Raw genomic sequence first — 57671 nt, forward strand, 5'->3', positions numbered from 1 at the left:
AGAAAAAAGGCAGGTGATTCTCATCAGAAGCCCGAATCAAAAAAGGCCGCCCTCCCAAAAAGGAGAACGGCCTTTTTCAAAAACCACCGAAAAGAGCTCTCAGAGTGCCTTCAGATCGTTCTGCTGAACCTTCTGAGCCACCTCAATCTCCGCACGAGCGGCCTGAATCTGACGACTCAGACTTGCACGGAGCTCAACTTCATCAGGGCCAACCTTTGTCCACTGATCCTTCAGCTGATCAAGCGTCTGACGCGCATCATCAATGGAGAGATCTTCAAGCGCCCGCACCGAATCTGCAAGAATCGTGCAGTGATCTGCTGTCATATCGACAAAACCACCCGTGACGAAGCAACGTTCCAGAACCTGATCGTCCTTGTACAGGGTCACGACCCCACCACGAAGCTGTAGCATCAGCGGGGAGCGGCCTGGCATGGCCGCAATGTCCCCTTCTCCGCCCGGAACAACCACCATATCGACCTCACGGTCTGTATAGCGCTTCTCTGGACTGACGATCTCGGTGCGAAGCGGCATGGATCAGCCCTCCTGCTTCATCTTCTCGGCCTTCGCCCGTGCTTCTTCGATGGAACCAACCATGTAGAAAGCACCTTCCGGCAGGTCGTCACACTCACCGTTCACAACAGCCTTGAAGGAACGCACGGTATCTTCCAGAGCCACCAGCTTACCCGGGGACCCCGTGAAGACCTCAGCCACATGGAACGGCTGAGACAGGAAGCGCTGAATGCGGCGGGCACGCCCAACCACAAGCTTATCTTCCTCAGACAGCTCATCCATACCGAGAATGGCGATGATGTCCTGAAGCTCCTTATAGTTCTGGAGCGTACTCTGAACAGCACGAGCCACCTCATAATGTTCCTGACCCACAATCTTCGGGTCGAGAGAACGAGAGGTAGAATCGAGCGGATCCACAGCCGGATAAATACCCATTTCAGCAATGGAACGGTTCAGCACCGTTGTGGCATCCAGATGGGCAAAGGTTGCAGCCGGAGCCGGGTCGGTAAGGTCGTCAGCAGGCACATACACAGCCTGAACGGACGTAATAGACCCTTTCTTTGTGGAGGTAATACGCTCCTGCAGGGCACCCATTTCCGTTGCCAGTGTCGGCTGATAACCCACAGCGGAAGGAATACGGCCCAGCAGAGCGGACACCTCAGAACCGGCCTGCGTGAAGCGGAAGATATTATCCACGAAGAAAAGAACGTCCTGACCTTCCACATCACGGAAATATTCCGCAACGGAAAGACCTGTCAGAGCCACACGAGCACGAGCACCCGGCGGTTCGTTCATCTGGCCATAGACCAGCGCCACCTTGGAGCCTTCCGTGTGGCCGTTCTCATCAATCTTGATAACGCCAGCGCCCTGCATTTCGTAGTACAGGTCGTTACCCTCACGGGTACGCTCACCCACACCAGCAAATACAGACACACCACCATGTGCCTTGGCGATGTTATTGATCAGCTCCTGAATGATGACGGTCTTACCCACACCGGCACCACCAAAGAGACCAATCTTACCACCCTTCAGGTAGGGGCAGAGCAGGTCAATCACCTTAATCCCGGTCACCAGAATCTCGGTGTTAGCAGCCTGTTCCTCGAAAGAAGGAGCAGGACGGTGAATCGGGAAGCGGGTATCCGTCTTGACCGGCCCCTTCTCATCAACCGGCTCACCAATCACGTTGATGATACGACCCAGAGTAGCCGGACCGACCGGAACGGTGATCTGGCTACCTGTATCTGTCACCTCTGCACCACGAACGAGACCATCAGTCCCTTCCATGGCAATGCAGCGGACCTGACGCTCACCAATTTCCTGCGCAACTTCCAGCACGACCTTCTGATCGCCATTCATGACGTGGAGGGCGTTCAGGATATGCGGCAGCTTATCCGTAAACTGGACATCCACCACCGGACCACGAATCTGGGTGATCCGTCCAACGCCAACACCGGCATTCTCAGCAGAGCGGTTGAGTTCCTCAGACATCAGATTTCTCTCCTGCATGATCTCAGACGGCTTCTGCGCCGGAAATGATTTCGATCAGCTCGTTAGTAATATTGGCCTGTCGTGTACGGTTATACGTCAGCGACAGACGATCAATGGCCTTGCTCGCATTGCGGCTGGCATTATCCATGGCCGTCATACGGGCACCCTGCTCACCGGCAGCACTCTCCAGAATGGCGGCATAAAACTGCACCAGCAGATTACGCGGCAGAAGCTGTGCCAGAAGCTGACCCTCATCAGGCTCAAACTCATAAACAGCGCCATCGCTCCGAGGCTGCGCCGTATTGTCATTTTCAGCCACGGGCAGCGGAACCAGAGCCAGAGACTCAGGCTGCTGGGTCATGGCGTTGACAAAGCGGTTACGCAGCAGGGAGCAGGCATCAATCTCGCCACCCTCAACCAGATCGCCAATCCGCTTGGCCAGATCCTGAGCAAGAGCATAAGCGGCCTGCTGGGTGCCAGAATCGTTATGGAGTGAATCCACAACCATTTCCGGATAATAGCGCTTGAAGATCTCAGCACCCTTGCGTCCGACAGGCAGAAGGCGAACAGTACGACCCTTTGCTTTCAGCTCATCAATCTGCTGACGGGCCGTACGAATGATGTTGGCATTGAAGCCACCAGCCAGACCACGATCAGATGTCAGGATGACAAGAAGATGCACATCATCCTTACCCGTGCCTGCCAGCAGCGGCGGCAGAGTGGATGGGTCCATCCCCTTCGAAGCCGTAGCCAGCTCGCTCATCATACGCTGCATAGTCTCAGCATATGGGCGAGCTGCCTCTGCCTGATTCTGGGCGCGCCTCAATTTTGAGGCGGCGACCATTTTCATTGCGCTTGTGATCTTACGGGTCGATTTGACCCCCGCGATCCTGCCACGCAGTTCTTTCAATGAAGCCATGAGCTAAACCCTCAGGCTGAGAAACGTTTGCCGAAGGCCTCAAGCAGAGTCTTGAGCTCACCCTCGATCTCTGGCGTCAGCTTCTGCTCGGTGCGGATCTTCTCCAGCACGGCCTTACCACTCTGGCGGATCTCATCCAGCAGGGCGGCCTCATAAGCTGTCACCTTGTTCACGGCGATCGGGTCCAGATAGCCACGTGTACCAGCGTACAGAACGACCACCTGCTCCTCAACGGCCAGCGGAGAGGTCTCAGGCTGCTTCAGCAGCTCAACCAGACGGGCACCGCGGTCCAGCTGACGGCGTGTAGCCGGGTCAAGGTCAGAAGCAAACTGAGCGAAGGACGCCATTTCACGATACTGAGCCAGCTCCAGCTTAATGGTACCAGCAACCTGCTTCATGGCCTTAATCTGCGCCGCAGACCCCACACGGGACACGGAACCACCAACGTTCACAGCCGGACGGATACCCTTATAGAACAGATCTGTCTCAAGGAAGATCTGACCGTCTGTAATGGAAATGACGTTGGTTGGAATATAGGCAGATGTATCACCAGCCTGCGTTTCGATCACCGGCAGGGACGTCATGGAGCCAGCACCGAACTCCTCAGACATCTTAGCGGAACGTTCCAGCAGACGGGAATGCAGGTAAAACACGTCGCCCGGGAAAGCTTCACGCCCCGGCGGACGGCGCAGCAGCAGGGACATCTGACGGTAAGCCACAGCCTGCTTGGACAGGTCATCATAGCACAGCAGAGAGTGCATACCGTTGTCACGGAAATACTCACCCATGGCAGAAGCTGCATAAGGGGCCAGATACTGAAGCGGTGCAGAATCAGAAGCCGTAGCAGCCACGACGATGGAATATTCCATCGCACCAGCCTCTGTCAGCTTACGGACGAGGTTAGCCACTGTGGAACGCTTCTGCCCGACCGCAACATAGATGCAGTACAGGGACTTCTTGGGATCACCAGCAGCGTTGACACTTTTCTGAGCCACGATCGTATCGATCAGAATAGCCGTCTTACCAGTCTGACGGTCACCAATCACCAACTCACGCTGGCCACGCCCGATCGGCACGAGGGCATCGATGGCCTTAATGCCGGTCTGCATCGGCTCACTGACGGACTGGCGGGGCATGATGCCAGGAGCACGAACGTCAGCACGGCGATATTCGATGTTCTCCAGAGGGCCACGACCATCAATCGGGTCACCCAGAGCATTAACCACACGTCCCAGAAGCCCCTTACCAACGGGGACTTCCACGACCTTGCCGGTACGCAGAACTGTGTCACCTTCGCCGATCAGGTCACCTTCACCGAAAATGACGACACCAACGCTATCGCTCTCAAGGTTGAGAGCCATGCCACGCACGCCACTCCCCTCGAACTCCACCATCTCACCGGCCTGAACATTCGTCAGACCATAGACGCGGGCAATCCCGTCCCCAACAGACAGAACTGTGCCTGTCTCTGAAACAGCGGCAGGCTGATCGAAAGACGCGATCTGCTGCTTGAGAATTTCTGAAATCTCGGCGGGACGGATCTCCATCACGCGGCTCCCTTCATGGCGTTCTGCAGGCGGGCCAGACGCCCTGCGATCGATGTATCAAAAAGAACAGAACCGACACGCACAACCATACCCCCAATAAGGGCCTGATCGACATGTTCGGTCATAGCAATATTAGCATATCCGGCCTGCTGAAGGCTGGCACGGAGGCTTTCACGCTGCCCATCTTCCATAGGGCGGGCAGTCGTCACCTCCACACGAACCTCACCGCGCTGGCGGGAGTCCAGAAGAAGGACGGCAGACAGGATTTCATCCAGACCAACCAGACGGCGCTGCCGGGCGATAAAACCGACAAAGCGGCGCATGGCATCGTTGAAACTGAGCGCAGACCCAAGAGCCTTCACCAGCCCCTCTGCCTGGCTGACATCCAGCCGAGGGTCTGCCAAAGCGGCGCTCAACTCCGGAATCTGGGCAATTGCCTCGCGCAGTGCACGCACCTGCTCCAGAGTGGCGGCCTTATCCTCTTTGCTTTCTGAGAGATATTCCTCAAAGGCCCGGGCGTAACGCTGCGCTACTTCACCTGGCGCTCTGATCTGCTTTTCCTGTGCAACCGTCACGGGTTCATTCCGTCTTCATGAGGTTCTGCTTTCAAACCGGTTTCCCGGTCTTAACCTAACCGGCATGCCCCAGATTACCGCACGATGCGCAGATCACCAGGGCCGGAACCCGGCCAGTGTTTCGTTAAAGTCCACTAACACGGGCAGCCCCTTCAACGCAACCTGAAGGCCGCTCAACAGCGTTCCATCACAGCATGTCTGCAGACACGTCCAAACGGTATGATGCAGGACGAGGAAAACGGCGGATAACCCCGCCAGATAGACCTTCTACAACGGATCAGTTTTTTCAGGAGACTCTGGAGCGGGCGAAGGGAATCGAACCCTCATCAGAAGCTTGGAAGGCTACTGCATTAGCCATTATGCTACGCCCGCTCTATGAGTGAGGCGACTCTATACCCATTCCCTACCAGCAAGACAAGGGGGGATTCAGCCACGCCCCAGAATATGAAAGGTTTTTTCATTTTCCTCGAGATAGTGCTTGACTTTATGGCGGTCTCGTTATCTTTTCCTGCCCATCGTCACGCCGCACAAGGCAGGACGGTCAGGTCGATTCGACCCAGAAAGGGGTGTAGCTCAATTGGCTAGAGCGCCGGTCTCCAAAACCGGAGGTTGGGGGTTCGAGACCCTCCACCCCTGCCACGTCATACCCTACCCACCTGACTGCCTTACCCGGGTAACAGGACCAGGGTTGAGATAGATTTGAGGATAATGGTGTCGGTCACAAAGCCGAAAGGCAATTCACCGAAGATGCCTCCGGCCCAGAAAGGCCCAGGATTCAGCCTTCGCAGATATTTTGCAGATGTTCGCGCCGAGGCCAAACGTGTCACGTGGCCCACGCGCCGCAACACCATCATTACAACAGGTGCCGTGATGGCCATGGTGGTCGCCACCTGTATTTTCTTTTTTATCGTTGACCAGGTTATCGGCCTGGGAGTCAGCAAAATTTTGGGTATCGGAGGCTAAAGCAGCATCATGGCAAAACGTTGGTACGTTGTGCATGTCTATTCAGGCTTCGAGAAAAAGATTGCCGATCATATCCGTGAACAGGCCGACAAAAAGGGACTGAGCGATCAGTTCGAGGAAGTTCTGGTTCCTTCCGAGGAAGTCACGGAAGTACGCCGTGGCCGCAAGGTGAATGCCGAGCGTAAATTCTTCCCCGGCTATGTACTGGTGAAGATGGAGCTGACAGACCGTGCCTGGCATCTTGTTAAAGATACCCCCAAGGTGACGGGTTTCCTCGGGACACGGAATAACCAGCCAACCCCCATCAGCAATGCGGAAGCCAAGCGCATTCTCCAGCAGGCTCAGGAAGGTGTTGAACGCCCCCGCTCCAGCCTGTCGTTCGAGATTGGCGAACAGGTTCGTGTATCCGATGGTCCTTTCACATCCTTCAATGGCAGTGTTGAGGACATCGACACCGAGAATCAGCGCCTGAAGGTCAGCGTCTCCATCTTCGGACGCTCCACGCCAGTTGATCTGGACTATAATCAAGTCGAGAAGCTCTAAGCCTTGTCTTAAAGCGGGTTATATCCCCGCTTTGTAGAAAACCACCCGCTACCGCTTTCTGGTTTCGGGTGGTTTTTTTATGCCTAGCTTTTCCAATGAAACACTAAAGACATTAAAAAAACCCGCACTCCATCAGGAGCACGGGCTTTTTCTCACCACCTCAAACGAGCAGTTGCTCTTATCGGTGTGAACCTTTCGGCAAAGGCAGAGTGGCCAAAAGCTGAATCGCCTGATCGGACAAAGCACCAACACCTTCAGCCAAAGCTGCCACAAGGTCAGCCTGCTTCCCAGAAACAGGCTGTGGGGATGTCCAACTGACTGTCACGGCACGAGCCTGTGAGGCTGGCGCATCAACACGATGCGCCGACATGACCCCCACAATGACAGCATGGCCAGATGCGTCTTCTTCAAATCGGGACAGACTTAGCTCCAGATAAGCCCCAGCCGTAACCGCCACAGAATCATTCTGGGAGAAAAGCACATGGCCCGGCAGGCGCTGCGCCAAATTAGCCGTCAGAGCATGGCCGATCATTTCGTTCAGCGACTCACTCCATGCGGCAGCAGGCACCATATGGTCCTGTGCATCCCGCATCACCCGCAAAATACCATCTCGGTCCAAACGAGACGTCACTGACGGCGTAAGGACCTCGATAGCCTGCGGCAAAGCCATTCCCATAGCTGGGGATGCTACCTGACCAGGCTGCGGAGCCAGAACATAGTACGTTGTCGGCGTACTACTGCATCCACTCAGCATCCCTCCACCAAGGCAGGCCGTCCCCAGCAGGGCCCACTGCCTCAGACGCTTCAGGGACAGTTTCTTCTGAAACACGGAGGAAGAACGAAGAAAATTCATCATGAATCAGGGCCTCCGGCCAGTAATGAAGGATGAGGGATGACGATCCAGATAATCGGCCAGCATATGGAAGGAACGGGACATCCGTGTCAGCTGAACAATCAGCTCCTCAAGATTTCTGCGGAAATCCGGATTACCGCCGTAAGAGGCCAACAGAGTATTAGCCTGCGCCAATGTGCCATTCAGATTCTTCATCAGCTCGGGAAGATGCTCATCCGCATGGTCCAGAAGATGATTCAGAGACACCAGAGACCCGCGCAGAGCGACCAGAGAGCGGGTCACTTCCGGGCTTCTCAGACGTTCGTCACTATGTTCCAGAATATTATTCAGATGATCGCCAATCTGCGTCAGCGGCATCTCAGAAATCTTGTCAGCAATCGTAGAAACCGACTGAAGGATACTATCCATCCCACCCGGCTGGCTTGGGATCACAGCAATGCCGTTCTCAAACGTCATCGGTGCCGGTGCACGACCCTTTTCATGCACGAAAGAGAGCGCAATCATGGCTTCACCTGTCAGGAAGCTGACATTCTGCACTGAGGCACGCATACCCTCAGCTACGAAATCCCCCAGCAGGCCCGTGCTGCGCCCTGAAGCTGCAGTGCCGTCTGCTATAACACGCTCAGGCTCAAGCTGCATTTCCACACGAACACGAGGGTTATGCGTCTTGTCACCCAGCTCCAGATGAACACCTGTGACCTGACCAACCTGAAGGCCGAACATGGTCACCTTGCTACCCTCTGTCAGGCCACCAACAGCTGTATCAACATAGGTCAGGACAGGCACCTTATGCCGATAGCGGGCATTATCAGCATCTTCCTGTGTCTCATAAAGATGGAAGACGGAATCAGGTGTCGCAGATGGAGTATCCTCACCCTGAACCTTATCAGGCCGCCCGAAAGCAACACCGCCGGACAACAACGCCTGGAAAGATTGCAGGCGAATCTTCATTCCACCAGCACCAAAACCGATCTGCATGCCAGACACATTCCAGAAGCGGCTGTCTGTCCTCAGATAATGATCATACGGTGCCTTAATGAACACCTTGAGCAGAATGGGGCCTTCCCCACCCGGTGGCATGGTGTAACCCAAAATCTCGCCCACCTGCACGTCACGATAGAAAATCGGCGCTCCCGGACCGAGGGATTCCAATTTCGGCGAGACAAGCCAGTATGTGCTCCCCGGTTTGTCAGAGCGGACACCGGGCGGATTCTCCAGCCCCTTGAAATGATCCTGGAAACGGCCCGTCCCCGGTTTGCCGGGGTCCATGGCAATGTAGGAACCAGAAAACAGCGTATCGAGCCCGGTAATGCTGGCGCCATTGATCCGCGGGCTGACGACCCAGAAACGGGTATGCTCATTCAGCATATGAGCATCAATGCCATTCATCTGAATCGTGACATCAGCATGACTCATATCCGGACTCAGGGACACGGACTGGACCACACCAAGGGTCACGGCCTTATTCTTCACCTGCGTCTGGCCCGGAACGATACCATCTGCCGCATCGAAAGAAATGACGATGCGTGGCCCCATAGAAGCAAAATGCCGCCATGCCAGCCAGCCAGCTATCAACAATGCCAGAACAGGGATGATCCAGAGCACGGAGAAACGGGGCAGCCGGGTATTGGCCTCTACACCACGCCTTGGGTCTGGATGTAGCTTATGCTGATCATCACTCACGCTTTTTCAGGCTCCATATCCTGTAATTCCGATGTACCAGCCTCACCACCTTTACGGGAGAAATCCAGTACTTCCTGATTATAGCCCGCAGCATCCCACATACGCCGGGGATCATACAGGTCTGCTGCAAAAATAGTTAACACCACCACCATGGCAAAAAAGACCACGCCCAGCTCTGCCATCACGCTGGCCATAAAGCCAAACCGCACCACAGCCGCCAGGATGGAGATCATGAACACGTCAATCATCGACCACCGACCAATGAACACCACCACCTTATAAAGGCGTGTCAGGCGCCTAAGAGATGCAAGTGTCGCCTTGCCACGGCACTCACAGGCCATCATCAGGGCCAGCAAGATCACCTTCAGGACCGGCACGGTGATACTGGCAAACAGCACCAGCAAGGCGAGGAAATAAAGATTCGCCTCCCAGAGCTGGATAACACCGGAAATGATGGTACTGGGCTGACCATGCCCCATCTTCACAAAAGCCATGACGGGCAGAAGATTAGCCGGAATATAAAAGATAAAAGCGGCTATCAGAAAACACATTGCCGCCTGCAGGCTGTTCCGTTTCCGCCGCCGCAATATCTGCCCGCAACGGGGGCAATCCCCCATGTCACTCTCGTCATTCACAGAGCTACGTGCAACAAAAGTCAGACCACAGGCATGACAGGAGAGCATATGTTTTTCGGGCGGCATAGGCCGTCCTGCTGCTGCCCTGTAAACCCCCAGCCCATGCCGTGGGGCAACGGAACGGTGCCGCCAGATCATTTCAGCATCGAAGGTGGAATCCATCGCTGCCATCAGCACCATGAGCGCCCCAAGAAGGAACACACCGGGCTGCAATGTCACCAGTGCCAGGTCAACCAGCTTGGTGTAAGCCACCAGCACGCCGATAACGTACACCTCAATCATGGACCATGGGCGCAGGCGCTCGTACCACGCCATTAAGGGCCTCACCCAAAGAGGCATCTCTACTCGGGATGCGCCATATAAGATCAGCGCCATGCAGACCAGCACGATACCGGGCATGAGCACACTGGCCAGAGCCACCAGAATAGCAATAGCCCCAAAGCCCTGCCGTGCCATTTCCACGGGGCCACTCATGAGGGACACCATGTTCTCCCGGCCATAGACATTCAATGTCATGAGCGGGCTGACCAGAAGCACAATATACAAAGCGAGAGACGATAGACAGAAGGCCAGCGGACCACCAATCTCCGATGTCTTACGCTGGCGCCCCATGGTTTCTCCACAGCGGGCGCAGGTCAGCACATGGCCAGGCTTCAGCGCAGGCACATGCTGGAACAGACCGCAGGCGGCGCACTCATGCACACCTTCCACTATCTTGAGGGAGGGTTGATCAACATCATGTCGGAGGAGGGAACATGCCCCGCCCTGGGTCCACAACCCCTTATGAAAACGGTCTTTCCTGAGCATCTATTCCTCTTGCGCTGCCGGAGGCCCATCTGCAACCCCTCCAGGCTTTATTGAGAAATATTTTATACCGCCCATTGCCCCACCGTCCAATTTTCTGTATAGGCTCAACCGGACGCCGACATAGCTCAGGGGTAGAGCAACTGATTCGTAATCAGTAGGCCCTCGGTTCAATTCCGAGTGTCGGCACCATTTTCCCCACAGGATAAGGCAGGCATGGCGGAAAGACCGAGCGGTGATTTCATGTCCCCTTCGGGTCCTTTTTTCTCCACTGCCCACCATGACGTAACAAAACCATCCCTGCTACCAGGCCATGGTATTGCTGTTCTGCCAGCAGATACGCTTTTGCTTGTCTTCTTCCTGATCGTTTTTCTTGAATATCGCCATCGTGCAAGGCAAAAGCGCAAAGCTTGGCAGATAGTGTGCCAGTTGATTGCCCAACATCAAAATACCCTTGCCCAACGCCAACAGCGTTGCCTGACTGGCGATCATTATGGTGTTGTCCATGCAGAGCGTTGGGAGAAAGAGCTCGACTATTTCTGCCGCAGCATCCTGCTAACGACCCTAAGCCAGGAAAATCTGGCTCTTTTCTGGCCTCCTTTGCGGAAGCGTGCCCTACGGCGCATTCAGCGTGTCACGCGGACTATCCTCAGGCAAAACAGAACACCCTCACCCCGCATTCCCACAGCAATGGGCAATACGGTGCCAGAGCGTTTCCATGCCAACATGGACCCGCTGGATTATGAGCGTTTTTGCGCTCATCAGCTCTATCAGGCTGGATGGCAGGCCCGAACGACACCTCCCGGTGCCGATCAAGGGCTCGACATCATGGCCGAACAAGATGGGGTGCGGCTTGTTGTTCAATGCAAGCTCTATAGCCGCCCTGTAGGCAACAAAGCTGTGCAGGAAATCTTCACAGCACGGGAACACAGACGGGCCCATCATGCCGCTGTCGTCTCCAATGCAGGCTATACACGCTCAGCCCGGCAACTTGCCCATGCAACGGGCGTGCATCTGCTCCATCACAGTGAACTTGCCACGCTAAACCTGCTCGACCTCCAACCAGCCCCCGACCTGTTCACGCAATAAAAAAAGACCGGCTTTTGAGCCGGTCTTTTTTCCCATCATGACAGGGTGACCACCCAAAGGGCAAGGTCACCCTGTCATCACACCTGATATCAGGATGCAGCAGGCACGCGGATGATGTAATCGAAGGCAGAAAGAGCTGCCTTAGCACCTTCACCCATAGCAACGATAATCTGCTTGTACGGCACGGTCGTAGCATCACCAGCAGCAAACACGCCGGGGATGGATGTACGGCAACGCTCGTCAATGCCGATCTCACCGATGCGGGACATCTCGATACTGCCACCCTTCAGCCAGTCTGTGTTAGGCAGCAGACCGATCTGAACGAAGATACCATCCACATCAATGCTGTGGTCGCTGCCATCCTTGACATCCTGCCAGCTCAGGCCAGTCATCTTACGGCCATCACCACGGATTTCTGTCGTACGGGCATTCACCACGATATCGACATTCGGCAAGCTGCGGACCTTGTTCTGGAGGACTTCATCAGCCGTCAGCACAGGGTCATACTGAAGCAGCGTCACATGAGAGACGATACCGGCGAGGTCAATGGCGGCTTCCACGCCGCTGTTGCCACCACCGGCCACAGCAACCGGACGACCCTTGAAGAACGGACCATCGCAGTGCGGGCAGTAGGCAACGCCCCGTGTGCGGTATTCTTCCTCACCCGGCACGTTCAGCTGACGCCAGCGGGCACCAGTTGCCACGATGATGGTACGAGCCTTCAGGTGAGCACCGCTTTCCAGAATGATCTCGTGAAGACCACCTTCCTTCTCGGCCGGGATCAGCTTGGCAGCGCGCTGTGCTGTGATGACACGGACATCATAGCTACGAACATGCTGTTCCAGATTCTTGGCCAGAGCCGGACCTTCTGTCTCCGGTACGGAGATGAAGTTTTCAATGCCAGCCGTATCCATGACCTGACCACCGAAGCGCTCAGCCAGCAGACCCGTACGCACACCCTTACGAGCTGTATAGATGGCAGCCGCACAGCCAGCCGGGCCAGAACCGATCACCAGCGTGTCGAACGGTGCTTCATCATTCAGCTTCTCGGAAGCCTTGGCAGCACCTTCTGTATCGATCTTAGCCAGAATCTCGGGCAGCTCCATGCGGCCTGTGGAGAAACGCTCACCATTCAGGAAGACCTGCGGAACGGAACGCACGTCACGCTCGTTCACTTCGTCCTGGAACAGGGCGCCGTCAATAGCCGTGTGACGGATGTTCGGGTTCAGAACGCTCAGCGTGTTCAGAGCCTGCACGACATCCGGGCAGTTATGGCAGGACAGGGAGAAATAGGTCTCGAAGTGGAAATCACCCTTCAGAGCCTTGATCTGCGCAACCTGTTCAGCCTCAACCTTCGGCGGGTGGCCACCGACCTGGAGCAGAGCCAGCACCAGAGACGTGAACTCATGGCCCATCGGAATCCCGGCGAAGCAGACCTGCACGTCGGAATTTGCGGCACGGATCAGGAAGGACGGGCGGCGGGAATCCGTGCCACCTTCCTGATAGGAAACCTTGTCAGAGAGTTCGGAAATTTCATTCAGAAATTCCTTCATCTCACGGGACTTGTCGCCATCATCAAGGCTAGCAACAAGAATGATGTCGTGGCGCAGATGCTGGAGGTACCCTCTCAGCTGGCCTTTGAGTTCGTCGTTCAGCATGAATTCTCTCTCCAGAATCTCTGGTGCTCAAGGCAGGACAGACCGGGGACTGACCCTATGAAAAAGGAGGCGCACCGCAAGTCACAGCACGCCTCCCCTCAGCGGTGGGGAGAGGCCCCCACCAGACTTCCCGTTTTCAGGGCGTGATCAGATCTTGCCGACCAGGTCCAGGGACGGGTTCAGGGTTGCTGTATCGCCACCTTCTTTCCACTTAGCCGGGCAGACTTCACCCGGATGAGCGGCGATGTACTGAGCAGCGCGGATCTTGTCGAGCAGCTCGGCAGCGCTACGGCCCACACCCTCAGAGGTGATTTCGATGTACTGGATCTTGCCTTCCGGGTCGATCAGGAACGTAGCGCGGTCAGCTGTGTGGCTGCCATCAGCACGCAGAGCATCGAAGTTACGAGCGATGTCACCGGACGGGTCACCGATCATGGTGTACTGCACCTTGCCGATGGCCGGGGATGTGTCGTGCCATGCCTTATGGGTGAAGTGCTTGTCTGTGGACACACCAAAGACTTCAACACCCATCTTCTGGAAAGTTTCATAGTTCTCGGCGAGGTCTTCCAGCTCCGTCGGGCAGACGAAAGTGAAGTCAGCCGGGTAGAAGAACACGACGGACCACTTGCCGCGCAGGTCTGCATCAGAGACCTGAAGGAACTTGCCATCACGGAAAGCCTGTGCGGTAAAAGGCTTAATTTCGGAACCAATAGCAGGCATGAAAACCTCCTCATTCACTATCAGAGTTCTAGACTTCCGCAGGACTTGCGAATGCCCCTTTTAGGGAGCAACCTGACCTTTGGAATGTCAAGCATGTTTACCTTCTAGCCTCCGCTGACAAAAGCGTCTAATTGAGGGTTGTTATCAGTATAATTAAGAATCATTATCAGCATCTATACGATTTCAGTCTTTTTCCCTTGGCCCTTTCTCCAACTCAGCTTATTGGTACTATCATGTCCTATGTTCCTCTCTCCGGTCTGTCCCTCCGGGACATCGAGTACGTCGTTGCAGTTGATGATCTGCGCAATTTTTCCCGTGCTGCTGAGCGTTGCGGAGTCAGCCAGGCAGGACTTTCTGAACAGGTAAGAAAGCTGGAACAGCTTCTTAACGTCACCCTGTTCGAACGCTCCCGCCGCCATGTGGCTCCCACACCGGAAGGTGAGCGCCTCATCGCACTGGGACGGGATGTGCTGGCCTCAGCCCGCAACCTGCTGGAAGTCGCCCGTGCCCATACGGGCCCGCTGGATGGCCTGCTGCATATTGGTGTGATTCCCACGCTTGGGCCCTATTACATTCCCGGCCTGTTGCCACGCCTGCGGCAGAAATACCCTCAGCTTGGCCTGCGGCTGAATGAGAACACGACTCCCAACCTTGTCCAGCTTCTCCGACAGGGCGATCTGGATGTTGCCTTCATGGCCCCTACAGCCGCCACCGAATCGCTGGAACATGCACCGCTCTTTCTAGAGCCTTTCCTCGCTGTCTTCCCCAAAGATCACGAGCTGGCAAACAAGAAGCACCTTTCCATTTCCGATCTGGCCCGGCCGGACCTTCTGCTGCTGGAAGATGGACACTGCCTGCGGGATCAGGCCCTCTCCCTCTGCCCCAGCAATTTCCGGTCTCAGGATCAGCGACTGGCTACCAGCCTGGAAATGCTCTGGCACATGATCGGGGCTGGTGAAGGCTTCTCTCTCATCCCCCGTCTGGCGCTCAATAACCGTCAGGAGTTCGACAGCCTCGTAACCATCCGGGAGCTAAGCGAAACAGAAGCACGCAGGACCATCAGCCTCGTCTGGCGCCCTTCCGATCCGCGAGCAACGTCTTTCCGGGAACTGGCCAACTTCCTCCGGGTTGCGACACCTGACGGATGCCTCCCACTGCCCAAAACAAAAATCCCAGCCTAACGCCTCTCTCGGGGTAGACTGGCAACAGGATCAAAAAAACGGGTGGAGAGCTCCTGCTCTCTCACCCGTTTTTTATGACCTCATATCACGCCCGGATCAGGGCGGGCTGATCAACAGCCCACCCTTCTCCTAGAGCAGATATCTCAGCTCAGCGTCATCAGCTCGGCGTTACCACCAGCAGCAGCCGTGTTGATACTGACCAGCTTCTCCTGAAGCAGAGCTTCCGGATGCAGCGTAGCGCTATCAGCCCAATAGACCAGCGGCACAGGCGCATCTGGGTTCTTCAGATGATCTGCAACAATCTGCCACAGCCCTTCATTAACGGTCTCTGTCAGGATGACGGTGCAACCGCCAACATCTTCCAGAGAATCCGCTGGATGAATGACATTCCGCAGCACGTCAGGCAGCGTATCCAGAGAGCTGATAACAGCCGGAGCGGCCAGAGCCACGACTTCGTTCCCACAGCTCACGGCATAGCTGATCATGCGCTTCAGGCCACGGGCTGTCTCAGCCACAACCAGAACACGTCCACGAGGCTCCAGCGTATAGGTGTTGCTCTCACCCACCGGAGACGGCAGGGACAGGCTGCATTCCAGCAGACCATGATCCATCCATGGCGTCACTTCACGGGCCAGTTCACGGTCATCCGTGCCCAGCCACAGCAGCCATGAGCGTGCCATAGCCGGCATGGCGCCTGTCTTAGCCAGCGGCGTGCGGGGAGACTCTGCCAGCTGACGGCGCAGTGCCAGCGGGCCACCAGCCTTTGGCCCCGTACCGGAAAGCCCATGCCCACCGAACGGCTGAACACCAACGATAGCCCCAACGATATTGCGGTTGACGTAGATGTTCCCCGCCTCGACACGATTCACCAGATAGTCAATCCGGGAGGAGACACGGCTATGAACACCAAAGGTCAGACCATAACCACCGGCATTACTGCGGGTAATCAGGGCTTCCAGCTCCTCACGCTTGTAGCGCAACACATGGAGCACCGGACCGAAGATTTCACCACCCACATCAGCAATTGAATTGACTTCAATCAGGGTCGGCGGAACGAAAGTGCCACCATTGGTTTCTTCCACCACAGTCGGCGCCTGGAAGACCGGATGATTCCGGGAACGCAGTGCCTCAATGTGATCTTCAATCCCCTTGCGAGCCACTTCACTGATGACCGGCCCAACATCCGTAGCCAGCTTGGCCGGGATACCAATCCGCAGTTCTTCCATGGCTCCCTTCAAGAGGGAAATGATGCGATCGGCGGCATCTTCCTGCACGCAGAGAACACGCAGTGCGGAACAACGCTGACCAGCACTATCAAAAGCGGAAGATACAATGTCCTTCACGACCTGTTCCGGCAGGGCGGAGGAATCAACCACCATGGCATTCAGCCCACCTGTTTCCGCCACGAGCGGCACAGGCTGACCATTACGACCCAGACGGCCATTCAGCTGACGGGCAATGATCTGTGCCACAACCGTGGAGCCGGTGAACATCACACCTGCGATGCGTTCATCCGCCACCATGGCCGCACCAACATCCCCTTCACCGGGAAGGAACTGCAGGACTTCCTTGGGAACACCAGCCTCATGCAGAAGCTTGACGGCCTCCATAGCAATCAGCGGCGTTTCTTCTGCCGGTTTGGCCAGCACGGTGTTACCGGCTGCCAGAGCAGCAGAAACCTGCCCAAGGAAAATGGCCAGAGGGAAGTTCCACGGGCTGATACAGACGACCGTTCCCAGCGGGCGGTGTGTCTTGTTGCTGAATTCCCGCCGGACCATCCCGCCGTAATAGCGCAGGAAGTCGATAGCCTCACGAACCTCGGCAACAGCGTTCGGGTAGGATTTACCCGCCTCACGCACGGCCAGCCCCATATAGGCGATGTAGCGTTCTTCCAGCAGGTCTGCTGCACGCTCAAGAATGGCACCACGCTCGTCAGACGGACGGCCTGCCCAGTCCTCGAAAGCACCTTCAGCAACATCAACTGCGTGACGGATATCACCCGGCACGGCAAACGTCACCTGCCCGACCTTATCGCTCCGCTCGGCAGGGTTGGTTACTGGATGAACAGGGCGCTCTGCTGCACCAAGACCGGGGACCAGCGGCGCAGCCTCATACTGTTCCGGCAGAGTGTCGAGCACCTTGCCGAGATGGGCCAGAACGACATCATCATTCAGGTCCATACCCTTCGAGTTCCGGCGCTCCGGCTCGAACATGTCCAGCGGCTTCTTGATCTCACCATGCGGGGCACCAACCGGGCTATAGGACCGTGTAATCTTGACCGGGTCTTCCACCAGTTTTTCCAGCGAAATCTTCGGGTCGCCCAGCAGATTGATGAAGGAGGAGTTCGCACCATTCTCCAGCAGGCGGCGGACCAGATAGGCCAGCAACGTGTCATATGTGCCTACGGGCGCATAGATACGGCACGGACGGTCCAGATTCTTCGGCCCGACAACCCGCTCAAACAGGGCTTCACCCATGCCGTGCAGGCACTGGAATTCATACTGCCCCTTCTGGAAGTTCTGGCCTGCCATCGCATAGATGGACGCCACCGTGCGGGCATTATGCGTTGCAAACTGCGGGAAGACAGCATCCGTAGCGCCCAGCAGCTTGCGGGCACAGGCAACGTAGCTGACATCCGTATGACATTTGCGAGTGAAGACCGGGAAGTCTGACACGCCATCAATCTGGGCCTTCTTGAGCTCACTATCCCAGTAAGCTCCCTTGACCAGACGAATCATGAGGCGATGGCCGGTCTCACGACCGAGGGCAATGATATAGTCGAGTACGGCAGCAGCACGGCGGCCATAAGCCTGCACAACAAAACCGATACCATCCCAGTTGGCCAGATCAGGATCACGGCAAAGGGCCTCCAGAATATCCAGAGAGATGTCCAGACGCTCACTTTCCTCGGCATCAATGTTCAGGCCGATATTGTAGTGCTTGGCCCGTACGGCCAGTGCCTTCACGGTCGGCAGGAGCTCGCCCAGAACACGCTCACGCTTGGCCCGCTCGTAACGGGGGTGCAGAGCGGAGAGCTTGATGGACAGGCCGGGACGCTCATAAACCGTTGCCCCTTTGGCACGGCTGCCGATGGCTTCCAGCGCAGCGTGGTAAGATGCCTGATAGCGCTCGGCATCAGCACGATCCAGCGCTGCCTCGCCCAGCATGTCGTAAGAATAGGTGAAACCCTGTGATTCCCGCTTGCGGGAGTCCTTCAGCGCACCCTCGATGGTCTGGCCCAGCACGAACTGCTGACCCATCATCTGCATGGCAAACTGCACGGCCTGACGGACGACCGGCTCACCACGCTTCCGCAGCATACGGTGAATGACACCCATACGCTTCTTGGGGGCGACCAGACGGCTCGTAATGTCCAGCCCCCATGAAGCAGCATTGATGATGAGGCCGTTATCACGCCCCATATGGGAGAGCCAGTCACCCACACCGACCTGATCCCGGATCAGGGCATCACGAGTAGCACGGTCCGGTGTCCGCAGCAGGGCCTCGGCCATGCTCATCAGGGCCACACCCTCGGCAGAACCAAGACTGAACTCCTGCACCAGTGTTTCCACGAGGCCGGGCTGACGGTGGTCACGCAGGGCACGGGCAAGTGCGAGACTGACTCGCCCTGCGATTCCCTCCTCCTCCACATTCAGCTCAGCAGCTGGAATCAGGGCCTCAATACAGGCCTGCTCCGGGTACCTGATCTTTTCAGTAATGGCCTTCCGCAGGACAGAACGTTCCGGCAATGAACCAAAATGACGCGCAAAATAAGCCATACCAAACCTTCAAGCTGATAGCGTGACAATCACTTCCTGTTGTTGCTGGAGAAAGAACTTCTCTGCTGCAAGCCAGACCATGAAATATGGGGTGTTGTCCATATCCAAAAAGAAGATTCCTGCAAAATATATTTTAAGAACGAAACATTCCCAAAGCCCGCTCCCTGCCCACAGCAAGGAACTGTCTCGTTACACCTTCGACTCTTATCCCCCCTAAAGGGCAGAAAAGAGCCATTTGTTTAAAATACGGTAAAAATCATACAACAGGGTGAGGCGGTGGAAAGCACACTCCCGCCCCCATCATGCCCTCATGAAGGGAAAAGCCTTCACGGTACCGTCAGGCGAGGATGAATCCCCCACCGAGCACACGGTCACCTTCATACATCACACAAGCCTGCCCCGGCGCTGGCAGAGCGGGCTCCTCAAGCTGCACCTCAGCCCGGTTCCCCTCCAGAGGGCGCACAATGGCCTGACGCAGCCCTTCCCGTGCCCGAAGCTGTACCCCACAACGCACGCCTTCTGCTGGTGCATCAATCAGCCAGTTCATGTCTCTCAGGCGAACGGTGCGGCGACTCTCATCGCTGGTCAGCTTCTGGCGAGGGCCGACAATGATGCGGCGGGACGGCACATCAATAGCCGTGACCATCTGGCGTTCGCCCGTGCCGGTGTGAATATCCCCCAGACGGCGACTCTGCCCGACCGTATAGCGGGCAATACCCTCATGACGGCCCAGCACGTTACCTTTTTCGTCCACAATGTCACCCGGCCCTTCGATCTCAGGCCGCATCTTCTCCACCAGCCCGGCGTAAGAGCCATTCGTAACAAAACAGATATCCTGACTGTCCCGTTTGGTGGCGACATCCAGCCCCAGCTCCTCCGCCAGTGCCCGAACATGGGCCTTATCTGGCATCTCACCCAGCGGGAACCGCAAAAACTCAAGCTGCTCACGCGTAGTGGCAAACAGGAACCAGCTCTGATCCCGGTCACGGTCAACGGGACGGTGCATCTCCACCCCGTCCGGCCCTTCCACCCGGCGCACATAATGGCCGGTCGCCATAGCCTCACAGCCAAGGTCCCGGGCCATGTTCAGAAGGTCCGTGAACTTGACCCCCTGATTGCAGGCCACGCAAGGAACGGGTGTTTCCCCTCTGGCATAGGCATCAGCAAAGCTCTCGATCACGCTTTCCCGAAAGCGGCTTTCCGCATCAATAACATAATGAGGAAAACCGATGCGCTCGGCGACCATGCGGGCATCCATGATGTCCCGCCCGGCGCAGCAGGCACCGGGCTTTGCCGGGCCGCTATGATCGTAAAGCTGGAGCGTTGCCCCGATAACCTCGTGGCCCTGCCGCTTCAGCAGTGCCGCCACGACAGAACTGTCCACACCGCCAGACATGGCCACAAGGATACGCATGGTCAGGAACCTCAGCCAGCCTTGGGAAGATGAACAACAAGACCATCCAGCTCGTCCGTCATGACGATCTGACAGCCAAGGCGTGATGTCTTTTCCAACCCGAAGGCAAGGTCGAGCATGTCTTCTTCATCATCGGTCGGGCTTTTCAGCTTGTCAGCCCATGCCGGGTCCACGATCACATGGCAGGTTGCACAGGCGAGAGAGCCTTCGCAGGCCCCTTCCAGGTCGATATTATTCTCATGGGCGATCTCCAGCACGGAAAGACCAGCCTGTGCCTCCACCTCGTGGCGGCTACCATCACGCTCTACAAAAACCATCCGAGCCATAAATCCCTCACTCCCTGTATCCATGCAGCAGCCTTACCTTCTGGCAAGGCCCTGCCCAAAACGGGCCACTGCGCACTCCACATCACCTGCCGAGGTAAAACGTCCCACCGACAGACGCAAGCTTCTGCGTGCTTCCGCATCTGTCAGCCCCATTGCCTTCAGAACGTAAGACGGTGCCCCGGATGCTGCCGAACACGCTGAACCCGCTGAAAAAGCAACCCCCGGTACGGCGGCCATGACCTGCTGAACCTCCGGCCCATCAGGCAGACAGATGTTCAAAACACCCGGTAGCCGTGATGCAGAGGCTCCATTACAGCGAGCCACCGGGAACAGCTGCCGCATACCCTGCCATAGCCCATCCCGCAAGCCCGCAAGCCGTGTAGCTTCATCCGCCTGTCCTATCACGGCCAGTCGGGCTGCCATGCCCATCCCCACGATCAGCGGCACGGGCAGTGTACCGGACCGCAGGCCACGCTCCTGTCCACCACCGGAAAGCAGCGGCATCAGCCGCACACGGGGGCGCCGCCGGACATACAGAGCCCCCACCCCCTTGGGGCCATAGATTTTATGTGCCGAAAATGATGCCAGATCGACTCCCTTCAGCGTAAAGGGCAGCTTACCAAGCATCTGAGCCATATCCACATGCAGCAGAGCACCCGCCTGCCGAACCAACGGCGTAAGGCGGGACAGGTCCTGCACTACGCCCGTCTCATTATTCGCCGCCATGATGCTGACCAGCAGAGTAGGCGTCTTCAGGGCCTCCTCCAGACGTTCCGGCAACAGACGGCCATCCGGCTCCACGGGCAGGATGACAGGTTCAAACCCTTCAGTCGCTAGGGAGCTTACGGCTTCCAGAACGCATTTATGCTCGGTCGCCACGGTGATAATGCGCCGCCGTTCGTCCCCCTGTTCCTTCAGGAAGCGAACGGCCCCCTTGATGGCCAGATTGTTGGCTTCCGTTGCCCCGGAGGTCCAGACCACTTCCTGCGGGCTGACTCCCAGTGCGCCAGCAAGCTCCTCTCTGGCCTGCTCCACGGCACCCTCAGCCCGCCGCCCCGGATGATGCAGACTCCCCGCATTGGCAAAATGCTGCGTGAAATAGGGCAGCATAGCCTCCAGAACGGCAGGGTCACAGGGAGTCGTGGCAAGGTAATCCAGATAGATCACATCATCCTGACTGTTCACCGGCCCCTCCATTTCAGGACGATGCCCTTTTCAGAACGCCACGCTCAGCGAAACGCTGTGCCATGAGCATATAGGCCTGCCCAAAGGCCTTCACATCCTCGGCAGCGACATTCCACGGCAGGGACACACGGATCGCCTGACCCGCCGCTTCCTCCTGCCCCATGGCCTCCAACACATGCGACCGGGACACTTTGCCCGATGAACAGGCTGACCCGGCAGAAACGCAATAGCCTTCAATATCCAGCGCCATGAGCTGCATCTGGGCGGCCACACCGGGCAGAACGGCACTGACCGTATTGGGCAGCCGGGCACCATCCCGCCCCATGATGATAGCCCCTGCCTGAATCATGACGGTCTCCAACTCATCCCGCAGCGCTTCCAGCAGTTTCCAGTCCTGCTTTCGGCTCTCCTCAAGAGCGGCAGCCATACCCATGTGAGAGGCAAGGGCTGGTGTACCGCCACGCCGTCCCCGTTCCTGCCCCCCACCGGGCAACAAAGGAGGCAAAGGTCGATCCTCTGGCAACAGCAGAGCCCCTGCCCCTTTAGGACCGCCCATCTTATGAGCCGACAGAGCCAGACTGGCCCCTGCCAGAGAGCCATCCTTCAAGGCCAGAGAAAACGCATCCTGTTTCCACATCCGCCCTGCCGCCTGCACGGCATCAACATGCAGGAAGGCCCCATGATGGCGGCATAAGGCAGCGACCTCCCGCAATGGTGCATACACACCCGTCTCGTTATTCGCCGCCATAATGCAGACTAATGGAGGTACCGTCTGGGTGGCCAGCATGTCCTCCAGAGCCGCACAGTCGATCACACCCTGCCCGTCCACGGGTATGATCCCGGCATCTGGTGCTGCCTTGCGGATGGCATCATGTTCAGTCGCCCCCATCAGGACAGGGCGCCCCTCCACACGGGCGAACCCATGCAGGGCGAGCGTATCTGCCTCCGTTCCGCCTGACGTGAACACACAGCTATCCGCTTCCCGCCCGAAGGCCGTGGCGATCTGACGCCGGGCCTCCTCCAGCATGATGCGAGCCGTCCGCCCTGCAGCATGAACGGAAGCCGGATTCCCCGTCTGCTCCAGCCCGGCCAGAATGGCCTCCCGTGCAGCGGGCCGCAGAGGTTCAGTTGCATTGGCATCCAGATAAACCGGCCTGTTCCGTGATGCTGTCCCCTGAATCATGCTTCCTCTCCCGATGCCCCCGTGACAGGCCCCACCCCCATGAGGGGACCGATACGATCTTCTTTACCGTTTTGAAAAAACCGGCGTGTCAGAGTCGATTTTGGTAGAAATTACCAAGATGAAACCGATATACAACGCCGGTATGTTCCTCCCGGATAAGGTCCATCCTTCCGCCGGGAGCGTAAAATCATGCCCGGCACCCTGCCCCGGGCATAGTCGGTTCGCACACCACTCTGAGCCTTCGTTGGGCGGCGGAGTGGACAAGAAGATGAGAGACGCATGCCTGAAGTCATGTTCGCCGGCCCGGATGGGCGGCTCGAAGGCCATTACCACCACTCCGAAGACCCTAATGCCCCTCTCGCCCTGATTATCCATCCGCACCCGCTACATGGCGGCACGATGAACAACCGCATCGCCTACACCATGTACCGCCGTTTCCAGACAATGGGCTTTTCTGTCCTGCGTTACAACTCCCGCGGGGTTGGCCGCTCTCAGGGGCGTTATGATGGTGGAATCGGGGAGATTTCCGATGCCGCCGCTGCGCTGGACTGGATGCAGATGATCAATCCCAATTCTTCGGAACTGTGGATTGCCGGTTATTCCTTCGGTGCCTTCGTGGGGATGCAGCTGCTGATGCGGCGGCCGGAAATCCGTGGCTGGATCAGCGTGGCACCGCCTGCTGATGATTATGACTTCAACTTCCTTGCCCCCTGCCCGTGCAGCGGCCTGATGATTGCCGGTGGAAAAGACAGCATGGCCCCTGAGCCTGTCATCCGCAAGCTGGTGGACAAGCTCAACACGCAGAAGAATGTCACGGTCGATTATCGTGTCTTCGACAATGCCGATCATATTTTCTCCCAGCAGGCCGAGCTGATTGCCGATGCGCTGGAAGACCATGTGACAACCCGGCAGCGGAATCTTTTCGCTCCTGAAGAAACAATGGCACAGCCTGCGGCAGAAGCTGTCGGCTGAACCAGCGCCCCGCCCGACAGGACATCTACAGGAAGGAAGGCCCTTCATGACCGACATATCGCTTAAAAGCCCGTTCCTGCGGGAAGCTCAGGCCCGTGGCATGATCTTTCAGTGCACCGATTTCGAAGCACTGGACGAACAGATGCTGGCAGGCCCGATCACGGCCTATATCGGTTTCGACCCCACGGCAGACTCCCTGCATGTGGGCAATGCCATGTCGATCATGATGCTGCGGCTTCTCCAGAAGCACGGGCACAACCCCATCGCCCTGATTGGCGGTGGCACGGCAAAGATCGGTGATCCATCCTTCCGTGATGAAGCCCGGTCCCTGATGACGGACGAGACCATCACCCATAACCTCGCCGGGCTGCGGGCTTCTCTTGGGCAGTTCCTGAACTTTGATGATGGCAAGTGCCGCCTCGTCAATAATGCGGACTGGCTGGACAAGCTGTCTTACATCAACCTGCTTCAGGATGTCGGGGTACAGTTCTCTGTCAGCCGGATGCTCTCCTTCGAAAGTGTGAAGCAGCGTCTGGACCGTGAGCAGGGCCTGACTTTCCTTGAGTTCAACTACTCCATTCTTCAGGCTTTCGACTTCCGGGAGCTGTATCGCCGCCACGGGGCCATCCTCCAGATGGGTGGGTCTGACCAGTGGGGCAACATCGTCTCCGGCATCGACCTTGCCCGCCGTACCGATGGCGCCCGCCTGTTCGGGCTGACGACTCCACTCGTCACCACCTCCTCCGGGGCCAAGATGGGCAAATCCGCCAACGGTGCCGTATGGGTCCGCAAGGAGCGGCGGCCTGTCTTTGATTACTGGCAGTTCTGGCGCAACACCGAAGATGCCGATGTGGGGCGCTTCCTCAAGATGTTCACGGACCTTCCCGTGGAGGAATGTGAACGTCTCGGCGCTCTGGAAGGGGCAGAGATCAACGAGGCTAAGAAGATTCTGGCCACCGAGGCCACGGCCATCTGTCACGGTCGTGAAGCCGCCGAGGAAGCCGCCGAGACGGCTCACAAGGTGTTCGAACAGGGCAGCGTTCAGGCTGCCCTGCCGGAAGTCACGCTTGCCTCTGGCCTGCCTGCCGAAGGCATGCCTGCCTTCAAACTCTTTGCAGAAGCTGGACTGGCTGCCAGCGGTGGCGAAGCCCGCCGTCTCATCCGTGGTGGAGGTGCCCGGCTGAATGATGTGGTCATCAAGGATGAGAACCAGACCATCACATCCGCCGACCTGACGGATGGTGCGCTGAAACTCTCCTCCGGCAAGAAGAAACACATTCTCGTCCGGGTAGGATAACAGTCCACCACACAGTCAGGGCCCCTGAATATAAAACAGCACGGTAAGCCTTTTTGCTGCCGTGCTGTTTTTTTATGTCCAGCTTATACAGACAAATTACAAAGGCACATGCTCCAACACCCACTCTACCCTTTGCTGGCGTCTGGGGGATTTGGCTGCCTTATTAGCAGACTCAGCCGGTTCTTCTGTCACGGGCAAAGTGCGACCGGGGCGGGACTGTACGATGATCTGGGCCGTGCGTTCTGGAACGCCCCGCCCCATGTAGAGGTCATCCTCCAGAGCAATCACGCCGCCCGTCTGGCGGAAACGCCATATCTCTGATGGTGCATGGAGGATGATTTCCTCATCCTCCTGCTCCACCCGCACATCGGGATGAATGTGAAAGCGCAGCGTAAAGGATACATCACGCTCCCCTTCCACCGTATCGCACCCCCGCAATTCTTCACCAGAAGGCTCCAGAAACAGGGAACGGGACCAAATGACCCCATGGGAAGGGTAATAGCCATTATGGGAGAGATGCAGCTCATGCACACGGGCCCGTTTTTCCTGTGTGCAGCGCACCTGCGAGGGGCGGCGTGTCACATGCCCGTCCGCACCAAAATCGGATGATGAATCACCATCAACCACCAGAGCCGTATGGGCAGCAGAATTACGCAACGCCCTGCGCCACGCCCCTCCCTCTGCCGCTCCACAATTCACAAACAGGCGCTGCCGGTGATGGGAAAACTCAAAAGACAGCGTACCCGCATGGGCATTGAGATCCATCCCATAGGGAGCAGGCGCCGCCGCATCGACAAGGAGAAGCGCCCGCCCTGCCGTCAATCGAACGAAGCCCCCTTTGGCGAGGCTGGATGCCACAACCTTGTAACGCTCAACCTGTTCCAGCAGGCCCCGCACGGCCTTTGCACCACGCTCCTGCGATCCATTGAACAGAGCCAACCCACCATCCTCGTGGCAGAAAGCTCTCAAAACGGCACAGGCCCGCCCCAACATCACTGGCACGCAATCCGGCGGCATCCATTGCAGTACGGTAAACATACCCTGAATGGCCGCCAACTGCTGAACACACCGAAACTGCGCCTCTGGGCTGCGCTCTGCCACGATGCCATCATCTGTCATCAAGCGCTTCAGCTCCAGAGGAAGCTGGTTCTCAAACCGTTTGAAGAAGCCGTCATAATAGGGAACAGCCATATAAACCGCCAGCAATCCCCGCAGCACGGCCAGCCCTTCCCAACCGGAAGGCGGCAATGGCAGCATAGCCGACAGAAGACGCGCTTCCTTCACGGCGGCATCCAGAACCAGCTGTTGCGTCCCCTCCGTAGCGGTGGAAAGGCAAAACTCGTAATGCCCCAGCCAGTTGGACAGACGCCGCCCCATTACACCGCTTTCCCGTGCTACGGAATCAGTCGGAGGACGATCTGCCCATGAAGCCACCATGGAACGGGCAAGAAGACGGGCACCATTCGTGCCAAAGGCCCGCAGGTCCTTCAGCCAATCAAACCCATAAAACCAGCGGCGAACATCCTCCGGCCAGTCATTATTCTGCCAGACACCCCGCCATGGCAGATTGTAGGTCTTCTGGGCAAAGCGGAAGACACCGCCTGTCAGCAAAGCCCCCTGATCGACATCGCCTTCTTCCCTGTCCTGATACAGGCAGACAGGGCTTGCTCCACCCCGCTGCCTTCTGGGCAGAGAAGCCAGCAAAAGCCTAAAATGCCGCCAGCAGGACCTAAACAAGCCTCATGCCCCTCAGCTTCGCAGGAGAGCAGGACGGGCAGCGGCTCTCATGCCTTCAATCGCTGCCTTGCGGTCATCCTTGCCAAAAATAGCCGAGCCTGCCACCAGCATAGTCGCACCAGCCTCTGTCACCAGCGGCGTGGTGGTCTCATCAATCCCACCATCAACGCCCAGCACGATCTCGCGGCCACTCTGGCGGATCATCCCGGCAAGAGTACGGATCTTAGCCAACTGACCATGTAAGAACTTCTGCCCCCCAAACCCCGGATTGACCGTCATCACCAGAATAATATCGACCATATCCATCACTTCAGACAGTGCCTCCGGTGGCGTAGCCGGACAAATGGCCACACCGGCCTTGCAGCCCAGAGCATGAATGGTCTGCAACGTGCGATGCAGATGGGCATTCCCCTCTACATGCACGGTAATATGATCCACCCCGGCCTCTGCCATAGCGGCCAGATAAGGGTCAGCTGGCTCGATCATCAGGTGAGCATCAAACCGGGCCTTACTATGAGGCCGCAGCGCTTTGATAACCGGCATGCCAAAAGAAATATTCGGAACGAAATGCCCATCCATGACATCAAGATGCAGCCATGGTGCTTCCGCTACAGCGCCCATCTCGTGACGCAGATTAGAGAAGTCAGCGGCAAGCAGGCTTGGCGCAATAATGGGCATGTAACCTCCAGATAAAAGGAAGATAAACAGATATTGGCCCCGATATTGGCAGAATAAGGCTTTTTTACAAGAGAAACACAACACCGGCCTCTGCCATCCAGCCCAACAGGAAAGAAAATGGACACGCCCCATCCTGTCTGCTAACGGAATATCCGTTCCGAGGGGTGCCTTCATTGCGCAAGGCTGAGAGGATGGGCAACACGGCCATCCAACCCTTTGAACCTGATCCGGTTCGTACCGGCGAAGGGACAGGAAACAGCACAGAGCGGGCCATGCCCGTCATCTCCCCTGAACTGACGCCTGCACAGCGAACCTTCACCATCGTGCTCCGAAGGCGAAGATTCCATGCGCTCATTTTTCTCTGGCCGAAGAACGGCCCCTTTCTTTCTGCTCCTCTGTAGTCCCGGCTGGGCACTGGCTGCTTCGGGGAAACAGCCCCACAAATCCACTACTCTCCATCGTTCATCAGGACAGCAGCCAGCTCATGCCACGCAAACCAAAGATGTGCAGGCAAAAAAGGTAGAATACATCACCACCCGTGCCGCCCCAGAGGCCGTACAGCGTGGAGGCGGGCTGATACAGCCCCAGCATGGCACGCAGTCCATCAGTGAGGTGGGGCGCAGCTATATGGACATACAGGCCCCTACAGCCTCGGCCTTTCAGCTCGTTTCCATTCTGCCGGGTGCCAATGTCACGACATCCGACCCATTCGGTATTTCACCCAACACCAATATCAACGTGCGTGGCCTGAATGGTGATGCGCTGGGCTATGTGCTGGAGGGCATGCCCCTCAATGACGTAGCCTCCTATGGTGGATACCCCAACCAGTTCGCCGATACGGAGAATTACAGCAAGGTCGGTCTTCAGCAAGGGTCAGCCGATCTGGACAGTCCGGTCCTCAATGCCGCAGGCGGGTTGATGAAGCTTTCCTTTCTTGATCCATCTCTGAAGCCCGGCGGGCTGGCCTCCTTCTCCTACGGCTCCTTCAACACACGGCGGGGCTTCCTCCGGCTGGAGACAGGGGAAATAGGCCATACTGGCATGAGGGGCTTCGTCTCCTACTCCAATACACATGCGGATAACTGGCGCAGTGGCGGCTATGATACCCGCCAGCATATTGATTTCCGGCTTCTCAAAGAATGGGGGCAAGGAAATCAGGCGGGCATTCTGGGGTCATGGAACAGGGCCAATACCAGCTATTATCCCTTCACCTCCCTTGAGGACTGGAAAACCTACGGTACCCACAGCGGCAAACTGACCCAGCATTTCGAGCCCGAAAACGGCACGAATTACTGGCGTCTCTCCCGTGACCCGGAAGAAACGCTCTATGTCGGTGCGCCGGTGCATCTGCACTTCAACCAGCGTATTTCCTTCGACATCACCCCCTATGCCCAGCGGGCTTATGGCAACTTCCCTTATGGTTCCACACTTTCCAGCACAGGGAATTATTACGGCTCTCAACCTGTATCGTCCCTGCCAGTAACGGATGGCCAGACCGTACGGGCGGATTACACCCAGCGCAGCTACCGCTCTGGCGTAAACATGGCCCTCCATGCCCGATATAAATGGAACGACTTCGTCATGGGCTACTGGTACGATTATTCGGACGATAACGAGCCACAGCCCTTCACATCCGTAGGCAGCGATGGCTCCGCCGCCAATATCTGGGCGGATAAGAAGCGCAGCCGCATCCTCATGCCGGATGGTAACCCCTATCTGGCCGGGGGCTTCCACACCATGTCCCAGACCAATGCCCTCTATGTGGGAGACCATATCTCCCTGATGAATGACAGGCTGGCCATGGATATTGGTTTCAAAGAGGTCATGCTGCATCGCTGGGGAACCAATGATGTGCCGGGACCGCAGCGCAACATCTCCAGCAACAGGCAGGAGCCCCTGCCCCGCTTCGGAATGCGCTGGAACTTCACGAAACAGGATCAACTGTTCCTCAATGTGAACACCAACTTCCGGACACCGGCTGTTTCCACCTATTACAACAGCTATGCCGGTGTGGATGCCAATGGCGCACCCAACGGTTCCATCAGCCAAGCCGGAACCAACCGCCTGAAGAATGAATTTTCAGTCTCCGAGGAATTCGGCTACCGCCGTACGGGGGACTGGCTGACAGCAAGCCTGACCTTCTTCAACTATAATTTCCGCAACCGGCAGATACAGACCGGGGAAGCGAATAACCCCAATATCACTACGACCATCAATGCCGGGAAACAGACCTCCCGTGGTGTGGATGTGGAGCTCGGTACACGCCCATGGCACCATATCAGCCCCTATGCGTCCTTCGAATATCTCCATGCCACCATCGACAATAACATCGCTTCCGGGAGCGATATCCTGCCCACAGCGGGCAAAACAGCCGTCCGCAGCCCTCATTTTCAGGCAGGGGCTGGACTGCGCTATGATGACGGACACTTCTTCAGCATGATCACCATGCATTACATGAGCCATCAATATTCCAGCTTCATGAATGACGAACGCATTCCCTCCATCATGACCGCCGACCTGACCCTTGGTTACCGCTTTAACAATGTCGGCTTCCTGCATCAGCCCACATTGCGGTTGAACCTGAGCAACATCAGCAACCAGCGTTATCTCTCCGGCATCAACTCCACCACCCTGAACGCTCACGATACCACGGGCCTGCATGGCACACGGATCAGCGGGTCGGCACCGGGCTATTACATCGGCGCTCCCTTCGCTGCCCTTGCCAGCCTGACAGCCGGGTTCTGAGCATGTCGGTACGCCCCCTTGGTCTGGAAAGCGGTTATAATGGCTGCGTCTGGCCACCCCTGACAGAGGATGACATTGCAGCCCTTCTACCGCACTGGGGGGCACACCCTGCTCATGATCCCATCCTCTGGCACAGCCACCGCCCTTTCTCCGCCTCCGCCATTGTGGCGCTGGACGATGGTGGGCGGCTGTTCCTCAAGCGCCATGGCCGTGCTCTGCGCTCTGCTGAAACACTGACGGAAGAACATCTCTTTGCCCATCATCTGGCCCGGCAGGGCCTGCCCGTCTCGGCCCCCATCCCCATGCGGAATGGCCTGACCGCTCTGGCGACCCCTGACTATACCTATGAGGCCTTCCCGCTCCATGCAGAGAGAGACGCCTATCGAGGGCTGGATTCATGGCGCCCCTATCAGGAGACGGCGCAGGCTGCCTCCAGCGGAACACTTCTGGCACGACTGCATCAGGCCAGTGAGGGCCATCAGGCACCACAACGGCAGAACCCGCCACTGATCTCCGCCCGTCACCCCCTGCTGCATGACAGGCTGGAAGACAGCCTGATTCCATGGGCGGCCCAACAAGACGGGCTGGCAGCGTTCTGCCCGCCCGATGCCCTGCACCGGGATGTTCTGCCCCTACTGACCCCTTTTCATGAAGCCCTGCTCCCTCTGCTCCCGGATGACCAGCCACTCTGGGGGCATGGAGACTGGCATGGAGCCAACCTGCTCTGGAACGGAGAAGGCCAGAACCTCACAGCCGCCCGTGCCTTCGATTTCGGCATGTGTGACCTGACCAGCGCCGCCTTTGACCTCGCTGTCGCCATAGAACGCAGCTTCATCAGCTGGCTGGACCCGCATGGCACCCCCGCCGTGCATGAGAAGCAGCTACGGGCCTTTCTACACGCCTATGATGCCCAGCGCCCCCGCAGCGCTTCTGAAAAACACCTCACCGCCTGCTGGCTGCCACTCTGTCACGTCACCTTCGCCCTCTCGGAAACCGCCTATTACGGCCATATTCTTGGCAACAGGGAGGCCGCGGAAATCTCCCGCAGGGACTATCTCATCGGCCATGCCCGCTGGTTCCATACCTCTCGTGGGAAAGCCCTTCTGACCATGCTGAAGGAGCACTAACCTGATGGAACTGATTGCCGCCCTGTTCAGTGCCTCTGGCGTCTGGCTGACCGCACAGCGCCGTATGATCGGCTGGCCCATCTCACTCTTGGCAACGCTCTTTTATGGCACGGTATTCTTTCAGGCCCATCTCTATGCAGATACAGTGCTGCAAGGGGTGTTCAGTGTCGCCATTCTTTATGGCTGGGCCTTATGGGCACAAGAGAAGAAAATGGGCAAAAGGGGCGCAGAACATCTTCCCACCCTGCCCGCTGACGACCTGCCAGCACGTCCCCTACCCGCTGGCCGGGCCATGTTGGAGACAGGCTTCTTTCTGATTCTCTCCATCCTCTGGATTCTGGCCCTGAAACGCTGGAGCGATGACCCCACCCCCATACTCGATGGCGGACTGAGCGGAGCCAGCCTCTTAGCCCAGCTCTGGACAGCACGCCGCCATCGGGTGAGCTGGCTGCTCTGGTCTGGCATTGACGTGGTCTATACGGGGCTGTTCATCAACCGTTCCCTCACCATCACCGCCCTGCTCTATGCGGGCTATACCGGCCTCGGCCTCTATGGCTACTGGAAGTGGAAACGCTGATCCCCGGACAGGTCGTGGCCCGTCTTACTGGTTCATTCTGTCCAGTTCATCCGGTGTGAGACGCTGAATACGGACGGCCTTGCCACTGGCATCGTAATAAACGATGGCCCCCCCACGCCGCTCGGCGTAACCATCTGGCTGGCCACTCTTTTTGCGAAAGAGAAGGCGATTCCGCTCAGGCTGCACAGTCACCTCATCCCCCCGTGGCACGAAGTGAAACATGCTGTAATCGGCGTGCATTCTGGGCAGGGAGGAGCCCGGCATGGGCTTTCTGACCACGGAATTGAAGTCATCCGCCTGCGCTGGAACCAGTCCGGCCACACTCATCACCATCATGCCAGCTCCTGCCAGCAGACCGGCCCGTTTCACAAAACGCATATGCTTCTCCCTTCGACCACGACTGCCCTACAGATGACCGGGCTGCGTACTGGGTGCAATCCGGCTTTTGCGGCTCCAGCCACCGCCCAGCGCACGATACAACGTCACCATATTCTGGAACCGTGCCGCCTCGACCATGATGCGGGTCTGCTGGGCCTGATAGAGCTGACGCTCCTGCACCAGCGTGGTCAGATAACTATCAATTCCAGCATGATAACGCATCCGGGCGAGATCGTAAGCCTTCTGGGCCTGTGCCTCCAACACAATCATATGACTGTCCTGCCTGCGATAGGTTTCCCGTGCTGTCAGCCCATCTGAAACTTCACGAAAGGCAGACTGGATGGCCTTCTGATATTCAGCGATATCCTGTTTCAGCCGTGCCTTTGAGGTCCGCAGATTCCCTTCATTGACACCCCATGTCAGCAACGGAATGCTGATATTGGGGGAAACACCCCATGTCTCCGCCAGATGGCTGAACAGGCGACGGAACTGAAGGGAACTGGTCCCCTCACTCGCTGTCAGTGTCACACGGGGATAAAACGCCGCCCGTGCCGCACCAACAGAGGCATGAGCCCCCAGAAGACGGTGTTCAGCCGCCATGATGTCAGGCCGCTGCTGCAACAGGTCAGACGGTAGACCGGCAGGAAGGTCAGTAATCATCGTCTGCCGCCCCATAGGCAGAGGCGGCGGCAGATTTGCAGGCAATGGGACGCCAACAAGAAGCTGTAGCGCATGTTCGTCATCCGCTACGGCACGAGTTTCCTTTTCCTCGTCAGAGCGGGCCTGCTCCAGCTCGGTCGCACTCTGGGCCAGAGTGAGCGCATCCAGCTCGCCATGGTCATATTCCAGCTTGTTCAGGCGCCATGTATCCGCCCTTGTCCGGGCCGTACGATGGGCAAGGTCCAGAAGGCGCCGGTCTGCCAGCCACTGAATATAGGTGCTCGCCACCTGCGACACGGTGGTGATCCACAGATTCCGCAGATTTTCCGCCGTGCTCAGCGTCTGCTCTTTCTGAGCATTGCTCATATTGCGGATACGCCCCCAGAGGTCGATCTCATAAGACGAGAAACCGATAGAGGTCTGATAGAAACGCAGTGTCGAAACGGATTCACCAGCCCCCGGCGCAAAGGAGAACCCGGCCGTATCGGAAGGACCAGCATACTGGGCGGCTCCCCCTACCGAAATAGTCGGGAACAGGGCAGCATTCTGCACCTGATACTGCCCCCGCTCAGCCGCCACGGCGGCCATCTGGGCAGCAAGGTCCCGATTATTGGCAAGGGACAGGCCAATCAGGGCTTTCAGCCTTGGATCTGTGAAGAAATCTTCCCAGCCCAGATCAGACACCTGCTGATGAGCAGGCTGGCCGGGCTTGATCTCCGCGTCAGCCGGGTATGTCTTTGAGACAGCCGGGTCTGGCCGCTGATATTTCGGCGCCATGTTACAGGAGGAGAGCAACAGGCTGCCCAGCCCCATCATGCCCGCAAGGACGACCCTGCTTCTGCCATGCCATGTCATGCTCATGCGTGGTCTCCTTCCTGCCCTGCCTCATGCCGTTCCGACAGCCGCTTGACCTTGAAGACACGCAGCACGACCACAAAGAACAGCGGCACAAAATAGACGGCCAGTATGGTGGCTGTGAGCATCCCGCCCACCACACAGGTACCGATAGCCACACGAGACGCTGCCCCCGCCCCCGTGGCAATAGCCAACGGGAACACACCACAGACGAACGCAATGGAGGTCATAAGAATAGGGCGCAGACGCTCCTGACCGGCCTTCATCACGGCGTCTTCCAGCGTATCGCCATGATCATAGAAGAACTTTGCAAACTCCACGATCAGAATGGCGTTCTTCACGGCCAGACCAACCGTTGTCAGCAGCCCAACCTGAAAATACACGTCATTGCTCAGCCCCCGCCAGAGTGTTGAGCCAATGGCCCCCAGCACGCCCAGCGGCAGCACCAGCAGAACAGCAAAAGGAATCGCCCAACTCTCATAAAGAGCGGCCAGACAGAGCAGGATCACGATAACAGCCAGAGCATAAAGCGGCCCTGTCGCATTACCAGAGGCCAGCTGCTCGAAGGTCAGGCCCGTCCATTCATGCCCGACACCCGGCGGCAGGGTCTTGAGAATCTTCTCGATCTCCGCCACAGCCCGACCAGAGCTGACACCAACGGCAGGCACACCCTGAATCTCGTAAGAGTTCAGACCGTTATAATTCTCCACCTTCTGCGGCCCAACAATCCAGTGCCCCGCAGCAAAAGCATTAAACGGCACCATATCCCCGACATTATTGCGGACATACCAGCGATTCAGATCTTCCGGCGTCATGCGGGAGAATGGTTCACCCTGAATATAGACCTGCTTCACACGGTCATTACGGGTGAACTGATTGACATAGATCGACCCCAGAGCCCCCTGAATGGTTGTGTTGAGCTCCGCATTGCTGATGCCCTGCGCATTGGCCTTCTCACGATTGAGGTCCAGCACGAACTGGGGCGCATCTTCCAGCCCCATGGGACGCACAGCAGCCAGAAGCGGATTTTTAGACGCTGCCGCCAGAAGCTTGTTCCGGGCCGCAAGGAAGGCCTGATGACCAATATGGCCATTGTCTTCAAGCTCCAGATCAAAGCCGGTTGCGTTACCAAGCTCCATCACCGCTGGAGGATTCAGGGCATAAATCTGCGCCGCCGGGTCGCCCCAGAAATGCTTCATGATCTTATTGGCAATGGCCATGCTGGAATGTTCATATCCCGGCCGCACATCCCACGGCTTGAGACGGATAAAGAACGCCCCGGCATTCTGCCCCTGCCCGGCAAAGCTGAAGCCGTTCATGGTGAAGACGGATTCCACATCCTGACCATAGGTCTTCAATACGTAATCCGTGATCCGGCGGTTGACGGCCCCTGTCTGCGCATCAGTCGCACCGGCAGGCATGCTGACCTGCCCGAAAATGAGAGCCTGATCTTCATCTGGCAGGAAGCCAGTCGGCACCTTTATGAACAGGTAGCCCACCAGAGCCGTCAGACCGAGAAAAACGATCATAGCCGGGGTACGCAGACGCAGCATATGCCGCACGCCCCCCACATAACGCTGTGTCAGCCGGTCAAACCAGTTATTGAACCAGACAGCCGGGCGGAAATGCACCTCATGCTTGGTCGGCTTGAGCATGGTAGCGCAAAGAGCGGGTGTCATGACCATTGCCACCAGAACGGACAGCCACATGGCCGCCACCACCGTGATGGAGAACTGCCGGTAGATCACGCCAGTGGACCCACCAAAAGCCGCCATAGGCAGGAAGACCGCACTGAGAACCAGCACAATACCCACCAGCGCCCCAGAAATTTCATCCATGGATTCACGGGCGGCTTCCCGCGGTGAGAGCTTCTTCTCGCTCATCACACGTTCAACATTCTCCACCACCACGATGGCATCATCCACCAGAAGCCCCACAGCCAGCACCATCGCCAGCATGGTCAGCGTGTTGATGCTGTAACCAAGGACAGACAGCATCCCGAACGTCCCCAAAAGTACCACCGGCACGGCAATGGTCGGGATCAGGGTGGCCCGGAAATTCTGGAGGAACACAAGCATCACGATGAAGACCAGTGCAATGGCTTCAAACAGTGTTTCAATCACTTCCTCGATGGAGTGGGTGATGAAGGGCTCCGTATCCAGCGGATAAACGACCTTCAACCCCTTGGGGAAGAACTGGGAAAGCTGTGCGATTTTCGCCCGGACAGCTTCCTCCGTCACAAGCTGGTTAGCTCCCGGTGCCAGCTTCAGGGCCATGGCCGTGGCAGGCTCATTATTATAACGGGATGTCAGATTATAGCTCTGTGCACCAAGCTCCACATGGCCAATATCTTTCATGCGGACCTGACTGCCATCCTGTTGGACCTTCAACAGCATATTGCTGAACTGCTCTGGTTCCGTCAGACGGACAGGCCCGATGATATTGGCATCAAACCCAATCCCTTTACGGGCTGGCAAACCACCAAGCTCACCAGAAGCCACCTGAATATTCTGGCTCTGAACAGCAGCCTGCACGTCACTCACGGTCAGGCCATATTTGTACAGCTTGTCCGGGTCCATCCAGATACGCATGGCATATTCAGAGCCGAACAGCGTGTGATCCCCCACGCCGGAAATACGGGAAAGCGGGTCCATCACGTTGGACGCCACATAGTCCGAAATATCCTGCCCGCTCATGCTCCCATCCGTAGAGATGAAGCCGATGACAAGCATGAAGTTCTTGGCTGCCTTGGTGATGCTCAACCCCTGACTGACCACCTCTGGCGGCAGGCGTGGCTGAGCAAGCTGCAGCTTGTTCTGCACCTGTACCTGAGCAATGTCGGGATTCGTTCCCTGCTCAAAGGTCAGGTCAATTTCCATATGGCCACTGCCGTAAGACTGGGCAGACAGATATTCCAGATGGTCCAGACCGGACATCTGCTGAAGGATCGGTTCCACCACCGTGTTGTTGACCGTATCTGCCGAGGCACCGGGATCATCCACAGTGATGGCAATTTGCGGCGGAGCAATGGTTGGATACTGGGCAATGGGCATACGGGTGATGGACACACCCCCCACCAGCATGATGATAAGCCCAACCACCCAAGCGAAGATAGGACGGTCGATAAAGAAACGTGACAATGACATGCGCCGTTACTCCAGCCCCATCTCGGCCAGATTGGCCTCGTAAGGCTTAACCTCCCCTTCCGGCTTGACCTTCTGCAACCCTTCCACAATGACCTTCTCACCAGCATTCACCCCCTTGGTGACAAGCCAGTTAGACCCCACCGTCTGGCCCAGCGAAACCATGCGCATATGAACATGATTATGCCCATCCACCACCATGACATAGGGGTCACCCTTGGGTGTCCGCTGCACGCCAACCTGTGGCAGAAGCAGCGCATTCGGGTCGCTTCCTTCCTTGATATGAGCATGCACAAACATACCCGGCAGAAGCAGCTTATCCGGATTGGGCATGACACCCCGCATCACCAGCGTCCCCGTGGCAGGGTCAACCGTTACTTCGGAGAGTTTCAACTGGCCTGTCTGATTGTAGGTGGACCCATCGGGCAGTTCCAATGTGACAGCAGCTTCACTTCCGTTACGCTCCAGCTGACCGGAAGCCAGTTCACGCCGTAGGCGGATCATATCTTCTGCTGCCAGATTCACATCCACATAGATCGGGTCCAGCCGTGTGACCACCGCAATAGGCGTGCTCTGATTAGCCGTTACCAGCGTACCCGCTGTATAGAGTGTCCTGCCAATACGGCCATCAATCGGTGACTGCACATGCGTATAGTTCAGATTGACCTGAGCCGTTTCCACGGCGGCCTGTGCCTGTACAACCTCAGCATCCGCCTGCCGGGCCGTTGCCAGCGCATTGTCATAATCCTGACGGCTGATGGCCCGTGGCCCGACCAGCGCCTTATACCGCTTCAGCTGGGCATGGGCACGGATAGCACTGGCCTGCGCTTCCATAAGCCGCCCACGAGCCTGATCGTACGCTGCCTGAAAAGGCGCAATATAGATCTGGTAAAGAGGCTGCCCGGCCTGAACGTCTTTCCCTTCCTCAAAGGTACGGGATACCAGAACCCCACTGACCTGCGGGCGTATCTGCGCCTGCTCATAGGCATCAGTCCGCCCCGGCAGGGATGTCTCCAACGCAACGCTCTTTTTATGCAGAGTGACAACAGCAACGGACTGCGGGGGTGGAGCCGGAGGGGCTTTCTTCTGGCAGCCTGCCAGAACACCAAGCCCAAGCAGAGCCGTACTGCCATAAAAGACCGTTCGGGACAGACACACAGCCAGTTTTGGACGGAACATGCGCATAGACAGGCGGCTCTCTAAGGAATTGGACACAGAAGAATAAAACTACAGACAAATAATCCTGCCTGCATCATATCTCGCCATGAAAAAACGAGTGGGAGCGGAAACTACTCAGTTTCCATCATGGCCGTCAATCCCATATTGGCTGCATAGGTTAAAAAAGCACGAGCCTGAGGGATCTTTCCCAATAGGGCTTGACAGCCCCATGCCAAAATCGGGAACAAAGCCTGCTTCCATTTTCCATTTCGCAAGGAGTGTGGCGCCATGCAGCCCCATGATGACACGGACCGCCGCAAAACCATCCTGAAGGTTGCCTGCACTCTGCTCCAGAAGCAGGGCTACCACCACACTACGATGGACCATATCGCCCATCATGCCGGGATGTCGAAAAAGACGCTCTATCTCTTTTTCCCATCCAAGCGAGACCTGCTGGAGCAACTGCTTCTCTCCGAGCTTTTCGTGCCTCTCACCCCTTCCTCCATCCCAGAAACAGGGTTGGAAGAACAACTCCGAGCCATGATCTTCCAGATGGCGGAGATTCTTCTCTGCGAGAAACGGCTCGGCCTGATGCGGACCATCATTGGCGAAACCAACCGATCCCCCTCCATCCAGCAGCTCATGACCGAGCTTTTCCACGTTTCCGGCAACAAAACGAAAATACAGAACTGGCTTGATGAGCAGAAACAAGCTGGAAAGCTCTTTTTCAACAATGCAGCTGATGCGGCTGACCATCTCTTTGGCCTGACGGTTGGTGGCCCCATGCTGTCCCGACTAGCCCATTGCGGCCCGGCACGGGATCAGGACAGTCTTCGCCACTATCTGAATGAAGGACTCCGCATCTTTCTACATGGCTGCTACGCATCGTCCGGGTCTTTTAAGCAATAAACAGACCGTAACGGACCTATTAATCCTTTATAAAAACAGCTTTCCCGGTACCACGCATTGGCAAAGTCTTTGCCGTTGGTTATAGAATCTATTCGTAAAGCACATGGCAGACCAGACAGAAACGAGGGTCCCATTGCCCAGGCCATGGCCCACAGACCGCTCATTGCAGGATTAGCGCATGACCACTCCACCCCCCGACACGAACCGCCCTGAGCCCGCCAATGTCTCCGAGGAAGGCTACCAGAAGGACCTGAGCCGCCGTCATGTCCAGATGATCGCCATCGGTGGCGCCATCGGCACGGGGCTGTTTCTCGGGGCTGGGTCCCGCCTCCAGATCGCCGGTCCCTCTCTGGCCATTACCTACGCCATCTGCGGGCTCTGCGCTTTCATGATCCTTCGCGCCATGGGCGAGCTGGTCATGTACCGCCCCAGCAGCGGCAGCTTCGTCACCTATGCCCGTGAGTTCCTTGGGGAAGGCGCTGCCTATGCAGCAGGCTGGTTCTTCTTCCTCAACTGGGCCATGACCGGCATTGTGGACATCACCGCTATTGCGCTTTACGTCCATTACTGGCCCATGTTCGGGCACATTCCCCAGTGGCTCACCGCTCTCGGAGCGCTGGTTGTGGTCGGGGCTGTTAACCTCACCGGGGTCCGCTATTTTGGTGAGATTGAATTCTGGTTCTCTCTGGTTAAAGTTCTCACGCTGGTCATCTTCCTGGGTGTAGGTGGCTATATCCTGCTGAGCGGGACACATGTCGGCGGTTACACACCGGGCATCCATCTCATCACTGAATCCGGTGGTATTTTCCCCCATGGCATGGTGGCTTCTCTCATGCTGGTGCAGGGTGTCGTCTTTGCCTATGCTGCCACCGAGCTCATCGGGATTGCGGCAGGTGAATGCGAGCATCCCCGCAAGGTCGTGCCCAGCGCCGTTAACAGCGTGATCTGGCGTATTGTCGTCTTCTATGTTGGTTCAGTAGCTCTGCTGGTCTGCCTCATGCCGTGGTCCGCTTACCATGCTGGTGAAAGCCCGTTCGTCACCTTCTTCCATAAGCTGGGCCTGCCTGCTGCTGATAGCATCATGAACTTTGTCGTGCTGACGGCAGCTCTCTCAAGCCTCAATTCTGGTCTCTATTCCACAGGGCGCATCCTGCGTGCGCTGGCACTTGGCGGCTCTGGCCCGCAGGCCATGGGCAAACTGAACCGTAATGCTGTCCCTTATGTGGGCATTGGCGTCACGCTCTTTATCTATCTGATTGGCGTACTGATGAACTATCTGTACCCCACGCAGATTTTCGAGATCGTGCTGAGCATCTCCTCTCTGGGTATTCTGGGCACATGGGCTACGATCCTGCTCTGCCAGCTGCGCCTACACAGGGCCATCAAGCGGGGCCGTATCGCTACCACGGGCTTCTCCATGCCGGGCGCTCCTTACACAGGTTGGCTGACACTGGCCTTCCTGCTTCTGGTACTGGTCATGATGGCCTTTGACTATCCCTCGGGGACCATCACCGTTGCCTCCATCCCCGTACTGGCCCTGATCTTCTACGGAGGGTGGTTACTCCTCAAACGTAAGGATGATCCTTCAGAATCCTGATCGTCATACGGTCGGAACCTACAAAAACCCCCCGGCAGGAGATGAACCTGCCGGGGGGTTTCTTTTCCAGTAATGGCTTGTCTTTCAGACTAGCGCTTACCAAGCCCCTGTGTATCCGGGCTGCCCCCACGAGGGCGCAATGTCGGCAGGTTTTCACCCGTCACCGCATAATAAACACGCTCAGCCACGTTGGTGGCGTGATCGCCAATCCGTTCCAGATTCTTGGCGATGAAAAGCAGTTCCGTGCAGGCACGGATATTGCGGGCATCTTCCATCATGTAGGTAACGAGCTCACGGAACAGCGTCACATAATGCTCATCCACACCACGATCAGCATGCCAGACCTCCATGGCCTGATGGGCATCGTGATTAATGACGGCTTCCACCGTTCTACCCAGATTTTCCCGCACCAGACGACCCATGCTCCGCAGGCCGGACAGGGAAATATGCCCCTCACTGGAAGCCGCCTTGATCGCCTTGCGCGCAATGGATGCCGCATAATCACCGATGCGCTCAAGATCACCCGTGATCTTCAGAGCCGCAACGATTTCCCGCAGGTCCGCCCCCATTGGGCTCCGCAGAGCAAGAAGGCGAATAACCAACCCTTCCACCTCACGCTCCAGCTCATCCACATCGGGGTCAAGGCGTGTCGCCTCATCGGCGGCGGCTTCGTCATGATCTGCAATGGCCCGAAGGGCAAGGCTCACCTGCTCCTCCACAATACGGCCAATCTTCACCATCATCGCCCGGAGCTGTTCCAGCTCCTGCTCAAAGCTTGAGACGATATGAGAACGCTCATGTGGCATAGTCTCTCTCCCTTCCCGCTTTATCCAAACCGGCCAGTAATATAATCCTGCGTCTGCTTCTGACGGGGGTTGGTGAAGATGCGGTCTGCCGTATCCACTTCCACCAGCCTGCCGAGATAGAAGAAGGCAACACGGTCGGCACAACGTGCAGCCTGCTGCATGTTATGCGTCACGATGGCGATGGTGAACTCCTCTTTCAGCTCATCCAGAAGTTCTTCAATCCGGGCCGTAGAAATCGGGTCCAGTGCGGAGGTTGGTTCATCCAGCAAAAGAACCTCAGGCCGGGTTGCGATACTCCGTGCGATGCACAGGCGCTGCTGCTGCCCGCCGGAAAGGCCTGTCGCTGGAGCGTGCAGCCGGTCCCGCACCTCATTCCAGAGGGCGACACGGGTCAGCACATCCTGCACACGTTCATCCATCTCGGTCCGGCTCAGCTTCTCATGAAGACGGACACCGAAGGCGATGTTGTCATAAATGGACATGGGAAACGGCGTAGGTTTCTGAAACACCATTCCGATACGGGCCCGCAGCATGTCCAAATTGATGGAGTCTTCCAGAATGTTGCGTCCGTCAAACAGAACCTCACCTGTCGCCCGCTGACCGGGATACAGATCGTAAATCTTGTTGAACACCCGCAGCAGGGTGGACTTCCCGCAGCCACTGGGGCCAATCATGGCCGTGACACACCGGGCCGGAAAATCCAGAGAAATCCCATGCAGGGCATGGTGACTTCCATAATGGAAGTTCAGATCCCGTACGGAGAGCGCAACCTCCTGTTCAGGCCCTGTGTCTGACGGTCCAGCAGCATGCTCGGAAGAAGGCAGCGGAACGGAAGTCATGAAGGTCTCTCCCCTTGATTTCAATGACGGGATGAAAGCCGCACGGTTATGTTGATGAGAAGCACACCAAATGTCACCAGCAGGGCGCCTGTCCATGCCAGCTGCACCCAGTCCTCATAAGAAGCGCCAGCATACTGATAAATGGCAATAGGCAAGCTGGCCATCGGGCGGGTCATATCCATGGACATGGTCTGATTGCCCAAAGAGGTAAAGAGCAGCGGCGCCGTCTCACCCCCCATACGAGCCAGAGCCAGCAGGATGCCGGTCATCACGCCTTTCCGTGCCGAACGCAGGCACAGGAAAATAATGACCCTCCAGCGGGCTGCCCCCAGAGCGGCACCAGCCTCCCGCATAGCTGTCGGCACCAGACGAAGCATGTCCTCCGTTGTCCGCACAATCAACGGAAGCGCCAGCACGGCCAGAGCCACAGCACCGGAGAAACCGGAGAAATGTCCGAACGGAACCACCAGAAGCTGATAGATGAACAGACCAATCAGAATAGATGGTGCAGACATCAGCATGTCAGCGACAAAACGCACGACACTGGCAAAATGATTCCCGTTACGACCATATTCCGAAAGGTAGATGCCACACATCAACCCGACCGGAGCCGCCATCAGCAGCGCAAGCCCTGTCTGCAACAGACTCCCGATAATAGCATTCGCCAACCCCCCACCGGAACCGGGTGGCCCCATGGTGCGGGTCAGTGTGGCCCATGAGATCCCGACCAGCCCACGGCTAAGCAATGTCCAGAGAATGGAGACCAGAACGAGCAGCAGAATACTGCCCGCCGCAACACTGGCCACTGTAGCGACATAATCCAGCATCTGCCGCCGCATCGCCTTACGCCCCGGACGCCAAAGATCCGGGGTGGAATCGGCCTTGCCTACCTCATGTGAGGAGGTCGGAGAAGTTACAGGTTCCGTCATTGACGTTTCCCCCTGAGACAACGCGCCAGAACAAGGCTGACACAGGAAAGAAGCATGAGAATGAAACCCAACGCCATAAGAGAAGAAAGACGCAGGGAGCCTGCCGGACTTTCTGGAAACTGAAGGGCAATCAAAGAGGCTACGGTGCTACGAGGGGCAAAGAGTGACCAGCCCACGGTGGTGACATTACCAATGATGAACGTCACAGCCATCGTTTCGCCAAGGGCCCGCCCCATGCCCAGTACAATGGCCCCAATCATGCCATTACGGGACCACGGCACGACAATCTTATGCATCATCTCCCAGCGTGTTGCGCCGAGTCCGAAAGCACTTTCCCGCAACATGGGAGGAACGGCTCCGAATACATCCACCATTACAGCCGTAATAAAGGGAGCAATCATCACCGCCAATACAATGCCGGACGTCACAAGCCCCGTCCCCACCGGCGGCCCTGTGAACAGCGGTCCCACCATAGGAACGTGCCGCAGATGGTGGTTCAGGAAAGGCTGAATATAACGGGCGATGAACGGCACAATGGTCTGAAAGCCCCACATGCCGAAAATAATGGAGGGAACAGCCGCCAGAAGCTGGATGGTTGTCCCAACAATAGAAGCAAACCGTGCCGAAGCGATATAGACCAGCCAGAAGGCGGTTCCGAATGCCATAGGCACGGCAATCAACATGGCAATGGCTGTGCTCACGGCTGTCCCCAACAGGGGGGCCAAGATCCCGTACACATCCTTAACAGGATTCCATGACGCACTTGTGAAGAAAGCCAGACCAAACGTTGTGAATGCCTGCCATCCACCCGTTGCCATCAACAGGATAAGCCCACCCAGCAACGCCAGCACCAAGAGCGCACATATCCAGAGGAGCCCATGAAAAACGGTATCAAACCCCGCTCTGCGGTGTGATGATCGCGATACGGGCGTCATGCGCATGTGTCCAAAGCCTTGGCCGTTTCAACTGCGGTGGCCGCCATCTTAACCCATGCTGGCCGCCTATGCCTTCGTGCATTACCTTCCCTGCCGGCAAAGGACAACCTTCCGGCAAAGCCTTTGCTGCAAATTACCTCCATTGAAAGGGCTTTTTTTTGTAATTCTCCGACCCACAATAGGAAATTCCGTGCACTTGCCACAAAATTATTTCATAATTATGAAGATAGCGCATTTTCTTCACACCTTATTTCCAGGAGGGGGCCTTGCCCGCAAACCAATTCCGGGGTTACATCGACGCTATAGACGGCCAGAGCGGTATCGTTCGCGGCTGGGCCGTCAACCTGCGCGACCCCGTCCAACCTGTTCTGCTACACATCCTGATGGACGGTCAGGAGGTCATGCAGGCTGTCTGCGATCTTCCTCGTGAGGACGTTCGCGATGTTCTGCTCGCTCCCAGCGAGAAACTCGGCTTTCAGTTCACTCTGCCAGTTGAAGCCTGTGATGGCCAGCCTCATGATCTGTCCATTCGTTTTGAAGACCGCAGTGCCCTCCTCTTTCCGGATTCCGAAAACCCAGAAGTTGGCCACGAAGTTGTCACCTTCACACGGAAACCATTCACCGAATACATGAGCAACGTGGATGGTCTGCATGAAGGCCTCCTGCGTGGCTGGATCGTCTCCCGCGACTTCCCCGGTGCGGGCTGGACTGGCAATGTCATCATCTCCGTCAAGATTGATGGTGTGTCCCTCGGCACCATCCGCGCCGACTGCTACCGCGGCGATGTTGTTGAAGCCCTGAAATGCGAACCGAACTGCGGCTTTGAGTTCCCTATTCCGCATCGCTACCATGACGGGATTCCGCACAACATCACCGTTATGACCATGCCGGATGAAGTGCCCCTCTCTGGCAGCCCGATGGTGACCTCCCTGGTCGATGACCAGCTGACGGCAAAGCTGGTTCAGATTGAAAATACCATTGCTGGCCTGCACCAGCAGCTGACAGCTCTACGGAGCAGCACACGCTCGCTGATTCCCCGCAAGCCGCTCAATCTGCAGCACTACGACAAATGGGCAAAAAGCTACTACAACCTCCTGCGTGAACAGACCGCTCTCCAGCGGGAAGCTCGCCCCCTGAAGAAAAGCCCGCTTGTCTCCGTTCTCTGCCCGACATGGCGCCCCGATGAAGGTGACTTCCGTGCGGCTGTCGAGTCCGTCCTGAACCAGACTTACCAGAACTGGGAGCTGATTCTTGTTGACGATGGTAGCCAGTGCAAAAAGACAACGGCTCTCATCGAAGAATACAGCAAGAAGGACAAACGCGTCCGCGCCTTTGCTCTGAAGAAAAACCAGGGTATTGCTGGTGCCACCAACGAGGCGATCAAGAACGCCAAGGGCGACTACATCGCCTTCTTCGATCATGACGATCTGCTCGTTGATGTCGCTCTGGAGCGCATGGTCCGTGCCGCCCTGGATACCGGCGCCAAGCTGCTCTACTGCGATGAAGACAAGGTGGACGCTGCGGGTCACTTCCTCGAGCCCAACCTGAAACCAGCCTATGACTATCGTTATCTGCTGGGCTGCAACTATATCTGCCATCTGACCTTCATGGATGCAGACGTGGTACGCAAGGTTGGTCCGCTGGAGAGCCGCTATAACGGTGCCCAGGATCATGACTTCCTGCTTCGTGCTACGGAAATCATCCCCCGTGAGGCCATCCACCACGTGCCGGAGATCCTGTATCACTGGCGCAAAACGCCTAACTCCACAGCCAGCAACATTGGCAATAAGGGCTATGCTGTTAAGGCTGGCGTTGACTGCGTTACGGACCATCTGAAGCGCCGTAAGATCAAAGCCAACGTTTCCTCCGTGGAACGCCTGAGCCTCTATGCAGTGAGCTGGCCATTCCGCCGTCAGCCAACTCTCACAGTTATCATTCCTTTCCGCGACCAGCTGGAAATGACCCGGAACTGTGTCGAGTCCCTGCTGGAAACCCAGAAATACCGCAAGTTTGATATCATTCTCGTGGATAACTTCTCGGTTCAGAAGGACACACTGGCTTGGCTGGAAGACGTCAAGAAGAACAAGCAGGTCAATGTTCTGCGCGTGGAAGAACCGTTCAACTACGCTCGCCTGAACAATCTGGCTGCCAAGGAAAGCAAGAGCGATCTGCTGCTTTTCCTGAACAATGACGTCATCATCACCCAGCCAGACTTCCTGGAAAAGATGGTCCAGGAGATGCTGGCATCCCCGGATGTTGGCGCTGTTGGTGCCCGTCTTCTCTATCCTAACGGCACCATCCAGCACGCTGGTGTCGCCGTGGGACCGGAAGTCATTGGTGTGCATGTCCATCGTCTCCAGTCTGCAACGGACTTCGGCTATATTGGCCGTCTCCGCCTCAACCACGAGGTGACCGCCGTAACAGGGGCTGCCCTGATGGTGTCTCATGCTGTCTTTGATGAAGTTGGCTGCTTTGATGAAGTCGGTCTGGCCGTGGCCTACAACGATGTTGACCTCTGCCTGAAGATCCGTGACCACGGACACCGGATCATCTTCTGTGCCGAGGCCGAAGCGATCCATCATGAAAGCTACTCTCGCGGCAGTGACAACCGCCCTGAGCAGGAAGCCCGCTTCTTCCACGAAAGACAGGTCATGCTGGAGCGTTGGAAAGACAATCCGCTCTTTAAAAAAGATCCAACGTACCCACATTACTTCAAGCAGGATCTGCGGACCTTCTTTGACCTCAACGGTCCTGAAGACCTATGGTCCTAACGGGTAAGGAAACCTGAGGGAGTCCCATCCGGTTTCCAAGCCTTCCTTCCCCTCCCTGCCGAGGGGAAGGACATCACGAAGGAGCGATATGATGAGCAAGATCAATCATTACCCCACAAGCAACAACACGCCAGACAACACGAAGGCCGTGTCCATCGAGACCCTGAATGCCCGTCTGGCTGATCTGATCGATCTGGCACTGGTGACCAAGCAGGCTCACTGGAATCTCAAAGGCGTCAACTTCATTGGTGTGCATGAGATGCTGGATGGCTTCCGCGGCGGTCTGGATGGCTTTGTGGACACAGCAGCTGAGCGTGCTGTCCAGCTGGGTGGCGTAGCTCTCGGTACCGTGCAGAATGTGCATCGTCACACAAACTGCGCTCCGTACCCGACAGACATCTACACCGTCATGGATCACATCAAGGCTCTGGCCGAGCGCTATGGCGTTGTTGCCAACAAGATCCGTGAAGCCATCAAGGTGACGGCAGAAGCTGGCGATGAAGATACATCCGACATCTTCACCGAAATCTCCCGCGGACTGGACAAGAACCTTTGGTTCCTTGAGGCTCATCTGCAGGCTGAAGCTGGTCCTCGCTAAGAGAACAGAAATGGGGGCTTATGCCCCCTTTCTTAAAAAGGCACGCTCTCTTTCAGGGGCGTGCCTTTTTTAGGTTGAGATATTTTCTCAATACATCCACCAAAAAAGGGGACGGTAAATACCGCCCCCATCAACCCCAGACTCCACGTTCCCTTAGAGAGAAAGGGCCAGATGGAGCCGAGCAAAATAGAACGGGTCATCCCGTAGAACATCCCGCACCAGCCGGCCATCTTCCAGCACATCATTACTACCGGGACCGACTTCGGCTGGCATGTAATCAGGCCGCCAGTCCTTTTCTTCCTGCTCAGCTGGGGCTGGGACAGAAGCGGCTTCTTCTGGCTGTTCTGGCTGTTCTGGCTGTTCTGGCTGTTCTGGCTGTTCTGGCTGCGAAACAGCCGGTGGGGGTTCGACCTCCTGCCTGACAAGCTTCAGGCTCTCCATGATAGCCTGAAAATCTTCTTCCAACAGACGCCCCGGTAGGCTGCCCCGCTCACGCTGAACAATCCACTCGCGTGTCATATCCCGCAGAGCGTTCTGTGCAGCCCGATCATGCCCCTCCTGTGAAGCCAGCCAGCTACGCTGCGCAGCTTCCGCCAACTGCTCGCACTCTACCGCCCCCACCCTCTGCGGCGCAGAAGAAGCGGATTTCTTGACAATCCATCCCGCTACCAGCGCCTGTAAAGCGGCACTGTCCATCTCTGGCATCATCATATCGTCTCCCGGCCTGTCATCCTGCATACCAGCGCCTCATACTGGGCCAAATACTGCTTCATATCCAATAGTTTTTCCGCACGCTGACGCACATTATGGCTCAGCCTTTCTGCAAGACTCCGGGTCTCCAAGAGATGCAGAATGGCCTCTCCAATCGCTTCGGGCTGAAGGAAAGGTACCATCAGCGCCGTTTTCTCATGCTCAAGATATTCCCTTACCGGCGCCGTATCACTGGCTACAAGCGGGCAGCCTATCGCCATGGCCTCCCTCAAAGACCATGACAGCACAAACGGATAGGTCAGATAAATATGAGCATCTGAACGCTGCAGAACACGAATCATCTGCTCGCGTTCCAGCCAACCAACGAAGTGAATACGGGAAAGATCCAGCTTCCCTTCCAGCTCCTTCAGTATGGTCTCCCGCCAGCTGCCACCACCAGCAGGAGGCAGACCATAACTGACATCCTCCCGCCCCATCAGAATCACCTGACAGTCCGGCCGTGCCTTCATCAAAGCCGGCAGGGCACGCATCACACTATGAAACCCTCTATAGGGCTCCAGATTACGCGCCGCATATGTCACCAGCTTCTCATAAGGAGCAATGGTAATATTACCCAACCGGAAAGGCTTCTTCCTCAATTGGGGATTGGGCCGATATAGCTCCAGATCAACCCCTTCATCCAAAAGGGATAATTTGTCCCATGCCCAACGGGGATATGTGTCCCGCTGAAAACAGGTCGGAGTCTGCCCCTGTCCCGGACCAGCCAAAGCCTGAAGGTTGACGGCATTTTTACACCGGACCAGCAGTTCCGGCTGTTCCGGCATGGGAAACTCAGGATCGAAACCTATGTCTCGTCCTTCCACACCGTAATAGAACTCGAAATATCCCAATAGCGGCACACCGGGAAACACTGAATCAAGATTCAGCAACTCTCCCCAACCGTGATGGCCGATAATGATGTCCGGGACAAACCCCAAATCCTTTAAAGAGCGGGCTACAGCGGCAATAGCCTCTGCCCGCTGTATGGCGTGATCGAACTCTCTAACAAAAGGATGCACAGCATCCCCGTTCATCTCCGGCGGGCGGTACAGAACCCGGCGCACACCGGGAATATCCGGCCCCTTGCCCGCAGTAAGAAAGACGACATCATGCTCCGGTTTACGGGCAAGATGTGCCACCATATGGGCATACTGTGCCGGGAAGCTTTGATGAACAAAAAGAAAACGCACCGTTCCCCCCGGCCAGTTTCTGGCTGTTACTCCTTGTCAGAACGGGGAGAAGCGTCTTTCTGACCACTTCCCTGCGCCGACTTGCGCCCAGCCTTGGCGGAATCCTTATCGTCTTTCTTTTCACCACCATCCAGAGGAACAAACTCCAACCGGAATCCTTCCAGAGGAGCAAGGCTTTCTGCCTGAAGGGCTTCTTCACCCCCTTCAACCGGCCCGACTTCTGTTCCATCGGTAAAGCAGGCTGTCAGCCGAACGGTCCATTTATGGGACACATCCCCCTTCAGCCGGACACGCAGCCCCAGAATGGGCAGGGACATACCACGGGACCCGCAGAACTGCCCCCCTTCGGCCCAAGGTGACAGCCACCCACGCCCCAGAACAGCCTGATATTCAACATCTTTTGCTTGGATGGCCCCTTCAGGCTGAATAGAGAAGCCCTCAATCCAGCGCTTACTGCCACCCTGACCGATCCACTCACCCGCGACCACGCCCACATCACCACGCCGCTGGATATGCGCAATGATTTCACGGCCTGTATCGCTCATGGCACCGGAAACGGAAATACGGCTATCAGAAGACTTGGCCTTGGCAGCATCACTACCAGCCTTCGGCTCAACCGGAACACCACCAATCAGACGGATCACCTGCAGGCGGGGCGCTTCACCTGTCTGATTATCCTGATAGGTTGTCACCATCACACCAGCAGGGCCACGCCGCACCCGCACCAGTGCTGCACTATTTGCGGCGCCCATCCACCCATCAGCCATGAAAGTGACGACCTCCACAGCATCCTCAGGCACACCCGGAGCACGGGAAATACGCACACCTGGCAGTCCGCTCGGGCCTGCCTCCTTCTGACCAGGTGCATGGAACACACAGAAAACACCGGCATCCAGCGTCATCACGTGAGCACCCGCTTTCAGGTCCACAATACGATGACGGGGCTGTTCCTTATCTGTTTCTGGCATGTTCTCTCCAGCTGCCTGTAAGTCTTGCAGAAGCGCAAGGCGCTTATGCACAAATTTTCTTAGAATGTCTCTGTAATCTTAGCTGATTTTAATGCGTTCTGCAAAATATCCCTTCTTCTTCACTTTTCTGTTTTCATCTCGACATCCCATTTCTAGGAAAATCTTAACAAGACGGTCTACTGGCAGCCCTAACGGCACAACACGCCCCCAATCTGGACCTGCCTGCCGGATACGCTCGGCAGATGCCCCAATATCAAACCCGACAACAGCTAGTTTAGCCCTCCACAACCACCCCAAAGTATAGCACCATGTTTCTGGAGCAATTGATGGTACAAATCCAATATCAGCACCAGACATCTCAAGAAGTGACAAGACATCATCATCTTCATAAGAACCCGTTACTTCAATTCCTGCTTTCAGGCAGGTTTCATCATCATGAGTTCCACCGATCAGAATCAGGCGTAATGGAAGATTATTCTTCTGAACATGCTGGGCCAGCGCCAGCAGAACATCATACCCTTTCCACCGGCTAATTCCCCCCAAAACGACTATACGCAGCGGTCTTTCCTCTGTCGGGGGGCATCCACTCCTCACGGGGGGGGAACCAGCCCTTATCTGCCGGTCATCTTCCAACGGCTCGATCTCAATGGGCCCCACATCCGGCACGTGCCGCTCTAGCCGATGAGCGGCATCTCTGGACGGCGCCACAACCCGGCGAGCCTGTTTCAGCTCCTCTGCCGAACGAGACAGATAAGCGGGCAGGTCCATCCCCTCATCCACCTGTAATTTTCCTCTGGAAAGGCAGGCCCTACACCCTGCCATGGAAGGCTCCCCACAATAGCGGCCATGCTCATCCAACAAAGCAATACGTGGGCAGAACCAGACATGATCGTGCACGTAGATGTCATAAGGGACATTTAGCTGCCGGTGCAGAGTCCGCAGGCCCCTCTCATGCCCCAGCATATGATGCCATATCACATGCTGTACGCCCATTTCCCTTAGAAAACTCAGTAAAACGGGCTGTTCCTCTGGGAGAACGAACATAAGATTCGGCACATCCAGCGCCACAACAAGGCTGACAACCCGGCACCCTGTTTCCGTAGGCTCCAGAATGATTGGCAGAATGCCCGCCCGGGCCAGCCTGGCCGCCTGCTCCCGCACAGCGCGCGCCACCCCACCGCCACCCCGGTGCTGAAACGATACAACCGCCCCGGAAAACTGCATCCGATACTGCCGAAGGCGCCGCCAATCCAGCTGACGCCGGAAATCCTTCAACGGGTCTCCATCCTTCCAACGCTGGATGGCTGCATCATAACCGGGATACAGACGGTTCAGTATATCCAGATTACGCTGGAGCAGCGGGGCGGCACCTGTCCCAAAAGACCCATGAGCGTGATGCAGAACATACACATCCACAGCCGCCAAATGGGTAAAGCCTGCTTCACTGGCACGGAGGCAAAAATCATTTTCCTCCCCATAGCCCTGAGCAAAATACTCTCCCCTCAACAGCCCCACGGCAGCCAGACAGGATGCTGATATCCCCATGCAAAACCCGTTCGCCGTTGGCAATGCCACAACAGGCCGTTCGGACTGCGCCTGAAGCTGGAACATTCTGTCCAGCTCCGCCACATCAGCCGGGTCTGGAGCAGGATTGTCACGGTCCCGCTTCGGATAGGATGTCAGCCCACCTGCATTAGAGAAAGGCGTGACCGTTCCGGCACCTTCATGCCGTATCCAGCGCAGGAGACGCTCCACCCAGCTACCAGATACCAGCGTGTCACTATTCAGCAGAATGACATCCCACCCGGCAGGCACGTATGTCAGGCCAGTATTGATACTGGCCACAAACCCACGATTGATTTCATGCCGATGCAGGCAGCCCCGTCCACACCGGGCCAGACCAGCCAGATAATCCTGCAAGCCTTTTTCAGGGGACGCATCATCTACAATAATAAGTCTGCATGATGCAGGAACTGTCTCAAGAACACGTTCCAGACACGCCCGCACCATCATCTCATCCCGACAGACAGGTATGATGATGGCACAGCCTGCCTCATCATCGTGGCAGGCTACTTTTTTAATCGTGGAAGATTTAGCCCCTTTTCGAGGCATTCGGCACCCCCGCACCGTCCAACCCTTCCGAACACTCCCTGCTGGGCGAGGGTGCTGCATCAGGGTCATTAAAACCGGATCAAGCGGAGCCCCCAACAGAAGGCGCCCATATTGGTCATAAAAACTGGTCGATTTACCGGCAAGCTGAGGCCAATCTTCATAGGGCAGGGAAAAACCACGAGGCCGCTGCAAGAGAGCTGAACTGCTAAAATCCTCCGCCAGCCCCTCAACCTGAAAGGCCGTTTCATGACCTTCAATCCACATGGAAGGCAGAAAATCCGGCTCTCCCGGATACCATAGCCAGCCCCGGACACCCCTTTCCTCCGCCATCACCAGAGACTGGCAGCGTATGACGGCCTGTATGTCAATCGGGCTCCCCAGCACAGGCTGCCCAGCGCAGCTTATGGTAAGAGTCTGCCCCTGCCACCACGGCCCTGTATCCTCCGAAATCATCAGGGACAGGTCATGAACACCTGCGGGCACCGTCCCCACCGTCCTGCCATCCAGACCCACCACAGCATTTCCAGTGACACGAAGACGCAGGGTTCCTTCATTGGAGAGTACAGCCCAACCCGGCAACCCGGCAGGAAAAGACAAGCTATCCGCCAACGTATGATGGGCCGCTGTCATGCTGTTACGAGACAGAACCTGCCCCATAATGCGCCTTCCGGCTTCAGGCTCACCGCAGCGCAAATAGCCCCCCGCCAGAGCCAGCCCGGCCTCCCGCATTCCATAACGGGCCCATAATGCTTCAAGCCGGGGCAGCGCTTGCCGGACCGCACCGCTCTCCAGAAGAATCATGGCACAAGTGAAGCTGATATTATCGTCCCGGCCCGACAGACGTTCCGCACGCTGCAACCAGAACAGGGCATCGCTCCGTTCACCCTGCTTCAAAGAGGCCAGCCCTCGCTCAAAGGTCTGCTGGATCTCCTGCATATGCCGGATTTTCCAACGAACCTCATCCTGAGGCCGATAAAAACGACCATATCCCGGAATGAAGCTGGCCTGCCCTCTCACGGGTCAGTCTTATCTTCTACCGTATCGACCGATGATTCTTCATGTTCAGAGGGCCGGTCTAAACTATCCAGAAGATGCTGTGCCTGCTGGATACCCTGACGGACAGCCTGCTGAAGCCAGTAACGAGCCTGCTCCCGGTCTTCCTCGCCGCCCAGACCTTTCATCAGATAACGCCCCAGCATCATCTGACCCAGACCATGCCCACGCTGCGCCGCTTCCTCAAAACACTCACGAGCACGAGGCACATCGGCCGGGACATCGTGACCACCGCCATACATGGCGCCCAGCGAGAAATAAGCCTCTGGCAAGCCAGCGTCCGCCGCCTGATGGTAAAGCTCCAGCGCACGGGCATGATCCTTCACGCCCCCAACCTGCCCCGTTACCAGCACCTGAGCCACGCTTGCACAGGCCTCCGGCATACCCTGACGGGCCGCCTTATCCATCCATATCAGGCCGCTCTGCTGGTCCATGGCCACACCACGGCCCTCAAACAACATACGACCATACCAATACTGGGCGTTCACAACACCTTCTCGTGCCAGTCCCAACCAGTAGAAGGCCTTAGCCTCGTCCGAACTGCCACCAACACCCTGCGCCAGACAGACGCCCAGATTGAACGCTCCCAGCAGATCACCCCCTTCAGCCTGCACCCTAAGGCGTTGCTGGAGGTTCTTCTGCTCCTCCTCAGGATGAGCCACACCCGCCAGCACCAGATTGCCAAGGTCTGCATCAGCGTGACGGTCGCCCAGCGCAGCCGCGTGGCTGAACCAATAGGCTGCCTTCTTTTCATCCCGTATGACGCCCGTGCCCGTCAGATACAGCACGGCCAGAACACGGGCTGCGGGCGTATGCTGCTGCTCGGCAGCAAACTCATACCAGCGGGCTGCCTCCGCTGGACGCCGAAGGAAATCCTCCCCTCGAATATACAAATCGCCCAGCAGAGCCGCCGCTTCAGCATCGCCACCATAGGCGGCCCGCCGCAACCAGCTTTCTGCCTGCACGACATTGGTTTCAACCCCCACCCCTTTCAGGAGCATCAACCCATAACGGGCCTGCGCTGAAGGAATGTCCTGATCGGCGGCCATACGGTAACAGCGCGCCGCCTTGCCGGCATCCCGCTCCTGCCCGCAGGCACCATGCTCATAAATCCAGCCCATGGCCGCACTGGCCAGACCGATTCCTCCTTCAGCCGCCCGCTGAAGATGAGCCATGGCATGGGCTCTCTGGTCATCATCGGTCGCTTCATCCAGCAGGATAAGCCCCAGCCCCAGAGCCGCCTGTAACGAGCCGCCCCGTACAGCTTCACCATACCAATGCCGGGCCGCTTCACGGTCCTGAATCTCATCAGGCCCATGATTGAAAATATGCCCCAGCAGAGCCTGCGCCTCGACATGCCCCGCCTCGGCGCCTTTCTCTGCCCAGAAGCGGGCCTGAGAGAAGTCCGGCTGATAATCTTCCGTTTCTTCACGGTCGTAACGCCCGTAAAGACCATCCCCACCCGAAGCAGGCAAAGAAGGATCAAACCCTTTGGGAACACCCATGGCAAACAGGGTCGCCAGCGTAAAACACGCCTCACTGATCCCCGCCTGCGCTGCCTGATATGTCCAACGGGCACCATCTTCCAATGAGGAGGGCGTGCCCTGACCAGACAGATAGCACTGCCCGACCCTGTAAGCGGCCTCTGGCACGCCGGAACGTGCCATCTTTGCCAGCAGGGAGAAAGCCTGCGGTGCCTTCCCCTCATCCTGAAGCCGCTTCGCACGATTCAGCTTGCGGGTTACAGAATCGAAAAGCGCAAACCTGCGTACCATGGAACTGGCCCCCTCCTTTAAGAAGGCTCTCTCATACCATCCGTTGCCATCGGTACGGCACGGCTGAACAGATAGTACAGAATGGTTCTCTTACCGACATCAATATCAGATGTCACAGGCATACCCGCACTGGGATGGAAGAAAGAAGGCTGTCCATGCAGGGTATATTTATCAATCTTCAATCGAACACGATAGAAAATGGCGGCCCCGCTACCCTGCATGAGAGCAGAGGGATCAATCCCGGCACGAATATTACCCTCCACCATTTCGGGCGGCAGGAACGTATCAGCACTGATGAGACGGACTGTCCCTTCTGCACCGCCATATTGTGGATAAGGGAAGCTGGCAAATTTGATGACCGCATGATGGCCCTGCCGCACATAAGCAGCATCCTGCGGACTCATGATGGCTTCCACCTCCAGACCAGTATTGGTCGGCTCCAATGTCATTACCCGTAGAGACGGGGCTACCATCGAACCGACCGAGATAGGAGCGATTGTCAGAACAATGCCATCTTCAGGAGCACGCAGATCAATATATTTCTGCTCCACACGCCCTTTACGATAGTTGCTGCGCAACTGATCCAATCGGCGCTCCCCGGCTACGAGCTGGCTGTAAATACCCGTCTTCCATGACTGGATATAACTCTCCCTCATGGCTTTGAGGGCTGTGAGACGGTTCTGCGTTCCACCAGCTGTCTGCTGGGCAGAAATCAGGGCCCGCTCGGTATCCATCACGGCATCCTGCGCCCCAAGGGTAGACAGACGTGACCCAACGGCTTCCTTCTGCTCACGCTCACGCATGTCCAGCACAGCCTGTGTAACCTTCAGCTTGCTGGCATACATGGCGGCATTGCCTCTAGCCGCCTGAAGATCATTCTCCATGCCCGCAATGCGGCGGTCAAAATCCTGTATATGAGCCTGATAATCCGCCTGCATCTGCAGGAAGACCTGAGCCTGCTGGATAGAGGCAGGGACATTCATGTCCGCATGATATTCCAGCCCGGCAGCCTGTGCCTTCAGACGGGCAACTTCCGCCTGCATGGACAGCATCTGCGAAGACAGATTTTCCATGTCCACATCACTCAGTGACGGATCAAGTCTGGCCAGCACCTGCCCTTTGTGAACGTACTCACCCACCGCAACATTGATAGAGCGGACACGCCCTTCCGACACAGGCTGAACAACCACAATTGGAGCAGTCGAAATGATCCGCCCCGTAACGGTTACGACCTTATTGACAGGGAACAGCCCCATCGCAGCAACAGATGCCAGCACCAGAGACCCTACGAGCCATACGATATAACGGGCTGATGCCGTCATGGGCATGTTGACCATACCCAGCGTAGGGGAATGGAACTCCAACAGAGCAACAGGCATGTCATCAGGGGCAAACGGATCATCGGCCCGGCGAGGCCCCCGATTATTATCCCCCTCCTCCATGGCAGGCGCAGACCCTTTAACCTGCGGCTCTTTCTCCTGCGCAGGGCCGGTGCTGATTGGCTCTTTCTCGCTCATCATTCCTGCCCTCCTGCTGGACGATCAGACGGTTCTGAACCGCCTGCCTCAAGATGACGGTTCTGCTGCAGCCACAAGGTCCGATACACATCGCAGCGCTCAAGCAGAACTTCATGCGGTGCGATATCAATGGCACGCCCTTTATCCATCACGGCAATCTGGTCACAATCCACCAGAGAGGACAGACGGTGCGACACGATCACCATCGTACGCCCCTTGGCCAGATTCTTCAGGTTAGCGTTCACCAAAGCCTCAGATTCTGGATCAAGAGCCGATGTTGCCTCATCGAGAATCATGAGTTTGGGATCAGAAATGACGGCACGGGCAATCGCCAAACGCTGCCTCTGCCCGCCGGAAATATTGGTCGAGCCTTCTTCAATCCATGTTTCATAACCAGCCGGCATCCGTTCGATGAATTCCTCGGCCCCGGCCAGACGAGCGGCCCGAACAACATCATCCAGAGTCAATCCGGGGCGCCCGGCAGTAATATTGTCATGAATGGTACCACGGAACAGGAAGTTATCCTGAAGCACCACACCG

General features: G+C 56.9%; 45 protein-coding genes, 3 tRNA genes and 1 riboswitch (1 of these 49 running past the window's edge). Of the genes, 15 read left to right on the forward strand and 33 right to left on the reverse strand.

Annotated features, from left to right (window positions below):
- Window positions 1-99: 99 nt before the first annotated feature.
- The 6 genes from atpC to NQF86_RS08525 form a co-directional block, all read right to left on the reverse strand.
- Window positions 100-531 (reverse strand): ATP synthase F1 subunit epsilon, encoded by a 432-nt coding sequence (gene atpC / locus NQF86_RS08500; protein ID WP_266117219.1) that lies wholly within the window; start codon window positions 529-531, stop codon window positions 100-102.
- A gap of 3 nt (window positions 532-534) precedes the next feature.
- Window positions 535-1998 carry a F0F1 ATP synthase subunit beta gene (gene atpD / locus NQF86_RS08505; protein ID WP_266117221.1) on the reverse strand — a complete coding sequence of 488 codons (1464 nt, stop codon included), beginning with the start codon at window positions 1996-1998 and terminating at the stop codon, window positions 535-537.
- 22 nt (window positions 1999-2020) lie between these two features.
- The gene (locus tag NQF86_RS08510) at window positions 2021-2917 is read right to left on the reverse strand and encodes a F0F1 ATP synthase subunit gamma (protein WP_266117222.1); all 897 of its coding nucleotides are present in this window, start codon (window positions 2915-2917) and stop codon (window positions 2021-2023) included.
- A gap of 11 nt (window positions 2918-2928) precedes the next feature.
- The gene (atpA, locus tag NQF86_RS08515) at window positions 2929-4464 is read right to left on the reverse strand and encodes a F0F1 ATP synthase subunit alpha (protein ID WP_266117223.1); all 1536 of its coding nucleotides are present in this window, start codon (window positions 4462-4464) and stop codon (window positions 2929-2931) included.
- Window positions 4464-5039, reverse strand: coding sequence for an ATP synthase F1 subunit delta (gene atpH, locus NQF86_RS08520; protein ID WP_266117224.1), 576 nt, complete (start codon window positions 5037-5039; stop codon window positions 4464-4466). Before atpH ends, atpA begins: the two co-directional genes overlap by 1 nt.
- 297 nt (window positions 5040-5336) lie before the next feature.
- Window positions 5337-5411: transfer RNA gene (locus tag NQF86_RS08525), tRNA-Gly, on the reverse strand.
- A 190-nt stretch (window positions 5412-5601) separates the two neighbouring features.
- Here NQF86_RS08525 and NQF86_RS08530 point away from each other — a divergent pair.
- The 3 genes from NQF86_RS08530 to nusG all read left to right on the forward strand — a co-directional run bounded on the left by NQF86_RS08530 (window position 5602) and on the right by nusG (window position 6545).
- Window positions 5602-5678 (forward strand) — tRNA-Trp (locus NQF86_RS08530).
- Window positions 5679-5747: 69 nt separating this feature from the next.
- Window positions 5748-6002, forward strand: coding sequence for a preprotein translocase subunit SecE (secE, locus tag NQF86_RS08535; protein WP_266117225.1), 255 nt, complete (start codon window positions 5748-5750; stop codon window positions 6000-6002).
- Window positions 6003-6011: 9 nt separating this feature from the next.
- Window positions 6012-6545: a transcription termination/antitermination protein NusG gene (gene nusG / locus NQF86_RS08540; RefSeq protein ID WP_266117226.1), complete on the forward strand. Its 534-nt coding sequence runs from the start codon at window positions 6012-6014 to the stop codon at window positions 6543-6545.
- A 178-nt stretch (window positions 6546-6723) separates the two neighbouring features.
- On the opposite strand, the gene NQF86_RS08545 is transcribed toward nusG, so the two are convergent.
- Genes NQF86_RS08545 through NQF86_RS08555 form a run of 3 tightly spaced genes read right to left on the reverse strand, consistent with a single transcriptional unit; the run spans window position 6724 to window position 10418 of the window.
- Complete coding sequence (locus NQF86_RS08545) at window positions 6724-7401, reverse strand: PqiC family protein (protein WP_266117227.1); 678 nt, start codon at window positions 7399-7401, stop codon at window positions 6724-6726.
- Window positions 7402-7404: 3 nt separating this feature from the next.
- Window positions 7405-9081, reverse strand: a complete 1677-nt coding sequence (locus NQF86_RS08550) for a PqiB family protein (RefSeq protein ID WP_266117228.1) — start codon at window positions 9079-9081, stop codon at window positions 7405-7407.
- Complete coding sequence (locus tag NQF86_RS08555) at window positions 9078-10418, reverse strand: paraquat-inducible protein A (protein WP_266117230.1); 1341 nt, start codon at window positions 10416-10418, stop codon at window positions 9078-9080. Before NQF86_RS08555 ends, NQF86_RS08550 begins: the two co-directional genes overlap by 4 nt.
- A 219-nt stretch (window positions 10419-10637) precedes the next feature.
- Here NQF86_RS08555 and NQF86_RS08560 point away from each other — a divergent pair.
- A tRNA-Thr gene (locus tag NQF86_RS08560) sits at window positions 10638-10712 on the forward strand.
- A gap of 24 nt (window positions 10713-10736) precedes the next feature.
- A complete protein-coding gene (locus tag NQF86_RS08565) occupies window positions 10737-11609 on the forward strand; it encodes a restriction endonuclease (protein ID WP_266117231.1) in 873 nt (290 codons plus the stop codon).
- A gap of 89 nt (window positions 11610-11698) precedes the next feature.
- On the opposite strand, the gene ahpF is transcribed toward NQF86_RS08565, so the two are convergent.
- Together ahpF and ahpC are read right to left on the reverse strand one after the other, a co-directional pair.
- Window positions 11699-13267 carry an alkyl hydroperoxide reductase subunit F gene (gene ahpF, locus NQF86_RS08570; protein WP_266117232.1) on the reverse strand — a complete coding sequence of 523 codons (1569 nt, stop codon included), beginning with the start codon at window positions 13265-13267 and terminating at the stop codon, window positions 11699-11701.
- A 147-nt stretch (window positions 13268-13414) separates the two neighbouring features.
- Complete coding sequence (ahpC, locus tag NQF86_RS08575) at window positions 13415-13987, reverse strand: alkyl hydroperoxide reductase subunit C (RefSeq protein WP_043559605.1); 573 nt, start codon at window positions 13985-13987, stop codon at window positions 13415-13417.
- Between the two features lie 233 nt (window positions 13988-14220).
- Between ahpC and NQF86_RS08580 the strand changes: the two genes are divergently transcribed.
- Entirely contained in the window at window positions 14221-15168 is a 948-nt protein-coding gene (locus NQF86_RS08580; protein ID WP_266117233.1) for a hydrogen peroxide-inducible genes activator, read from the forward strand.
- Between the two features lie 143 nt (window positions 15169-15311).
- Here NQF86_RS08580 and putA read toward each other — a convergent pair whose 3' ends face one another.
- From putA to NQF86_RS08605, 5 genes are all read right to left on the reverse strand, one after another.
- Entirely contained in the window at window positions 15312-18947 is a 3636-nt protein-coding gene (gene putA / locus NQF86_RS08585; protein WP_266117234.1) for a bifunctional proline dehydrogenase/L-glutamate gamma-semialdehyde dehydrogenase PutA, read from the reverse strand.
- A 337-nt stretch (window positions 18948-19284) separates the two neighbouring features.
- Window positions 19285-20361, reverse strand: a complete 1077-nt coding sequence (gene mnmA, locus NQF86_RS08590; RefSeq protein ID WP_266117235.1) for a tRNA 2-thiouridine(34) synthase MnmA — start codon at window positions 20359-20361, stop codon at window positions 19285-19287.
- An 11-nt stretch (window positions 20362-20372) separates the two neighbouring features.
- Window positions 20373-20687, reverse strand: a complete 315-nt coding sequence (locus NQF86_RS08595) for a ferredoxin family 2Fe-2S iron-sulfur cluster binding protein (protein WP_266117236.1) — start codon at window positions 20685-20687, stop codon at window positions 20373-20375.
- A gap of 33 nt (window positions 20688-20720) precedes the next feature.
- Window positions 20721-21872: a cysteine desulfurase family protein gene (locus NQF86_RS08600; RefSeq protein WP_407652896.1), complete on the reverse strand. Its 1152-nt coding sequence runs from the start codon at window positions 21870-21872 to the stop codon at window positions 20721-20723.
- Window positions 21873-21885: 13 nt separating this feature from the next.
- On the reverse strand, window positions 21886-23055 hold the full coding sequence (locus NQF86_RS08605) for a cysteine desulfurase family protein (protein WP_266117238.1): 1170 nt from the start codon (window positions 23053-23055) through the stop codon (window positions 21886-21888).
- A gap of 279 nt (window positions 23056-23334) precedes the next feature.
- Here NQF86_RS08605 and NQF86_RS08610 point away from each other — a divergent pair, with 279 nt between their 5' ends.
- On the forward strand, window positions 23335-24027 hold the full coding sequence (locus NQF86_RS08610) for an alpha/beta hydrolase (protein ID WP_266117239.1): 693 nt from the start codon (window positions 23335-23337) through the stop codon (window positions 24025-24027).
- Window positions 24028-24073: 46 nt separating this feature from the next.
- On the forward strand, window positions 24074-25324 hold the full coding sequence (gene tyrS, locus NQF86_RS08615) for a tyrosine--tRNA ligase (RefSeq protein WP_266117240.1): 1251 nt from the start codon (window positions 24074-24076) through the stop codon (window positions 25322-25324).
- Window positions 25325-25420: 96 nt separating this feature from the next.
- Here the strand turns inward: tyrS and NQF86_RS08620 are convergent, their stop codons facing one another.
- Both NQF86_RS08620 and rpe read right to left on the reverse strand, forming a co-directional pair.
- Window positions 25421-27028, reverse strand: a complete 1608-nt coding sequence (locus NQF86_RS08620) for a heparinase II/III family protein (protein WP_266117241.1) — start codon at window positions 27026-27028, stop codon at window positions 25421-25423.
- Between the two features lie 45 nt (window positions 27029-27073).
- Entirely contained in the window at window positions 27074-27739 is a 666-nt protein-coding gene (rpe, locus tag NQF86_RS08625; protein ID WP_266117242.1) for a ribulose-phosphate 3-epimerase, read from the reverse strand.
- Between the two features lie 150 nt (window positions 27740-27889).
- A riboswitch (TPP riboswitch) is annotated at window positions 27890-28006 on the forward strand.
- 78 nt (window positions 28007-28084) lie between these two features.
- On the opposite strand from rpe, the gene NQF86_RS08630 reads away from it, so the two are divergent.
- From NQF86_RS08630 to pnuC, 3 genes are read left to right on the forward strand one after another with little or no spacing between them, the layout of a single operon-like run.
- Window positions 28085-30484, forward strand: a complete 2400-nt coding sequence (locus NQF86_RS08630) for a TonB-dependent receptor (protein WP_266117243.1) — start codon at window positions 28085-28087, stop codon at window positions 30482-30484.
- A gap of 2 nt (window positions 30485-30486) precedes the next feature.
- Window positions 30487-31611, forward strand: coding sequence for a phosphotransferase enzyme family protein (locus NQF86_RS08635; protein ID WP_266117244.1), 1125 nt, complete (start codon window positions 30487-30489; stop codon window positions 31609-31611).
- Window positions 31612-31615: 4 nt separating this feature from the next.
- Window positions 31616-32188 (forward strand): nicotinamide riboside transporter PnuC, encoded by a 573-nt coding sequence (pnuC, locus tag NQF86_RS08640; protein ID WP_266117245.1) that lies wholly within the window; start codon window positions 31616-31618, stop codon window positions 32186-32188.
- Window positions 32189-32212: 24 nt separating this feature from the next.
- Here pnuC and NQF86_RS08645 read toward each other — a convergent pair whose 3' ends face one another.
- The 4 genes from NQF86_RS08645 to NQF86_RS08660 are packed head-to-tail and all read right to left on the reverse strand — an operon-like array spanning window position 32213 to window position 38403.
- Complete coding sequence (locus NQF86_RS08645; protein WP_266117246.1) at window positions 32213-32566, reverse strand: hypothetical protein; 354 nt, start codon at window positions 32564-32566, stop codon at window positions 32213-32215.
- A gap of 27 nt (window positions 32567-32593) precedes the next feature.
- Window positions 32594-34081, reverse strand: coding sequence for an efflux transporter outer membrane subunit (locus NQF86_RS08650; RefSeq protein ID WP_407652897.1), 1488 nt, complete (start codon window positions 34079-34081; stop codon window positions 32594-32596).
- A gap of 2 nt (window positions 34082-34083) precedes the next feature.
- Window positions 34084-37227: an efflux RND transporter permease subunit gene (locus NQF86_RS08655; RefSeq protein ID WP_323670754.1), complete on the reverse strand. Its 3144-nt coding sequence runs from the start codon at window positions 37225-37227 to the stop codon at window positions 34084-34086.
- A 6-nt stretch (window positions 37228-37233) separates the two neighbouring features.
- Window positions 37234-38403, reverse strand: a complete 1170-nt coding sequence (locus NQF86_RS08660) for an efflux RND transporter periplasmic adaptor subunit (RefSeq protein ID WP_407652898.1) — start codon at window positions 38401-38403, stop codon at window positions 37234-37236.
- Between the two features lie 267 nt (window positions 38404-38670).
- Here NQF86_RS08660 and NQF86_RS08665 point away from each other — a divergent pair, with 267 nt between their 5' ends.
- The gene (locus NQF86_RS08665; RefSeq protein ID WP_266117249.1) at window positions 38671-39291 is read left to right on the forward strand and encodes a TetR/AcrR family transcriptional regulator; all 621 of its coding nucleotides are present in this window, start codon (window positions 38671-38673) and stop codon (window positions 39289-39291) included.
- A gap of 178 nt (window positions 39292-39469) precedes the next feature.
- The gene (locus tag NQF86_RS08670) at window positions 39470-40888 is read left to right on the forward strand and encodes an amino acid permease (protein ID WP_266117250.1); all 1419 of its coding nucleotides are present in this window, start codon (window positions 39470-39472) and stop codon (window positions 40886-40888) included.
- A gap of 89 nt (window positions 40889-40977) precedes the next feature.
- Here the strand turns inward: NQF86_RS08670 and phoU are convergent, their stop codons facing one another.
- From phoU to pstC, 4 genes are all read right to left on the reverse strand, one after another.
- Entirely contained in the window at window positions 40978-41694 is a 717-nt protein-coding gene (gene phoU, locus NQF86_RS08675) for a phosphate signaling complex protein PhoU (RefSeq protein ID WP_266117252.1), read from the reverse strand.
- 20 nt (window positions 41695-41714) lie between these two features.
- Window positions 41715-42533, reverse strand: coding sequence for a phosphate ABC transporter ATP-binding protein PstB (gene pstB / locus NQF86_RS08680; protein ID WP_266117253.1), 819 nt, complete (start codon window positions 42531-42533; stop codon window positions 41715-41717).
- A 20-nt stretch (window positions 42534-42553) separates the two neighbouring features.
- On the reverse strand, window positions 42554-43372 hold the full coding sequence (gene pstA / locus NQF86_RS08685) for a phosphate ABC transporter permease PstA (RefSeq protein WP_266117277.1): 819 nt from the start codon (window positions 43370-43372) through the stop codon (window positions 42554-42556).
- A gap of 86 nt (window positions 43373-43458) precedes the next feature.
- Complete coding sequence (gene pstC, locus NQF86_RS08690) at window positions 43459-44403, reverse strand: phosphate ABC transporter permease subunit PstC (protein ID WP_266117254.1); 945 nt, start codon at window positions 44401-44403, stop codon at window positions 43459-43461.
- A gap of 260 nt (window positions 44404-44663) precedes the next feature.
- On the opposite strand from pstC, the gene NQF86_RS08695 reads away from it, so the two are divergent.
- Together NQF86_RS08695 and dps are read left to right on the forward strand one after the other, a co-directional pair.
- On the forward strand, window positions 44664-47168 hold the full coding sequence (locus NQF86_RS08695) for a glycosyltransferase family 2 protein (protein ID WP_266117255.1): 2505 nt from the start codon (window positions 44664-44666) through the stop codon (window positions 47166-47168).
- Between the two features lie 91 nt (window positions 47169-47259).
- Window positions 47260-47766: a DNA starvation/stationary phase protection protein Dps gene (gene dps / locus NQF86_RS08700; protein WP_407652899.1), complete on the forward strand. Its 507-nt coding sequence runs from the start codon at window positions 47260-47262 to the stop codon at window positions 47764-47766.
- 153 nt (window positions 47767-47919) lie between these two features.
- On the opposite strand, the gene NQF86_RS08705 is transcribed toward dps, so the two are convergent.
- The 7 genes from NQF86_RS08705 to NQF86_RS08735 form a co-directional block, all read right to left on the reverse strand.
- On the reverse strand, window positions 47920-48477 hold the full coding sequence (locus NQF86_RS08705; protein WP_266117258.1) for a hypothetical protein: 558 nt from the start codon (window positions 48475-48477) through the stop codon (window positions 47920-47922).
- Window positions 48474-49706 carry a glycosyltransferase gene (locus tag NQF86_RS08710; protein ID WP_266117259.1) on the reverse strand — a complete coding sequence of 411 codons (1233 nt, stop codon included), beginning with the start codon at window positions 49704-49706 and terminating at the stop codon, window positions 48474-48476. The genes NQF86_RS08705 and NQF86_RS08710 overlap by 4 nt, the downstream gene beginning before the upstream one ends.
- 26 nt (window positions 49707-49732) lie before the next feature.
- A complete protein-coding gene (locus NQF86_RS08715) occupies window positions 49733-50674 on the reverse strand; it encodes a hypothetical protein (RefSeq protein ID WP_266117260.1) in 942 nt (313 codons plus the stop codon).
- A gap of 78 nt (window positions 50675-50752) precedes the next feature.
- Complete coding sequence (locus NQF86_RS08720; protein ID WP_266117261.1) at window positions 50753-53803, reverse strand: glycosyltransferase; 3051 nt, start codon at window positions 53801-53803, stop codon at window positions 50753-50755.
- Complete coding sequence (locus NQF86_RS08725) at window positions 53800-55614, reverse strand: tetratricopeptide repeat protein (RefSeq protein ID WP_266117262.1); 1815 nt, start codon at window positions 55612-55614, stop codon at window positions 53800-53802. Before NQF86_RS08725 ends, NQF86_RS08720 begins: the two co-directional genes overlap by 4 nt.
- 17 nt (window positions 55615-55631) lie before the next feature.
- Window positions 55632-57134, reverse strand: coding sequence for an HlyD family type I secretion periplasmic adaptor subunit (locus tag NQF86_RS08730; RefSeq protein WP_266117263.1), 1503 nt, complete (start codon window positions 57132-57134; stop codon window positions 55632-55634).
- Window positions 57131-57671, reverse strand: the final stretch of a protein-coding gene (locus tag NQF86_RS08735) for a peptidase domain-containing ABC transporter (protein WP_266117278.1). Its footprint extends 1610 nt past the window's final position; the window shows 541 of its 2151 coding nt (coding positions 1611-2151); its start codon lies beyond the right edge, outside the window — the gene reads right to left on this strand; the stop codon is at window positions 57131-57133. Before NQF86_RS08735 ends, NQF86_RS08730 begins: the two co-directional genes overlap by 4 nt.

The sequence above is a fragment of the Bombella pluederhausensis genome (assembly GCF_026385525.1).
Classification (GTDB): domain Bacteria; phylum Pseudomonadota; class Alphaproteobacteria; order Acetobacterales; family Acetobacteraceae; genus Bombella; species Bombella pluederhausensis.

Excerpts from the sequence above, each read along its gene's own strand:
- NQF86_RS08565 (WP_266117231.1), top strand. The coding sequence starts at position 10,737 with ATGGCGGAAAGACCGAGCGGTGATTTCATGTCCCCTTCGGGTCCTTTT.
- NQF86_RS08580 (WP_266117233.1), top strand. The coding sequence starts at position 14,221 with ATGTCCTATGTTCCTCTCTCCGGTCTGTCCCTCCGGGACATCGAGTAC.
- NQF86_RS08715 (WP_266117260.1), bottom strand. The coding sequence starts at position 50,674 with ATGCCAGAAACAGATAAGGAACAGCCCCGTCATCGTATTGTGGACCTG.
- mnmA (WP_266117235.1), bottom strand. The coding sequence starts at position 20,361 with ATGCGTATCCTTGTGGCCATGTCTGGCGGTGTGGACAGTTCTGTCGTG.
- pnuC (WP_266117245.1), top strand. The coding sequence starts at position 31,616 with ATGGAACTGATTGCCGCCCTGTTCAGTGCCTCTGGCGTCTGGCTGACC.
- NQF86_RS08510 (WP_266117222.1), bottom strand. The coding sequence starts at position 2,917 with ATGGCTTCATTGAAAGAACTGCGTGGCAGGATCGCGGGGGTCAAATCG.
- NQF86_RS08595 (WP_266117236.1), bottom strand. The coding sequence starts at position 20,687 with ATGGCTCGGATGGTTTTTGTAGAGCGTGATGGTAGCCGCCACGAGGTG.
- NQF86_RS08725 (WP_266117262.1), bottom strand. The coding sequence starts at position 55,614 with ATGGTACGCAGGTTTGCGCTTTTCGATTCTGTAACCCGCAAGCTGAAT.
- NQF86_RS08645 (WP_266117246.1), bottom strand. The coding sequence starts at position 32,566 with ATGCGTTTTGTGAAACGGGCCGGTCTGCTGGCAGGAGCTGGCATGATG.
- NQF86_RS08670 (WP_266117250.1), top strand. The coding sequence starts at position 39,470 with ATGACCACTCCACCCCCCGACACGAACCGCCCTGAGCCCGCCAATGTC.
- NQF86_RS08655 (WP_323670754.1), bottom strand. The coding sequence starts at position 37,227 with ATGTCATTGTCACGTTTCTTTATCGACCGTCCTATCTTCGCTTGGGTG.
- pstA (WP_266117277.1), bottom strand. The coding sequence starts at position 43,372 with ATGCGGCGGCAGATGCTGGATTATGTCGCTACAGTGGCCAGTGTTGCG.
- ahpC (WP_043559605.1), bottom strand. The coding sequence starts at position 13,987 with ATGCCTGCTATTGGTTCCGAAATTAAGCCTTTTACCGCACAGGCTTTC.
- ahpF (WP_266117232.1), bottom strand. The coding sequence starts at position 13,267 with ATGCTGAACGACGAACTCAAAGGCCAGCTGAGAGGGTACCTCCAGCAT.
- NQF86_RS08660 (WP_407652898.1), bottom strand. The coding sequence starts at position 38,403 with ATGTTCCGTCCAAAACTGGCTGTGTGTCTGTCCCGAACGGTCTTTTAT.
- putA (WP_266117234.1), bottom strand. The coding sequence starts at position 18,947 with ATGGCTTATTTTGCGCGTCATTTTGGTTCATTGCCGGAACGTTCTGTC.
- NQF86_RS08545 (WP_266117227.1), bottom strand. The coding sequence starts at position 7,401 with ATGATGAATTTTCTTCGTTCTTCCTCCGTGTTTCAGAAGAAACTGTCC.
- dps (WP_407652899.1), top strand. The coding sequence starts at position 47,260 with ATGAGCAAGATCAATCATTACCCCACAAGCAACAACACGCCAGACAAC.
- NQF86_RS08650 (WP_407652897.1), bottom strand. The coding sequence starts at position 34,081 with ATGACATGGCATGGCAGAAGCAGGGTCGTCCTTGCGGGCATGATGGGG.
- atpD (WP_266117221.1), bottom strand. The coding sequence starts at position 1,998 with ATGTCTGAGGAACTCAACCGCTCTGCTGAGAATGCCGGTGTTGGCGTT.
- NQF86_RS08630 (WP_266117243.1), top strand. The coding sequence starts at position 28,085 with ATGCGCTCATTTTTCTCTGGCCGAAGAACGGCCCCTTTCTTTCTGCTC.
- NQF86_RS08705 (WP_266117258.1), bottom strand. The coding sequence starts at position 48,477 with ATGATGATGCCAGAGATGGACAGTGCCGCTTTACAGGCGCTGGTAGCG.
- atpC (WP_266117219.1), bottom strand. The coding sequence starts at position 531 with ATGCCGCTTCGCACCGAGATCGTCAGTCCAGAGAAGCGCTATACAGAC.
- nusG (WP_266117226.1), top strand. The coding sequence starts at position 6,012 with ATGGCAAAACGTTGGTACGTTGTGCATGTCTATTCAGGCTTCGAGAAA.
- atpA (WP_266117223.1), bottom strand. The coding sequence starts at position 4,464 with ATGGAGATCCGTCCCGCCGAGATTTCAGAAATTCTCAAGCAGCAGATC.
- secE (WP_266117225.1), top strand. The coding sequence starts at position 5,748 with ATGGTGTCGGTCACAAAGCCGAAAGGCAATTCACCGAAGATGCCTCCG.
- NQF86_RS08635 (WP_266117244.1), top strand. The coding sequence starts at position 30,487 with ATGTCGGTACGCCCCCTTGGTCTGGAAAGCGGTTATAATGGCTGCGTC.
- pstC (WP_266117254.1), bottom strand. The coding sequence starts at position 44,403 with ATGCGCATGACGCCCGTATCGCGATCATCACACCGCAGAGCGGGGTTT.
- pstB (WP_266117253.1), bottom strand. The coding sequence starts at position 42,533 with ATGACTTCCGTTCCGCTGCCTTCTTCCGAGCATGCTGCTGGACCGTCA.
- tyrS (WP_266117240.1), top strand. The coding sequence starts at position 24,074 with ATGACCGACATATCGCTTAAAAGCCCGTTCCTGCGGGAAGCTCAGGCC.
- phoU (WP_266117252.1), bottom strand. The coding sequence starts at position 41,694 with ATGCCACATGAGCGTTCTCATATCGTCTCAAGCTTTGAGCAGGAGCTG.
- NQF86_RS08605 (WP_266117238.1), bottom strand. The coding sequence starts at position 23,055 with ATGATTCAGGGGACAGCATCACGGAACAGGCCGGTTTATCTGGATGCC.
- NQF86_RS08665 (WP_266117249.1), top strand. The coding sequence starts at position 38,671 with ATGCAGCCCCATGATGACACGGACCGCCGCAAAACCATCCTGAAGGTT.
- NQF86_RS08610 (WP_266117239.1), top strand. The coding sequence starts at position 23,335 with ATGCCTGAAGTCATGTTCGCCGGCCCGGATGGGCGGCTCGAAGGCCAT.
- rpe (WP_266117242.1), bottom strand. The coding sequence starts at position 27,739 with ATGCCCATTATTGCGCCAAGCCTGCTTGCCGCTGACTTCTCTAATCTG.
- NQF86_RS08730 (WP_266117263.1), bottom strand. The coding sequence starts at position 57,134 with ATGATGAGCGAGAAAGAGCCAATCAGCACCGGCCCTGCGCAGGAGAAA.